This window comes from Bradyrhizobium sp. CIR18, assembly GCF_014198295.1.
In the GTDB taxonomy this organism is placed as follows: domain Bacteria; phylum Pseudomonadota; class Alphaproteobacteria; order Rhizobiales; family Xanthobacteraceae; genus Bradyrhizobium.
This window is the reverse complement of the sequence record NZ_JACIHF010000001.1, coordinates 1,506,644-1,562,034: the sequence shown is the minus strand read 5'-3', so window position 1 is coordinate 1,562,034 and position 55,391 is coordinate 1,506,644. Positions and strand designations below refer to the sequence as shown.

The 55,391-nt window shown below is 64.5% G+C and carries 53 protein-coding genes, 1 pseudogene and 1 riboswitch (2 of these 55 running past the window's edge); of the genes and pseudogenes, 29 read left to right on the top strand and 25 right to left on the bottom strand.

Translation table 11 applies throughout. The features are described 5' to 3' along the window. Nucleotides 1–271 carry the end of a helix-turn-helix domain-containing protein gene (locus GGD65_RS07715; RefSeq protein WP_183234804.1) on the top strand. Its footprint begins 554 nt before the window's first position, so 271 of the gene's 825 nt are visible here — the last part of the coding sequence; its start codon lies off the left edge, out of view; its stop codon occupies nt 269–271. Here GGD65_RS07715 and GGD65_RS07710 read toward each other — a convergent pair. Continuing rightward, nucleotides 259–1,059 (bottom strand): thioesterase family protein, encoded by an 801-nt coding sequence (locus GGD65_RS07710; RefSeq protein ID WP_183234803.1) that lies wholly within the window; start codon nt 1,057–1,059, stop codon nt 259–261. The two genes, GGD65_RS07715 and GGD65_RS07710, sit on opposite strands and share 13 nt — an antisense overlap. A gap of 170 nt (nt 1,060–1,229) precedes the next feature. On the opposite strand from GGD65_RS07710, the gene GGD65_RS07705 reads away from it, so the two are divergent. Then, on the top strand, nt 1,230–1,895 hold the full coding sequence (locus tag GGD65_RS07705) for a DsbA family oxidoreductase (protein WP_020508626.1): 666 nt from the start codon (nt 1,230–1,232) through the stop codon (nt 1,893–1,895). A 7-nt stretch (nt 1,896–1,902) separates the two neighbouring features. Here GGD65_RS07705 and GGD65_RS07700 read toward each other — a convergent pair whose 3' ends face one another. The 4 genes and pseudogenes from GGD65_RS07700 to GGD65_RS07685 form a co-directional block, all read right to left on the bottom strand. After that, the gene (locus GGD65_RS07700; RefSeq protein ID WP_183234802.1) at nt 1,903–3,066 is read right to left on the bottom strand and encodes a GNAT family N-acetyltransferase; all 1,164 of its coding nucleotides are present in this window, start codon (nt 3,064–3,066) and stop codon (nt 1,903–1,905) included. Between the two features lie 151 nt (nt 3,067–3,217). Further along, nucleotides 3,218–4,644 (bottom strand): annotated as a pseudogene (ccoG, locus tag GGD65_RS07695) (cytochrome c oxidase accessory protein CcoG). A gap of 38 nt (nt 4,645–4,682) precedes the next feature. After that, on the bottom strand, nt 4,683–4,886 hold the full coding sequence (locus GGD65_RS07690; RefSeq protein ID WP_183234801.1) for a DUF2892 domain-containing protein: 204 nt from the start codon (nt 4,884–4,886) through the stop codon (nt 4,683–4,685). Nucleotides 4,887–4,943: 57 nt separating this feature from the next. Next, on the bottom strand, nt 4,944–6,230 hold the full coding sequence (locus tag GGD65_RS07685; RefSeq protein WP_183234800.1) for an NAD(P)/FAD-dependent oxidoreductase: 1,287 nt from the start codon (nt 6,228–6,230) through the stop codon (nt 4,944–4,946). A 115-nt stretch (nt 6,231–6,345) separates the two neighbouring features. Here GGD65_RS07685 and GGD65_RS07680 point away from each other — a divergent pair, with 115 nt between their 5' ends. The 4 genes from GGD65_RS07680 (at nt 6,346) to GGD65_RS07665 (ending at nt 11,358) form a co-directional block, all read left to right on the top strand. Further along, nucleotides 6,346–6,645 (top strand): ArsR/SmtB family transcription factor, encoded by a 300-nt coding sequence (locus GGD65_RS07680; RefSeq protein WP_409333947.1) that lies wholly within the window; start codon nt 6,346–6,348, stop codon nt 6,643–6,645. Nucleotides 6,646–6,759: 114 nt separating this feature from the next. Then, entirely contained in the window at nt 6,760–7,770 is a 1,011-nt protein-coding gene (locus GGD65_RS07675) for an efflux RND transporter periplasmic adaptor subunit (RefSeq protein WP_183234982.1), read from the top strand. Continuing rightward, a complete protein-coding gene (locus GGD65_RS07670; protein WP_183234798.1) occupies nt 7,767–10,994 on the top strand; it encodes an efflux RND transporter permease subunit in 3,228 nt (1,075 codons plus the stop codon). Before GGD65_RS07675 ends, GGD65_RS07670 begins: the two co-directional genes overlap by 4 nt. A gap of 7 nt (nt 10,995–11,001) precedes the next feature. Beyond that, on the top strand, nt 11,002–11,358 hold the full coding sequence (locus GGD65_RS07665) for a carboxymuconolactone decarboxylase family protein (RefSeq protein ID WP_183234797.1): 357 nt from the start codon (nt 11,002–11,004) through the stop codon (nt 11,356–11,358). A 77-nt stretch (nt 11,359–11,435) separates the two neighbouring features. Here GGD65_RS07665 and GGD65_RS07660 read toward each other — a convergent pair whose 3' ends face one another. Both GGD65_RS07660 and GGD65_RS07655 read right to left on the bottom strand, forming a co-directional pair. Further along, complete coding sequence (locus GGD65_RS07660; RefSeq protein WP_018316638.1) at nt 11,436–11,762, bottom strand: hypothetical protein; 327 nt, start codon at nt 11,760–11,762, stop codon at nt 11,436–11,438. Between the two features lie 113 nt (nt 11,763–11,875). Further along, the gene (locus GGD65_RS07655) at nt 11,876–12,280 is read right to left on the bottom strand and encodes a hypothetical protein (protein WP_026201706.1); all 405 of its coding nucleotides are present in this window, start codon (nt 12,278–12,280) and stop codon (nt 11,876–11,878) included. A 164-nt stretch (nt 12,281–12,444) separates the two neighbouring features. Here GGD65_RS07655 and GGD65_RS07650 point away from each other — a divergent pair, with 164 nt between their 5' ends. Then, nucleotides 12,445–12,669 (top strand): hypothetical protein, encoded by a 225-nt coding sequence (locus tag GGD65_RS07650; protein WP_183234796.1) that lies wholly within the window; start codon nt 12,445–12,447, stop codon nt 12,667–12,669. Between the two features lie 13 nt (nt 12,670–12,682). Then, nucleotides 12,683–14,719, top strand: a complete 2,037-nt coding sequence (locus GGD65_RS07645) for a pyrroloquinoline quinone-dependent dehydrogenase (protein ID WP_246783205.1) — start codon at nt 12,683–12,685, stop codon at nt 14,717–14,719. A 44-nt stretch (nt 14,720–14,763) separates the two neighbouring features. On the opposite strand, the gene GGD65_RS07640 is transcribed toward GGD65_RS07645, so the two are convergent. Next, nucleotides 14,764–15,006, bottom strand: a complete 243-nt coding sequence (locus GGD65_RS07640; RefSeq protein ID WP_183234795.1) for a PilZ domain-containing protein — start codon at nt 15,004–15,006, stop codon at nt 14,764–14,766. Nucleotides 15,007–15,188: 182 nt separating this feature from the next. Between GGD65_RS07640 and GGD65_RS07635 the strand changes: the two genes are divergently transcribed. Beyond that, nucleotides 15,189–15,482 carry an HdeA family protein gene (locus GGD65_RS07635; RefSeq protein WP_026201704.1) on the top strand — a complete coding sequence of 98 codons (294 nt, stop codon included), beginning with the start codon at nt 15,189–15,191 and terminating at the stop codon, nt 15,480–15,482. Between the two features lie 137 nt (nt 15,483–15,619). Here the strand turns inward: GGD65_RS07635 and GGD65_RS07630 are convergent, their stop codons facing one another. Then, entirely contained in the window at nt 15,620–16,084 is a 465-nt protein-coding gene (locus GGD65_RS07630; protein ID WP_018316633.1) for a PaaI family thioesterase, read from the bottom strand. Between the two features lie 374 nt (nt 16,085–16,458). Here GGD65_RS07630 and GGD65_RS07625 point away from each other — a divergent pair, with 374 nt between their 5' ends. Next, the gene (locus GGD65_RS07625; RefSeq protein ID WP_018316631.1) at nt 16,459–16,755 is read left to right on the top strand and encodes a hypothetical protein; all 297 of its coding nucleotides are present in this window, start codon (nt 16,459–16,461) and stop codon (nt 16,753–16,755) included. 122 nt (nt 16,756–16,877) lie between these two features. Then, nucleotides 16,878–17,132: a hypothetical protein gene (locus tag GGD65_RS07620; RefSeq protein WP_018316630.1), complete on the top strand. Its 255-nt coding sequence runs from the start codon at nt 16,878–16,880 to the stop codon at nt 17,130–17,132. A 9-nt stretch (nt 17,133–17,141) separates the two neighbouring features. On the opposite strand, the gene GGD65_RS07615 is transcribed toward GGD65_RS07620, so the two are convergent. Both GGD65_RS07615 and GGD65_RS07610 read right to left on the bottom strand, forming a co-directional pair. Continuing rightward, a complete protein-coding gene (locus GGD65_RS07615; RefSeq protein ID WP_018316629.1) occupies nt 17,142–17,375 on the bottom strand; it encodes a DUF6894 family protein in 234 nt (77 codons plus the stop codon). A gap of 153 nt (nt 17,376–17,528) precedes the next feature. Then, nucleotides 17,529–17,726, bottom strand: a complete 198-nt coding sequence (locus tag GGD65_RS07610) for a hypothetical protein (protein WP_026201702.1) — start codon at nt 17,724–17,726, stop codon at nt 17,529–17,531. A gap of 358 nt (nt 17,727–18,084) precedes the next feature. Here GGD65_RS07610 and GGD65_RS07605 point away from each other — a divergent pair, with 358 nt between their 5' ends. Next, complete coding sequence (locus tag GGD65_RS07605) at nt 18,085–18,342, top strand: DUF2798 domain-containing protein (RefSeq protein ID WP_026201701.1); 258 nt, start codon at nt 18,085–18,087, stop codon at nt 18,340–18,342. Between the two features lie 667 nt (nt 18,343–19,009). Here GGD65_RS07605 and GGD65_RS07600 read toward each other — a convergent pair. Together GGD65_RS07600 and GGD65_RS07595 are read right to left on the bottom strand one after the other, a co-directional pair. Beyond that, a complete protein-coding gene (locus GGD65_RS07600; RefSeq protein ID WP_018316626.1) occupies nt 19,010–19,177 on the bottom strand; it encodes a hypothetical protein in 168 nt (55 codons plus the stop codon). A gap of 155 nt (nt 19,178–19,332) precedes the next feature. Then, on the bottom strand, nt 19,333–19,533 hold the full coding sequence (locus GGD65_RS07595; protein WP_018316625.1) for a hypothetical protein: 201 nt from the start codon (nt 19,531–19,533) through the stop codon (nt 19,333–19,335). Nucleotides 19,534–19,832: 299 nt separating this feature from the next. Between GGD65_RS07595 and recA the strand changes: the two genes are divergently transcribed. The 4 genes from recA (at nt 19,833) to GGD65_RS07575 (ending at nt 24,053) form a co-directional block, all read left to right on the top strand. After that, nucleotides 19,833–20,921: a recombinase RecA gene (gene recA, locus GGD65_RS07590; RefSeq protein WP_018316624.1), complete on the top strand. Its 1,089-nt coding sequence runs from the start codon at nt 19,833–19,835 to the stop codon at nt 20,919–20,921. Nucleotides 20,922–21,028: 107 nt separating this feature from the next. After that, nucleotides 21,029–22,015 (top strand): hypothetical protein, encoded by a 987-nt coding sequence (locus tag GGD65_RS07585; RefSeq protein WP_183234794.1) that lies wholly within the window; start codon nt 21,029–21,031, stop codon nt 22,013–22,015. Nucleotides 22,016–22,024: 9 nt separating this feature from the next. After that, a complete protein-coding gene (locus GGD65_RS07580; RefSeq protein ID WP_183234793.1) occupies nt 22,025–23,023 on the top strand; it encodes a hypothetical protein in 999 nt (332 codons plus the stop codon). Nucleotides 23,024–23,078: 55 nt separating this feature from the next. After that, nucleotides 23,079–24,053, top strand: a complete 975-nt coding sequence (locus tag GGD65_RS07575) for a hypothetical protein (protein ID WP_312017689.1) — start codon at nt 23,079–23,081, stop codon at nt 24,051–24,053. Between the two features lie 132 nt (nt 24,054–24,185). Here GGD65_RS07575 and gcvP read toward each other — a convergent pair whose 3' ends face one another. From gcvP to gcvT, 3 genes are read right to left on the bottom strand one after another with little or no spacing between them, the layout of a single operon-like run. Next, nucleotides 24,186–27,053 carry an aminomethyl-transferring glycine dehydrogenase gene (gene gcvP / locus GGD65_RS07570; RefSeq protein ID WP_183234792.1) on the bottom strand — a complete coding sequence of 956 codons (2,868 nt, stop codon included), beginning with the start codon at nt 27,051–27,053 and terminating at the stop codon, nt 24,186–24,188. Nucleotides 27,054–27,070: 17 nt separating this feature from the next. Beyond that, nucleotides 27,071–27,439 carry a glycine cleavage system protein GcvH gene (gene gcvH / locus GGD65_RS07565; protein ID WP_018316619.1) on the bottom strand — a complete coding sequence of 123 codons (369 nt, stop codon included), beginning with the start codon at nt 27,437–27,439 and terminating at the stop codon, nt 27,071–27,073. A 10-nt stretch (nt 27,440–27,449) separates the two neighbouring features. Beyond that, entirely contained in the window at nt 27,450–28,598 is a 1,149-nt protein-coding gene (gene gcvT / locus GGD65_RS07560; RefSeq protein WP_183234978.1) for a glycine cleavage system aminomethyltransferase GcvT, read from the bottom strand. Nucleotides 28,599–28,742: 144 nt separating this feature from the next. Beyond that, nucleotides 28,743–28,833: riboswitch (glycine riboswitch) on the bottom strand. A 233-nt stretch (nt 28,834–29,066) separates the two neighbouring features. Between gcvT and alaS the strand changes: the two genes are divergently transcribed. Together alaS and GGD65_RS07550 are read left to right on the top strand one after the other, a co-directional pair. After that, a complete protein-coding gene (gene alaS, locus GGD65_RS07555; protein ID WP_183234791.1) occupies nt 29,067–31,748 on the top strand; it encodes an alanine--tRNA ligase in 2,682 nt (893 codons plus the stop codon). A 6-nt stretch (nt 31,749–31,754) separates the two neighbouring features. Further along, entirely contained in the window at nt 31,755–32,981 is a 1,227-nt protein-coding gene (locus GGD65_RS07550; RefSeq protein WP_183234790.1) for a cyclic nucleotide-gated ion channel, read from the top strand. Nucleotides 32,982–32,985: 4 nt separating this feature from the next. Here the strand turns inward: GGD65_RS07550 and GGD65_RS07545 are convergent, their stop codons facing one another. After that, nucleotides 32,986–33,486 (bottom strand): DUF3455 domain-containing protein, encoded by a 501-nt coding sequence (locus GGD65_RS07545; protein ID WP_183234789.1) that lies wholly within the window; start codon nt 33,484–33,486, stop codon nt 32,986–32,988. Nucleotides 33,487–33,582: 96 nt separating this feature from the next. Further along, the gene (locus GGD65_RS07540; protein WP_018316614.1) at nt 33,583–34,797 is read right to left on the bottom strand and encodes an NADP-dependent isocitrate dehydrogenase; all 1,215 of its coding nucleotides are present in this window, start codon (nt 34,795–34,797) and stop codon (nt 33,583–33,585) included. A gap of 349 nt (nt 34,798–35,146) precedes the next feature. Between GGD65_RS07540 and GGD65_RS07535 the strand changes: the two genes are divergently transcribed. Next, complete coding sequence (locus GGD65_RS07535; RefSeq protein ID WP_179734130.1) at nt 35,147–36,346, top strand: TrmJ/YjtD family RNA methyltransferase; 1,200 nt, start codon at nt 35,147–35,149, stop codon at nt 36,344–36,346. Nucleotides 36,347–36,489: 143 nt separating this feature from the next. Here the strand turns inward: GGD65_RS07535 and GGD65_RS07530 are convergent, their stop codons facing one another. Next, on the bottom strand, nt 36,490–38,193 hold the full coding sequence (locus tag GGD65_RS07530) for an amidohydrolase (protein WP_183234788.1): 1,704 nt from the start codon (nt 38,191–38,193) through the stop codon (nt 36,490–36,492). Between the two features lie 362 nt (nt 38,194–38,555). Here GGD65_RS07530 and GGD65_RS07525 point away from each other — a divergent pair, with 362 nt between their 5' ends. After that, on the top strand, nt 38,556–39,995 hold the full coding sequence (locus GGD65_RS07525) for a DUF1254 domain-containing protein (protein WP_183234787.1): 1,440 nt from the start codon (nt 38,556–38,558) through the stop codon (nt 39,993–39,995). A 40-nt stretch (nt 39,996–40,035) separates the two neighbouring features. Here GGD65_RS07525 and GGD65_RS07520 read toward each other — a convergent pair whose 3' ends face one another. Then, nucleotides 40,036–40,788, bottom strand: a complete 753-nt coding sequence (locus GGD65_RS07520; protein ID WP_183234786.1) for a PaaI family thioesterase — start codon at nt 40,786–40,788, stop codon at nt 40,036–40,038. Between the two features lie 10 nt (nt 40,789–40,798). Beyond that, a complete protein-coding gene (locus GGD65_RS07515) occupies nt 40,799–41,776 on the bottom strand; it encodes an NADPH:quinone oxidoreductase family protein (protein WP_183234785.1) in 978 nt (325 codons plus the stop codon). A 207-nt stretch (nt 41,777–41,983) separates the two neighbouring features. On the opposite strand from GGD65_RS07515, the gene GGD65_RS07510 reads away from it, so the two are divergent. Then, nucleotides 41,984–43,528, top strand: coding sequence for an alpha/beta fold hydrolase (locus GGD65_RS07510; RefSeq protein WP_183234784.1), 1,545 nt, complete (start codon nt 41,984–41,986; stop codon nt 43,526–43,528). 173 nt (nt 43,529–43,701) lie between these two features. Here GGD65_RS07510 and GGD65_RS07505 read toward each other — a convergent pair whose 3' ends face one another. Next, a complete protein-coding gene (locus GGD65_RS07505; protein WP_183234783.1) occupies nt 43,702–44,370 on the bottom strand; it encodes a TetR/AcrR family transcriptional regulator in 669 nt (222 codons plus the stop codon). A 246-nt stretch (nt 44,371–44,616) separates the two neighbouring features. Here GGD65_RS07505 and GGD65_RS07500 point away from each other — a divergent pair, with 246 nt between their 5' ends. Genes GGD65_RS07500 through GGD65_RS07490 form a run of 3 tightly spaced genes read left to right on the top strand, consistent with a single transcriptional unit; the run spans nt 44,617 to nt 47,259 of the window. Then, a complete protein-coding gene (locus GGD65_RS07500; RefSeq protein WP_183234782.1) occupies nt 44,617–45,159 on the top strand; it encodes an OsmC family protein in 543 nt (180 codons plus the stop codon). Nucleotides 45,160–45,194: 35 nt separating this feature from the next. After that, a complete protein-coding gene (locus GGD65_RS07495; RefSeq protein WP_183234781.1) occupies nt 45,195–46,328 on the top strand; it encodes an acyl-CoA dehydrogenase family protein in 1,134 nt (377 codons plus the stop codon). A 52-nt stretch (nt 46,329–46,380) separates the two neighbouring features. Continuing rightward, the gene (locus tag GGD65_RS07490) at nt 46,381–47,259 is read left to right on the top strand and encodes a sulfurtransferase (protein ID WP_183234780.1); all 879 of its coding nucleotides are present in this window, start codon (nt 46,381–46,383) and stop codon (nt 47,257–47,259) included. Nucleotides 47,260–47,468: 209 nt separating this feature from the next. On the opposite strand, the gene GGD65_RS07485 is transcribed toward GGD65_RS07490, so the two are convergent. After that, the gene (locus tag GGD65_RS07485) at nt 47,469–49,409 is read right to left on the bottom strand and encodes a sigma 54-interacting transcriptional regulator (RefSeq protein ID WP_183234779.1); all 1,941 of its coding nucleotides are present in this window, start codon (nt 49,407–49,409) and stop codon (nt 47,469–47,471) included. A 160-nt stretch (nt 49,410–49,569) separates the two neighbouring features. Between GGD65_RS07485 and GGD65_RS07480 the strand changes: the two genes are divergently transcribed. The 4 genes from GGD65_RS07480 to cynS all read left to right on the top strand — a co-directional run bounded on the left by GGD65_RS07480 (nt 49,570) and on the right by cynS (nt 53,390). Continuing rightward, on the top strand, nt 49,570–50,949 hold the full coding sequence (locus tag GGD65_RS07480) for a CmpA/NrtA family ABC transporter substrate-binding protein (protein ID WP_183234778.1): 1,380 nt from the start codon (nt 49,570–49,572) through the stop codon (nt 50,947–50,949). A 169-nt stretch (nt 50,950–51,118) separates the two neighbouring features. After that, a complete protein-coding gene (ntrB, locus tag GGD65_RS07475) occupies nt 51,119–51,958 on the top strand; it encodes a nitrate ABC transporter permease (RefSeq protein WP_183234777.1) in 840 nt (279 codons plus the stop codon). A 5-nt stretch (nt 51,959–51,963) separates the two neighbouring features. Then, on the top strand, nt 51,964–52,887 hold the full coding sequence (locus GGD65_RS07470; protein WP_179734143.1) for an ABC transporter ATP-binding protein: 924 nt from the start codon (nt 51,964–51,966) through the stop codon (nt 52,885–52,887). Between the two features lie 14 nt (nt 52,888–52,901). After that, the gene (gene cynS / locus GGD65_RS07465; protein WP_183234776.1) at nt 52,902–53,390 is read left to right on the top strand and encodes a cyanase; all 489 of its coding nucleotides are present in this window, start codon (nt 52,902–52,904) and stop codon (nt 53,388–53,390) included. On the opposite strand, the gene GGD65_RS07460 is transcribed toward cynS, so the two are convergent. Continuing rightward, nucleotides 53,377–54,204 (bottom strand): oxaloacetate decarboxylase, encoded by an 828-nt coding sequence (locus GGD65_RS07460; protein WP_183234775.1) that lies wholly within the window; start codon nt 54,202–54,204, stop codon nt 53,377–53,379. The genes cynS and GGD65_RS07460 overlap by 14 nt on opposite strands. Nucleotides 54,205–54,316: 112 nt before the next feature. Between GGD65_RS07460 and GGD65_RS07455 the strand changes: the two genes are divergently transcribed. After that, nucleotides 54,317–55,291: a LysR family transcriptional regulator gene (locus GGD65_RS07455; RefSeq protein ID WP_183234774.1), complete on the top strand. Its 975-nt coding sequence runs from the start codon at nt 54,317–54,319 to the stop codon at nt 55,289–55,291. Between the two features lie 5 nt (nt 55,292–55,296). Here GGD65_RS07455 and GGD65_RS07450 read toward each other — a convergent pair whose 3' ends face one another. Then, nucleotides 55,297–55,391, bottom strand: partial view of a DUF1476 domain-containing protein gene (locus GGD65_RS07450; protein ID WP_018316600.1) — the final stretch only. 229 nt of this gene lie beyond the right edge of the window; the window shows 95 of its 324 coding nt (coding positions 230–324); its start codon lies beyond the right edge, outside the window; its stop codon occupies nt 55,297–55,299.

Below are 55,391 nucleotides of genomic sequence, written 5' to 3'. Positions count from 1 at the left end.
GCCGCTCGACGAAGCCTTGCAATCGACCTGGCGCGAATTGATGCGGCTGCCGGAGCTTCCCGCGCTTGGGATCGAGGACAACGCCGCGCCGGGGCCGCTCTGCGAGGTGCGCCTGCGTAAGGGCGACGCCGGCGTCTCACTGATCGGCGCGGTTTTGACTTTAGGCACGCCGCAGGACGTGACGCTGCAGGAGCTTCGCGTCGAGATGTTCATGCCCGTTGATGCCGCCTCCGAGGCGACCCTGGTCGCGCTTGCGGCTCAAGATGCCTGAGCTTGCGCGGCCTCACGCCGCACGAAGCTCATGGCCTGCATCACCTCGGCAAACGGACCCTTGAGATCGCTCAAGGTCGCCGTGGTGAGGCCGGCGCCGTTGGCGCCAACGCGCGTGGCGGCGCGGATCAGGATCCATTCGCTCTCGGGCGGCCGGAAGAAGTAAAGGCTGATCTCGGGATTGATGAAGGTCCAGTCGCGCATGTCGACGATCTGCGCGACGCCGCTGGCGAAATCCGCGGTCTGCACCGCCTGGAGCAGTGGCGTGTTCGGCTCGCCCTCGACCAGGGCCGCGTCGAGCCGCATCCAGGCGGCCGCAGGTCCCGGCTTCTCCAGCGTCCCCTCGATCAGCCGCACCGACACGTTCTGGAAATAGCGGCTCCATTTCTGCGCGAAGGCCGGCGGCGGGCTGCCCACCTCGGGCGCCTTGTCGATCACCATGGGCCTCGCAAAGGGATCGGCGGGGGATTCCCCGCTCGGCGCCGTCAGAAGCGCCGTGCAGCGGCCGATCTCGGTCTCGCCGTCCATCAGCCGCACCTGCAAGGTCTTGGCCTTGCGGCCGTCGCGCAGCAATTCGCAGACGGGCCTGAAGGCGCGCAGGCCCGCCGGTCGCCACAGATCGAAGGTCAGGCGTCGCACAACAAAGCCGGATTCGGTGGCGAGACGCTCGACCTCGCGGGTCATCAGGGCGGTGGTGGCGCTTCCCTGCAGCATGTCCGGAGACCACGGACCGCCGGCATGCTCCGTAGCCCGGAACTGTTGGCCTTCCGGCCTGAAAATGGCGCTCATCGCGGTCTCCTCTCGGACTTGATTGCGGCCGCGAGTATCGGGGCGGGGTGCAGCGGTCACAATAACCGCAGAGGTGAAGTCGTGAGCCATGCAGGACCGGCGGCTTGCGCCGCCCCCGGTTCGGCTTATCTTCCGGCGAACCCGTGACCCGCCCGAAGGAGGCGCCTGACATGAGCACGCTGAAACCGCTCCAGATCGATGTCGTCTCCGACGTGGTGTGCCCCTGGTGCTATATCGGCAAGCACCGGATCGAGAGTGCGCTGGCGCTGGTGCCGGACGTTCCGGTCAAGCTCAATTTCCGCCCGTTCTTCCTCAATCCCTGGGTGCCGCGCGAGGGCATCAGCCGCGAGGCCTATCTCACTCAGAAGTTCGGCTCGGTCGAGGCCTATAAGGGCATTGCCGGACGCGTCGTTGCGGCCGCGAGCGAGGAGGGCCTTCTCTACAAGCCCGAGCTGGTGGCGCGGCAGCCCAACACCACCGACTGCCATCGCCTCATCCTGTGGGCGGAAGCGATCGGCAAGGCGCCCGAGATGAAGCAGCGCCTGATGGAGCTGTATTTCCGCGACGGCGGCGATCTCACCGATGTGAACGTGCTGGTGCAGGCGGCCGCCGATGTCGGCCTCGACGCCGAGGACGTGCGTCGGCGCCTTGCCACCGACGAAGACGTTGCGCGCGTCTCGGCCGATGCGCAGGAGGCGGCCGAGAAGGGAATTTCCGGCGTACCGACCTATGTGTTCGCGCAGAAATATGCCGTCTCCGGTGCTCAGGACCCGAACCTGCTCGCGCGCGCCATCCGCCAGGTCTCGGAGGAGATCAACGCCCAGGCGGCGGAGTAGCTTTCGCTTATTTGCGGAGCCGGCGGACCACGCCTCGCGCAGCTTCATGCGCGGCGTTGAGGCCAACCAGCGCTGCGTGAATGAGCGCCACGACCGGATCGTGCCGCCGCAGCGGGATCAGCACGTCGCCGACTGCGAACCGCCCGCGCCAGATCGGGTTGATCATGGGGTGATCGGCGCTCGCGGTGGAATCCGCGCTGGTGATGGCGGGATCGGCGCAGAGGTGGCGAGTGAGATCGAGCGTCAGCTGCACGCCCGGCGAATATCTTGCAAAGCGCTCGTCGATGCCGAGCTTGAAGAAGAAGGCGCGATCCTGGTGGCGCAGCACGATGCCCGCGGCCACCGGTGTCGTCCCGGCGCGAAGCGTGACGATCTCGCACTGCGCGGTCTCCGCCAGCGCCGGCACCGCGCGGCGAATGAAGGTCGCATCGCCGGCATGCTGAACCAGCGCGGTGCCGCGCTTGCCTTTCCAGCCGCTGGCTTCGAGCTGCAGGAATGTTTCGAGTGCGGGCCCGATCTCGTCAGGCCGGCGTGCGACGTCGAACGCAACAGGGCCGTGCTCTTCGAGGCGGTGGCGTTGTCGGCGCAGCTCCTTGAGCTTCTTGGTGCCCAGTGCGTCGCGCAGCAGCGTCTCGGCATCCTGCGTCGCATCGAGGCTGGCGCGGATGTAGGAGGAAAGGACGCGCGGCCTCAGGCCGTCGCGGATCAGGACCTGCTCGAGCGCAGTCATCGCAGCGCCGTCGAGCGCAACGTCGTTCAGCACGAGCGCATGCGCGCCGGCCCCGCGCGCCCGCTGCAACAGCTGCGTGGCCGCCTCGATCGGGGCGTCGCCGTCGATCAGCGGGCTGCACAGCGTGCCGTAGGGATGCGCGCTCACCAGCGCGGGCAGGGGAATCTTCAGGGCGTGCCACAGCGGGATCACCGGCATCAGCCCGATCAGCCGCGTCGACGTGCCGTCGAATGCGGGCAGGGCCGAGGCGTTCGTGCGGCCGCGCGCGGTGGCGCTGACGGCGAGCTCCCAGGCGGGCAGGTAATATCCGTTCGGCTCGATCGCCCGCTGCGCGAGCGCGCGCCATTGGCCAGGATCGATCGCCGCAAGCGGGACGCGCGCCGCCGTGGCATCCTCTGCCGATGCCGCATGGATCGCTGCCTGCTGCGCGATGTCGACCACGTCCCCTCGTCCCGTTCACGCGGGCAAATGCCGCGTCACGTGGTCATGCTTAGCGCAAAGATTGGAAAATACCGTTGGTACGCGGCTCCAATTCGAACGGTAATGTTAACGTTTCGTTGAGCATCCTGCGCCGGATTGCTCAACGCAGACCTTACTTGTCGCCGGGCAGGAAGTGATCACGGGCGCTTGCCCGTCCACCGCCGGCGGTATCGGTTATCGTGACCTCGACATCGCGCGAGGTCTTCGGCAGATCGGCAGGCCCGACCTGCACCGACAGTCTGACCTCGCGGGTCTGGTCCTGTCCGACCTCGACGACGGGAGCGGCTTCGATGCCCGCAATCCGAATGTTCGCGCCGGGCAGCCCGGAGACCTCGATCGCAAACGATCGCTGTGCGCCCTTGTTGAGGATGCGCACGGTGTAATCGTTACGCACGCCGCCGTCCGAGAGCTGAACGAACAGAGGATTGCGCTCGTGCAGCACGTTGACGTCCATCGTCGCGCGCGTGGCGAGGGTGTAGACCATGATGGTGCCGACGACGGCAATGGCTGCGGTATAGATCAGCGTGCGCGGGCGAACGATGCGATAGATCGGCGGCTTGCCTTCGCGCCGGCGCTGCATGTTGATGTCGGTGTCGTAGCCGATCAGGCCCTCGGGCCGGCCGATCTCGCGCATGACGTTGTCGCAGGCATCGATGCAGAGGCCGCACTGGATGCAGCCGAGCTGGATGCCGTGGCGGATGTCGACGCCGGTCGGGCAGACGTTGATGCATTGGTGGCAGTCGACGCAATCGCCGGCGAAATCACCGTGGGCGCGGGCGGCTTCCGCCTTCTTCACCGACATGCGCGGCTCGCCGCGGTCGCGGCGATAGGTGACGTTGAGGGCCCATTCGTCGGTCAGGGCCGCCTGGATGCGCGGCCACGGGCACATGTAGATGCACATCTGCTCGCGGGCGTGGCCGGCAAAGACATAGGTCGTTGCGGTCAGAATACCGATCCAGAGATAGGCGATGAGCGGCGCCTGGAAGGTAGCGAGCTCCTTCACCAGCGTCGGGGCGTCGTCGAAATACAGCACCCAGGCGCCACCGGTCCACCAGGCGATCATGATCCAGAGGAAGTGCTTGAGCGCGACCTTTCGGATGTGGTCGAACGTCCAGTAGCGCTTGTCGCCCTGCATGCGCTCGCGCCGGTCACCTTCGACCCAGCGCTCCACGGCATAGAACAAATCGGTCCACACCGTCTGCGGGCACAAATAGCCGCACCACAGCCGCCCCGCGACTGCGTTCATCAGGAACAATGCCATCGCCGCGATGATGAGCAGGCCGGTGAAGTAATACACTTCCTGCGGCCACAGCTCGATGAAGAAGAAATAGAAGCGGCGATGCGGCAAGTCGATCAGCACGGCCTGGTCGGGCAGGCCTGGTCCGCGATTCCAGCGCACGAACGGCAGGAGATAATAGATCCCGAGCGTGACGCACAGGATCGCCCATTTGATGCGGCGGAAGGGCCGTGGACCGATTGCGGATAGACCTTCCTGCGCTTCTCGTAGAGAGGTCCTTCGATGAAGGTGTCGTCGGTCATGGCAAATTCCCCGCATCACAGGCTGCATCTGCGTGCGTTCAGGAGAACGCGCAGCCGCTGCTCAGGCCGAGCTTCCTGAACACGATCGCTGCCGGGCAGAAGCCCGTGATCGAGGCCTGCAACATGTTCAGCCCGGCGAACGCCGTCAGCAGGTACCAGTACGCATTGACATAGGTGCCCAGCGCGAGACCGAGCAGGACGACGCATCCCGCAAAGGCGAGGACGGCTTTATCGACATTCATGGCAGGCTCCTTCTTCTTGACGACGGGTCGGGTTGGCTTCGGTGCATACGATGCTACTCATGTGCCGGTTCGGACCTCCTTGAGCTTGGCGATGTTCAGCTTGTCGAGAACGAAACGCTCGTAGAACGGCTCGCTCTCGCCGCGCCGCATCTTGCGCAGGAAGTATTTCTCGAAGGCGACCTTGGCGAGGTGCACCCATTCGCCCTTGGAGGACCAATTGACGTTGCGCGGCGGAATCTGCGGCTGCGCGAGGAAGGCGACGCCGGAATCGCCGAAGTCGGCCAGGCAGATCGCGTTCCAGGTCGGCTGCGCCGTCGGCGCCTTGCCGCGGAGCAGGGCGCCGATATTCATCGCGGTCGCCGTCACCATGGATTCGATCATGAAGCCTGTCTTGGGAACGCCAACCGGCACGGGTGTCGCGCCGACCGGCGCAATCGCGACGCAGACGCCGACGGCAAAGACGTTGGGGAAGGCGGGGTTCTGCTGGTGCTTGTCGACGATGACGAAGCCGCGCGGATTGGTCAGCTTCTCGATGCCGCGCACCGCCTCGACGCCGCGAAAGGCGGGCAACATCATCGAATAGGCGAATGGCAGCTCATGCGCCTTGCGGGACGTGCCGTCGTCGGAAAACTCCTCCACCGACATCAAGCCGGGGCCGATTTTGTCGATGCGGGCGTTCGTGATCCACTTGATGTGCTTCTCGCGCATCTCGCTTTCCAGAAGACCCTTGGTGTCCCCGACGCCGTCGAGACCGAGGTGGCCGATATACGGCTCCGAGGTGACGAAGGTCATCGGGACGCGGTCGCGCAGCTTCCGCCGGCGCAGCTCCGTTTCAAGGATGAAGAGAAATTCGTAGGCCGGCCCGAAGCAGGAGGCACCCTGAACGGCTCCGATCACGACCGGGCCGGGATTGGCCGCGAGCTGCTCGAAGGCGTCACGGGCATGCGCGGCATGATCGACGTGGCAGATCGACTGGGTATGGCCCTGCGGACCGAGGCCGGGGATCTCGTCGAAGGCGAGTTCAGGACCGGTCGCGACGACCAGATAATCATAGTCGATCGAGGTGCCGTCGCCGAGCTCGACACGGTTCCTCTCCGGGTGGACGCGCTTTGCGCCCTGCGTCAGCAGCCGCACGCCTTTGCGTTTCATGACGTCCGCGAGATCGATCTCGATCTCTTCGCGCTTGCGCCAGCCGACGGCCACCCACGGATTCGAGGGCACGAAATGATAGACCGTGCCTTGGGAGATGACGCTGAGGCGGTCCTCCTTTCTCAATTGGGGTAGCAATTCATAGGCCATCAGCGTTCCGCTCAGACCGGCTCCGACTACGACAATCTCCGCCATGGGTTCCTCCGTTGGATTACGCCGCTTCACCGGTTCTGTGCCGGTTGTCGTGCAGCGCTTGACTATATATTCGTAATTGCGTATATACGCAAGTATGAAAATAGATAGCGAGATCATGGAGCGGGCGGCGGACCAGGCGAGCGAGTTGCTCAAGGCGCTCTCGAATCGTCACCGCCTTCTCATCATCTGCCAGCTGATCGACGGCGAGCGGTCGGTCGGCGAGCTGGCCGAGTTCCTGAGCCTGCGGGACTCCACGGTCTCCCAGCATCTTGCGCTCCTTCGCAAGGATGGCCTGGTCGCCGCCAGGCGCGATGCGCAGACGATCTTCTATTCGATCGCCAGCGAGCCGGCGCGCGCAATCCTGAAGACGCTTTACCAGGTGTTTTGCGCGCCGAAGTCCGCAAGGACGAAGTGAAGCCTAGGAAACGGCGGGCGGGCGCGCCTTGCGCGAGATCAACGCGCCTTCGCCCGATGTCGATGAAATGAGAGGGCACCGCTGCGCGGTGTGATGAACCCGATGACGACACGGATGTGTCCTTTGCAATATCTGGCGCGCCTGGGGCTTCTGGCCGCTTGGGCGGCGATCGGAGTACCGGCGGGGCCTGCTGCCGCCGCGAGTACGCTCGTCGTTGCGCAGCAGACGGTCGCCGACGAGAAGGCGGTGTTTGCGACCGTCGAGAGCATCAGCGTGGTTCCCGCGCGTAGCCGCATCGGCGGGACCGTCATTCAGCTCGAGGTGCGGGAAGGGGATCGCGTCACCGCAGGCCAGGTCATCGCGGCCATCGGCGACGAGAAGCTCGTCCTGCAGATGAAATCGCTCGACGCACAGATCGAGGCGCTGCAGGCCCAGGCCAAGCAGGCGCAGCTCGACTTCACCCGGACCGAAGGACTGGTCGAGCGCGGTATCCTGCCGCGGGTCAAGCTCGACGAGCAGCGCACGGCGCTCAACGTCGCCGACAACGGACTGCGCGCCAAGACTGCGGAGCGTGCCGTCATCAACGAGCAGCTCAACCAGGGCCAGGTGCTCGCGCCGGCGGACGGGCGCGTGTTGAAGCGGCTGATCACATTGGGGTCCGTCGTGCTCGCCGGCGACCCGATCGTGACGGTCGCCGAGCAGAACTTCAAGCTGCGGCTGCGCGTGCCGGAGCGCCACGCGCGCTACCTGAAGGCCGGCGACAAGGTCCGCGTCGATGGCGCAGAGCTGGCGGGAGAAGCCTCGAAACGGGGCGTGATCGACCTCGTCTATCCTCAGATCGAGGAGGGGCGCGTCATCGCGGACGCGACCGTCGAGGGGCTCGGCGAATATTTCGTCGGCGATCGCTTGCGGGTCTGGATCGCCGGCGGCACGCGGCCGGCCTTCGTCATTCCGTCCAGCTATGTGACGACGCGATTCGGCATCGACTACGTCCGGCTCCGGAAAGGGGACCAGACGATCGACGTGCCGGTGCAGCGCGGCCGCGACATGCCGACGCCTTCGCTTCCCGACGGGCTCGAGATCCTCTCGGGCATCCAGGTCGGTGACCAATTGGTGCGGCCATGAATCTCGGTCTGTCAGGACGGTTGACCCGGTCGACCATCGCATCGCCGCTGACGCCGCTGTTCCTGCTCGGGGCGCTCGTTGTGGGGCTGATCGCCGTCGTGGTGATCCCGCGCGAGGAGGAGCCGCAGATCAGCGTTCCCATGGTGGACATCCGCGTCAACGCTGACGGCCTGCGCGCACCCGACGCGGTGGAGCTGGTGAGCAAGCCGCTGGAGTCGATCGTCAAGGGCATCGACGGCGTCGAGCACGTCTATAGCCAGACCGAGGACGACCGCGTGATGGTCACCGCGCGCTTCCTGGTCGGCACCAAGTTCGAGGACGCCATCCTACGGGTGCACGAGAAGATCCGCGCCAATCTCGACCGCATTCCCGTCGGCATCCCCGAGCCGCTGATCGTCGGCCGGGGAATCAATGACGTTGCGGTGACGGTATTGACGCTGTCGCCGAAGCCGGAGGCCGCCAGCCGCTGGACCGACAAGGACATCTACGAGCTCGCCGACAAGGTTCGCGCGGAGCTGATGAAAGTCGACGACGTCGGTCTCACTTACATCTCCGGCGGCGCTGCACAACAGATCCGCGTCGAGCCCGATCCGGAGAAGCTGTCGCTGTTCGGGATCACGCTGCAGCAGCTCGTGGCCAAGGTGAAGGACGCCAACCGCTCGTTCCTGGCCGGGCAGGTTCGCGACGCCGGCGTCGTGCGGAACGTCGCGGCGGGGCAGACGCTGTCCGGCATTCCCGACATCGGATTGCTGCTGATCACGAGCCGCGACGGCCGGCCGGTCTATGTCAAGGACGTCGCCTCCGTCGTCGTCGGCCCGAGCACCGTCGAGCATCGGGTCTGGACGGATTCGCGCGATGCCGGAGGGCAGTGGGCGCGGACGCCCGCTGTCAGCCTGGCGCTCGCCAAGCGGGCCGGTGCCAATGCGGTCGTCGTGTCCGAGAACATCGCCAAGCGCCTCGAAGGATTGAAGTCGCGCCTGATCCCCGAAGACATCCAGGTGACGGTGACGCGCGATTACGGCGAGACCGCCAACGAGAAGGCCAACGAGCTGCTGTTCCACCTCGGCCTTGCCACCGTCTCGATCGTCGTCCTGATTGCGATCGCGATCGGCTGGCGCGAGGCGCTGGTGACCTTCGTCGTGATTCCCACGACGATCCTGCTGACGATGTTCGCCGCCAATCTGATGGGCTACACCATCAACCGCGTCAGCCTGTTCGCGCTGATCTTCTCCATCGGCATTCTGGTCGACGACGCCATCGTCGTGGTCGAGAACATCGCGCGGCACTGGGGCATGCGCGACGGCAGGCCGCGCCTGCAGGCGACCATCGAGGCGGTGGCGGAGGTCGGCAATCCCACCATCGTCGCGACGTTGACCGTGGTCGCAGCGCTGTTGCCGATGCTGTTCGTGTCGGGCCTGATGGGCCCCTATATGGCGCCGATCCCGGCCAACGCGTCGGCTGCCATGCTGTTCTCGTTCTTCGTCGCGATGGTGGTCGCGCCCTGGCTGATGCTCAAGCTCGCGCCGAAGGGCGAGGTCGCCTCAGCGCATGCGGCGCACGATGAAGGCCGGCTCGGCCGGCTCTACCGGCGCTTCGCCGCGCCGATCGTGCGGAGCAAGCGGTCGGCCTGGATATTCCTGCTTGGCGTCGGCATCGCGACGCTGGCGTCGATGACGCTGTTTGCGACCAAGTCGGTGACCGTCAAGCTGCTGCCGTTCGACAACAAGTCCGAGATCGCCGTGGTCGTCGACCTGCCGGAAGGGGCGAGCCTGGAGGCGACCGAGCGCACGCTGTTCGGCGCGGCCGAGATCGCGCGGCAATTGCCGGAGGTCACCTCGCTGCAATCCTATGCCGGCACGCCGGCGCCCTTCAATTTCAACGGCCTGGTGCGGCATTATTATCTGCGCCAGAAGCCCGAGCTCGGCGAAGTTCAGGTCAACCTGACCGCGCGCGGCGAGCGCAAGCGCGCGAGCCATGAGATCGCGCTCGAGCTGCGCGAGAAGCTGAAGGCGCTCGATGTGCCCGCAGGCACCAGCATCAAGGTGGTCGAGGTGCCTCCCGGGCCGCCGGTGCTTTCGACGCTGCTCGCCGAGGTCTACGGTCCCGATGCGTCCACACGCCGTGCGGTCACGGCCGAGCTCAAGAAGGTGTTCGCGGAAGTGCCGTTCATCGTCGACGTCGACGATTCCATCGGCGAGAAGCGGCCACGGCTGCGGCTCTCGATCGACCAGGACCGGCTCGAATTCTTCGGCGTCGAGCAACGCGACGTCTACGACACCATCCAGGCGCTGTTCGGCGGCATCTCGATCGGTTATTCGCATCGCGGCGAGGACCGCAACCCGATCGAGATCGCGGTGCATCTCGGAAAGCGCGATCTGGTCTGGGACGAGGCGCTGGCCTCGACGCCGGTGCCGGCCAACACCTTGCCCGGCAGCAAGACGGTGGTCGAGCTCGGTCAGGTCGTGAAGGCGACCATGGAGCAGGGTTCGCCGACGATTTTCCGCCGGGACGGCCGCTTCGCCGACATGGTGATGGCTGAGCTTGCCGGACGCTTCGAGGCGCCGCTTTACGGCATGCTCGCGGTTGCCGATCGCGTGGAGGCCCATGATTGGGGCAAGCTGCCGAAGCCCGCGATCAACCTGCACGGCCAACCGTCGGACGAGTCGCGGCCCACGCTGCTGTGGGACGGCGAATGGGAGATCACCTGGGTGACCTTCCGCGACATGGGCGCCGCCTTCGGTGCGGCCATCCTCGGCATCTATGTGTTGGTCGTCGCCCAGTTCAGGAGCTTCCGTTTGCCGCTCGTCATCCTGACGCCGATTCCGCTAACGCTGATCGGCATCCTGATCGGGCACTGGCTGCTGGGGGCGCCGTTCACCGCGACCTCAATGATCGGCTTCATCGCGCTGGCCGGCATCATCGTGCGCAATTCGATCCTGCTGGTCGATTTCATCCGGCATAGCGGCGCACACGGCAAGTCGCTTCGCGAAGTAGTGCTGGAAGCCGGCGCGGTCCGCTTCAAGCCGATCCTGCTCACCGCGCTCGCGGCGATGATCGGGGCGGCGACCATCCTGCTCGACCCGATCTTTCAGGGCCTGGCGATTTCGCTCCTGTTCGGGCTTGCGTCATCGACGCTGCTGACCGTGCTGGTGATCCCCGCGATCTACATCGCCTTGCGCGCCCCGCGCGAGGCTATTTCGACCACAGCCAAATCCAGCTCATGAGGATACGATGGACAAGAATTACGTCGACATCACCAAAAACATCTCCGCCAACCTGAAGAAGCTGCGAAACGACATTCCCGACACGATGAAGGGATTTTCCGTGCTCGCACAGGCCGCCACGCGTGACGGCGCGCTGGACAAGAAGACCAAGGAGCTGATGGCGCTGGCGCTCGGTGTCGCCGCGCATTGCGACGGCTGCATCGGCTTCCACGCCGAGGCACTCGTCAAGCTCGGTGCGACTCGCGAAGAGATCGAGGAAACGCTCGGCATGGCCGTCTATATGGGCGGCGGGCCGTCGCTGATGTACGCCGCCGATGCGATCGCGGCCTTTGAGCAGTTCCAGCAGCAATCCGTCGCCGCCTGACGTGGTGATCTGGGTCAAGCACGCGACGGGACCGGGCGAGTTGTCTCGTCCGGTCCCGTCCGTGTTCGATCTATCAACTACCAGCGGTCGCCGACACCGACGCCCACGCTGACGCCGGGTGTCCGGATGCCGACGCCGGCACGCGGACCATCGTCCCAGTCGCGATAGGTGCGTCGCTCATAATAGCGATCGCGCGGCATGGTCGCGTAGGAGTCGCGCACGATCACGCGCGAGCCGCCGCGGGTGCGGTAGCAATTGCCGGCGTCGTCGCAGACAAGCCGGACTTCCTGAATGAGATCGGGGTTCGTGTATTCGCTGGTCGAATAGATGTCCGCCGCCTTGGCACCGGTTGCCGCGGCCAGCGCGCCGACACCCGCCAACAGCGCAATCGTAAATGTCTTCATCGTGTCCTCCACCGAAACTGCCCTCGGCGGTAACAAGAAGGGGAGGCGGCGATCGTTCCCGGTTGCGGTGCTGGTTTTTCCCGGAACCGGAGCTTTGTTACGCAGATTCGCTGCTAGATCGGCTCGTAGGTTTCCGTTCCGCAGATGTCCTCGGCTTCTGCCCGGCGGCGGTCGACCACTTTTCCGCCTGATATCGTCACGATGTAGGTCTGGGCGCCGAGCGAGGTGCCGGTGGCGGAGGTGAGCTGGGCCCGGACGCAGGCGGTCCAGCCCGGCCCGCGCACCTCGCGATGGGGCGCAGCGACGTGCACCTCGCGCGGATAGGAGGTGGCAAGGAAGACGACGTCGATCTGCTCGCGCACCACGCGCTTGACGTCGGGGGCGGGTTCAGGCGGCGGCTGCTCGGTTTCCTTCATGCGCATGAATTCCGGCACCGGCGCGCGGCTGTCGGCAAAGCCGCAGGCGCCGAGCGCGAGCGCGCCGGCGAGCAGCGCCGCATGAGCAATGATCCGTAACATCCGTGAAGGTCCCCTGCGGGCCAACAGATAGGCAGGAATGCGATCCGGCGAAGTCCCCGGCGATCAAGATTTGCTGAAGTCTCCAGGAGGTCCTGGAACTCGCGGCATTTCATATTCCGGAATTGCAGGCTAAGTTTGTACCCCAGACGAGGGGGGTTGCATCAATGAGGATTTTGGTCATCGCGGCTGCGGTCATGGCGCTGACGGTTGCACCGGCGCAGGCGCAGGGCCGGCGGCCACCCAATGAGGCAGCTAAACCGGCGGACAACAAGCCCAAGGTCGACGAGAAAGCCTACAAGGCCGCGCTTGAGCGCATTCCCGAGCCCAAGGACAAGTACGACCCGTGGGGCGGAGCCCGCCCGAGTGAACCCGCCAAGAAGCCGAAATAGGGCGAGGTGAGCGTTGCGGACCGGCCTGCGATTTCCGATCGGGCTCGTTGCGCTGCTGTTGATCGCCGTGCGGCCAAGCGCGGCCTGGGAGAGTTGGGGCGGCGATGCCGGCGGCTCGCGCTTCTCGCCACTGCAACAGATCACGCCCGACAATGTCGGCAATCTGGTTCGGGCCTTCGAATTCCGCACCGGCGATCTCGCGGTGCGCCCGCCGCAGGTGATGCGGCGAACCAAATTCCAGGCAACGCCGCTGTTCGTCGAGGACAGCCTGATCTTCTGCTCGCCCTTCAACGAGGTGATTGCGCTCGATCCCGGCTCGGGCGCGCAGAAATGGCGTTATGATCCGAAGATCGCGACCAATCAGCGTCCCGCCAATCGTTACGTCTGCCGCGGCGTCACCCATTGGACCGACGATGAGGCGTCCGCGAATGCCGCCTGTCGATCGCGCATCTTCATGGGCACGAACGACGTCCGCCTGATCGCGCTCGATGCGAAGACGGGAATTCCCTGTGCCGGTTTCGGCAATGGTGGCGAGGTGAAGCTTGATATCGGTATTGCCTTGGAATGGCCCGGCGAGTTCCAGATCACCTCGCCGCCCGCCGTTGGCCGGGGTGTCGTCGTGGTCGGCTCCTCGATCTCCGACAACCGACGCGTCGATGCGCCGAACGGCGTCGTACGTGCGTTCGATGCGCGCACCGGCCGGGCGCGCTGGAGCTTCGAGCCGCTCAAGCGTGACGGCATCGAAGCCGGGCACGCCAATGTCTGGGCGCCGATGTCGGTCGACACGGCGCGCGGCCTGGTGTTCCTGCCGACGTCTTCGCCGTCGCCGGATTTCTGGGGCGGCAAGCGGCCGGGCAACAACGAGCATGCCAATTCTGTGGTCGCATTGCGCATCGAGACCGGTGAGCTCGCATGGGCATTCCAGACGGTGCACCACGACGTCTGGGATTACGATCTGGCGGCGCAGCCGACGCTTGCGCGCCTCGATGCGGGAGACGGCCAGCGCGACGTCGTGATCCAGCCGACCAAGCAAGGTTTTGTCTTCGTGCTCGACCGCGACAGCGGCAAGCCGGTCTGGCCGGTGGAAGAACGCGCGGTGCCGCAGGGCGGCGCGGAAGGGGAAACGTTGTCGCCGACGCAGCCATTTCCGACGCATGTGCCGGCGCTGACATCACAGGCGATCTCGACCGACGACGCGCTCTCGCTGTTGCCGGAACTGCGCCCCTCGTCCTGCGAGCGCCTGTTCACGGAGGCGCGCAACGAGGGTCTGTTCACGCCGCCTTCCGTGCGGGGCACGCTGGAATTTCCCTTCACCGGCGGCGGCGTGAACTGGGGCAGCGCGGCCTTCGATCCGGTCCACCAGATTCTCTACGCCAACACCGGGCGCGCCGTTCATCTCATCAGGCTGATCCCGCGCACGGAGGCTGCCGGATTCAATCCGCCGCCGGGGCATGATTTCGGCCAGCAGCGCGGCGCGCCGTTTGCGATGTCGCGCGCGGTGGCGATGTCGCCGCTCGGTCTGCTCTGCAACAAGCCGCCCTGGGGCGAGATGGTTGCGGTCGATCTGAAGGCCGGCAAGATCCTCTGGCGTTCGACCGTCGGCACCACCGAAGACCTGGCACCACTCGGCGCGCCGCTGCCTTGGGGCGCGCCTCTCGTCAACGGAGTGGCGGTCACGGCAGGCGGCCTCGTCTTCACCGGCGCGATGGATGCTTATCTGCGCGCCTTCGATGCGCGAAGCGGCAAGGAGCTGTGGCAGGGACGGCTGCCGGTGCCCGGCGTCGCCAATCCCATGACCTATCTGTGGAAGGGCGAGCAATATGTCGCGATCGGCGCCGGCGGCCACTCCGAAGTCGGCACCTCGATCGGCGACAGCGTGGTCGCGTTCCGCCTGGCGCGGCCGGGCGAGGCGCCGACATTGTGGTCGCGCACCATCGATCGTCCCGGTGGACGATTTTTCGGAGCATCCGCGGCGATCGGAATCGCAATCGCCGCGCTCGTGATCGCAAGCCTGCGCTGGCGTCGCCGTCGTCGTATCACGCAATCATAATCGTGTTGTGGATGTGATGCGAACGTTCGTTCACATCGCGCGCGCTATTGCTCGAAGGCGAGGCCGACGCGCTTGTCACTGCGCCAAACTGTGCGACAATTCCGCACGAAATCGTCGCGCGCGATCGATAGCGTGAACGATTGCGGCAATGTGACGGGGGTGTCGAGGTCGATCGCCGCGCCGCCCGCCGACATGTTTCGCACGGTGCAGGGGATGCCGCTGCTTTCGAAGGTGATCGTTCCACCCTTGAAAACACGGTGCCGCTGCGCTGCACGCTTCTCGATCATCCGCGTTGGTCCAACATGATGATTGTGAAGTAATGCATAGAAATTACGTTGAACTAAACTCAATACTGGCGCTACTTGCACAGCGCTTCAGACTTCGTTTACGACGTTGACGCGGAGAATCTCTCCGCCGACTTTCCCCACACGCACTTCTTTTATGGCGCTACGCGCCGATGGAGATACTGATGAAGACCACGCTTTCGATTTTGCTCGCCGCAGCGTTCTCGCTGTCGTCGATGCCCGCCCACGCCGTCAAGTGGGACCTTTCGACCATGAGCTGCAAGCAGTTCCTCGAGAGCGGCGAAGACAACATCCAGGTTGTGCTGACCTGGATGGACGGCTGGTACAAGGGCGACGAGGACAACGCGATCATCGACACTGACGTGTTCATCGAGAACGCCAAGAAGTTCGGTGCCTATTGCGGAAAGAATCCGACCGCCAGCATTGTCACCGCGGCCGACGAAGTGCTCGGCAAGTAATCTTTGAAGCCACCTTTGAAGCTTGCCGACTGAAGCGCGGACGCAATCGCGCTTTCCATCTCTCGCTTTGATGAGAACGTGATCGAGAGCCGCGGTGCGCTTTGCGCCCACGCGGCTCTCTTCTTTTGAGATGCTGCTCAGCCCGGCAGCATCGCGAACGCGCTCGATACCATCGCGATCGGTTTGTTGTCGGTCGCCGAGAGCAGCGTGACGCGGCCAAAGCTCATGGTGCGCCCGAGCCGCACCACGCGCGCGTCCGCCAGCACGTCCGACGAGGAGGCCGCGCGCATGAAATGCGTGGTCTGGTCGACCGTGGTCATGGGGCGGTAGCCGCGATTGGCCGCGAGGTTCGCGATCACCATCGCGGTGTCGGCGAGCGCCATCAGGGCCTGGCCGCAGACCATGCCGCCGTTCCGGCACAGCCGCTCCGAGAACGGCATGCGCAGGAGTGCGCCGGGCTGCCAGTCCGGCGCATCCGCCGGCTGCACGTGCTCGAGGCGCTCGACCGCGAGATTGAGATCCTGGACCCAGGGCGCAATAATCTCGCCGAGGATGCGTCTGGCGTCGGAGAGGCCGAATTCGGTGTCTGGCTGCATTTGCATTGCTGGCGCGCTCTCCTGTATTGCCGGATGTTTCGGCCCATTGTGCGCGCATCGGCGCGGCAAAGTCACCCGGTCTGGGGCCGGTCCCATCGGCTTGAAAATGCCTGACTTGGCCCGATATGATGGCTTGCTCGGGGTATGGGTGGATGATGTTGCGTCGGTGTGTCCTCCTCTTTTGTATGGCCGCGCTCGGCCTCGCGCTGAGCGGGTGCACCAAATGCGGTCCGATCTGGGACGACTGGCTGCATGCGCCGAAATCGTGCAGATCGGATCGGCTCTAGGCGCCCCGGACGGCCTCGGCGGTCGCGACCGGCCGCGACAAGGATGACCAGGCGCGGCGAACCGTGCCTCCATGGATGATCAAGGAGTAGACGATGAAGCTTTTCCGTTTGGCCGCGGTGCTGGCCGTGCTGGCGGGACCTGCCTATGCGCAAATGCCCAATCTGAATTTGCTGCAGGACGCCCCGAGCAAGACCCCCGAGGAAAAGGCCGCGGAAGCCGAGCGTGACAAGGCCTATAAGGAAACGCTGAAGAAGATCCCGGATTCCAAGACGTCCAACGATCCCTGGGGCGGCATGCGCTCCGATCCGCCGAAGCAGCCGGCGGCGCCGAAGGCCTCGGCCGCAACCAGCGCGCCGAAGAAGTCCAAGAGCGGCACCGCCGCCAACTGACGAGCGGCGCCAGCTGACCGCAGCTCCATCCGGGGGCGGCACAACGCCTTCGGGAGGGGACTCCTCTTCGTCCGGCCCACGCCCTACATTTGGCTGGAGCGTAGCGCGTAGAGGAGGAGGACATGGCCGATCGTCCGCGGGATCTCGCCGAGCGGATGGCGGGCCGGCGCAAGATCGCCGGCAAGCCGGGCCAAACGGTCGGCGACGGCTATCTGCGCGAGACCTTCACGCTGCCGCGCGCGGCGGCACGGGAAAGGGCGCAGGCCTTCTTCGCCCGCTACCCCAAGGCCGGCTATATGAGCGCGGTCGAGACCTGGCGCGAGCTGCCCGGCGGCGACATCGAATTCACCATGCGGCGGCTGCCCAGCGCGGATTGAAGCTGCTTGCTAGTCGAGGGTTTCGGCAACGATGCGGATCCGGAACACGGGCTCCTTGGCCTCGTCCAGCAGCTCCATGTGCCATTCGGAATTTTCCTGGAGCTTGCGGGCAATGCCGGCGGTCATGTCGGCGCAGACATTGGTCATCTCTTTCCAGGCCGAATCGCGATCGGCGAATTCCGTCGCCTGGTCCGCGCAGCCCGAATAACGGCCATTCCGGATTCGAAAGAAATACAATGGCATGGCTGGCACCGATCGCGCGCGTGATGGCCTTGCCCCCAGGGCCATGAGCGCGCGCAGTCCAATCCCAAACCACTGTCAGATCAATTCCGGGCGGCTACGGATGATGTTCCGCCGCCAGCCGCGGCGGCACAAGGCGCCATCCGACGCCGACCTTCATCCGGCCGGTTCAGTCGGCCCGGCCGATCGCTTCAGCTCCCGATCGATGCGCAGCTGCACGCGCCGGATCGCCAACAGATCGATTTTCGTCTCGGTCTTGCCGGTCTTGACCTGCTCGCCGATGCGGAACTGCCATTGCCAGATTCCGGGAATCGCCGTCTTGGCGACAGTGAATTCGATGCCCCTGTGATTCATGGTGACCTCCCCACGATTCACTCTCCATGTCTGCAAACATGTTGGGCGTCCCAATATTCCGGAGACAAGCAAATTCTGTCGGTAAGCCCCGGATAGTTCGGGGATATCTCGAAAGCGCGCGTGCGCCGAAACAAGCGGAGCCGGCTTTCGAAAGACGCCGGGCCGTGAGACAGTAAGGCTGTCGTATACCCGTGGTTCTCCGACCATGAACAAAGTTCCTGGGCTGCACCCGGCTGCGCCGGTACGCCGATCGGACGGGGCCGCGGGGGGCCCCGCCGAGGATCACTGATTTCCCTGCAAGCGGCGGCATATGCCTTGCTTGGTCTGAACGACGGCAAGAAACAACATGGGCCCGGTCATGCTCGGCATTCCCCGCCGCTACAGTCATTTCGTCTTCGGAATCATCCAGTCCGGACTGACCTCGCTGATCGCGGCGGGGATCGCCAGCTTGCCCGCCGGCAGCGCGATGAGCTTCGTCGGGCACTGGATGGTGTCGTGGCTGATCGCATGGGCCGCGATGCTGCCGATCGTTCTGCTGGCTGCGCCCGCGATCCGCACTTTCTCGCTGCTCCTGACCCAGGAGGAGAGAGATCCGCGAACCGCCCGGCACGGATGAAAAAGCCCCGCCTGGGGAGAGCCAGGCGGGGCAAAAAGTTATTGGAGGCTGAGGTGCTGGGCTGCAACACCATAGCCACATCATTCTAGCCGGCTGCGCTTACGGCAGCCTGACAGGCGGCGGATTTCCGGGCCGAGCGTCGAGGCCGCAGACTGGCCCCGCACCGGTCCCAATTTCGACATCCGTTCGCACAACTGCGGACACACCGGTCGGCAAGATTCCACATCGTTCGGCGCAGCCATGGGGGAAACGTGGCACGCCGACCACGGGGTGGCATCATGGATAACGTAGAGCGGTCATTCGCCGCCGCGACAGCGGCTGGCTTCGTGGTGCTGGTGATCGGCCTCGTGCTGCTGGCGCTGCTTTAAAACAGGCGCGCGAGCGGCAGCCTTTCCGCGGATGACGGGTTACGAGGCATGCCGCATTCTCAAAACTGGAAAACAACCCCATGCACAGTAGGCGGCATGGAAATTCGGTTGTTCATTCAGTGACTTATGAGTAGTGTTTAGATACCGTCATTGCGCGCGATGCGCCCCGTGGAACCGCTCAAATCGACTCGAGCTGCGCTGCCGACACCTTGCGGTGATCGGACGACTGCTTCCCGCCGCCGCCAGCCGCATCGCCGGCGCGCCCTTGTCAGCTTCGGACGCCGGCCCCCGGGCCAGGTTTAGTGGATCTTGATTTCGTTCAGGGGAAGGTGGAGCTCGGCGGCGCGCTCTTGGCGGTCCTTCTTGCGGAACTCGTTTTCCGCGCGCTCGAACTTCATCAGCTCCTCCTGCGCCGCCTCCAGCAGGGGATTGCGCCTGATCGTGTCGCGGTTCGTGTTGTCCGTCATGACTGAGATCCCCAAAGTTGCGGTCCCATCCTGGAGAAGGCCCAAGACCGCGAAAAGGTTCGGTGCCGCAGGATTACGGAATTCTGACGGCGGCCGGGCCATGCGTCTTTGATGCGCGTCAGCTTCGGCCGGGCAATGACGTTGCGGCAGCCCTGTTATTTCGGCGGTTGCAGCCCGGGGGATATGACCCAGTCGTGCAGATGATTGGCGACATCGGCCTGGCGGGCCTTCTTGAACAGGGCGTCCCGCTCGGGCCCGGGCGGAAGCCTGGAGGCCTGCTCCTCGACCTGCTTCACCCAGGCGGAGAGTCGATCTTGAAGCGTCAGCTGCTGCTTGAAACGTCGCCGCTTGAGCATGGCGCGCTCCTTTCCGTGCGAGGAAGGCGGGAGCGCAATCGGGCGTTCTCATCACCGATAGTGGCCACGGTTCGTGCGGTGATGGCCCATTGAGGACCATTAACGGACCGGCGTCTGTCCAGTTGTGTGCACAACGCGAATGAGGAGGGGGACTGGGGGGATGCTCACGGACACCCCCCAAATCCGCAAAAGAACATATTGCGAACCTAGAACAAATAGGGTACGCTACTTTTATCGACGAGCCGCCTCGCCAATCGTTTGTCCCTCACGCGAATCCTCGCCATAAGGAGCACGACCCAATGTCCGCCACTGCCCTGCGTATCGTCGAAGGATCTTCCATGGACAAGAGTAAAGCTCTGGCCGCCGCGCTCTCTCAGATCGAGCGCCAGTTCGGCAAGGGCTCGGTGATGAAGCTCGGCAAGAACGACCGGTCGATGGACATCGAGGCGGTGTCGTCAGGCTCGCTCGGGCTCGATATCGCGCTCGGCATCGGCGGTCTGCCCAAGGGACGCATCGTCGAGATCTACGGGCCGGAATCGTCGGGCAAGACCACGCTGGCGCTGCACACGGTGGCGGAAGCGCAGAAGAAGGGCGGCATCTGCGCCTTCATCGACGCCGAGCATGCGCTCGATCCGGTCTATGCCCGCAAGCTCGGCGTCAACATCGACGAGCTTCTGATCTCGCAGCCCGACACCGGCGAGCAGGCGCTGGAAATCTGCGACACGCTGGTGCGCTCGGGCGCGGTGGACGTGCTGGTGGTTGATTCGGTCGCCGCGCTGGTGCCGAAGGCCGAGCTCGAAGGCGAGATGGGTGATGCGCTTCCGGGTCTGCAGGCGCGCCTGATGAGCCAGGCGCTGCGCAAGCTGACGGCCTCGATCAACAAGTCCAACACCATGGTGATCTTCATCAACCAGATCCGCATGAAGATCGGTGTGATGTACGGCTCGCCCGAGACCACCACCGGTGGCAACGCGCTGAAGTTCTATGCCTCCGTCCGGCTCGACATCCGCCGCATCGGCGCGATCAAGGAGCGCGACGAAGTGGTCGGCAACACCACGCGCGTCAAGGTGGTCAAGAACAAGCTGGCACCGCCCTTCAAGCAGGTCGAGTTCGACATCATGTACGGCGAGGGCGTCTCCAAGATGGGCGAGATCCTCGATCTCGGCGTCAAGGCCGGCATCGTCGAGAAATCCGGCGCCTGGTTCTCCTATGACAGCCAGCGTCTCGGCCAGGGTCGCGAGAACTCGAAAGCCTTCCTGAAGGCCAACCCCGACATCACCGCCAAGATCGAGACCTCGATCCGCCAGAACTCCGGTCTGATCTCCGAGCAGATTCTGGCCGGTACGCCCGAGAGCGACGCCGACGGCGAGGAGCCGGCAGACGAGTAAGACGAACCGCGAAAGCTTTTCGCGAGGAGCGGGCGCTGAAGACGTTGAGTTGCCGACGTCGTCAGCGCCCGTTTCGTTTTGCGTTGTTGGGATCGGGTGGTGGTGTGATGAAGCGTCTGATCCTGACCAGTGCGGCCGGCGCCAATCTCGCCAAATCGAAGCTGGCCGAGATCGTCGTTCTGTTCTTTTTTCGCTTCACGTGGGGGCCGTTGCCTTCGTCCGACTATTTCGCAGCCTATTTCGGGGCGCAGTCAGGGACGCTCAGGCCGGGCGATCATTGGTCGGATTGGGGTACAAAATGGCCCTCCAAGTTCAAGGAACTCAGGAAGCTACCCTTTGCCGATTTTTGCGAGCGCTATGACGAGATCGAACTTTGGTTCGATCCGAGCCCAGACGATCAACTGCAGCTGATCTGGCTGCTCGACTATCTTGCCTCATACCCTGAGCTGCTGAAAAAACTCAGGTTGCGTCTGCTTGCATCCGATCTCTTCGATCTGAGAGACCGAGTTTCCGAAGTGTCCGCGTCGCATATTCCTATGGTGGATGTTCAGGCCCGTGAACTTAGCACTGCCAGAATGGCCTGGCAGGCCTATCGCACGCCGACGCCCGAGGCCTGCGCCAACCTACTTTGGAGCGATCTGAGCGCCTTGTTGATGTTGCGACCGGCATTGCAAGAGCTGTTGGCAGAGCTACCGTCATCCTCGACGGGTCTTGGTGCGACCGAGATGCGATTCCTGGAGCTGCTTTCCAGAGGATTTGCAAATACGAACGCCCTGTTTCATCTGCGCTCGCAGCGGCGCACGTACGTGTTCAGCGAATTTGATTTGGGTTCGCTGTTGGAGGGGCTCGCGCTTGGCCCCAGGCCCGCCGTAGCCGGTTTGGGCGATGAACTGCGTACAATCGACCACGGCAATCTAAGGGCTCGGCATGAGGTCTATCTCCGCAGCCGATTGTCGTTGACCGAGTTCGGGAAGGCTGTCCTGGCCCATCAGGAGGATTTCAGCCGATACAATCCGATCGACCGCTGGTGGGGCGGCACGCATCTGACCAATGATAAGCTATGGCGCTACGGCGCAGTCCTGACGAAACCCTGAGGATCCCGCATGACGCGGCTCATCGTGACGACCGATTCGTCCGCCGCCGGCGCGATACAAGGCGCCGGCCTTGGCGATCTCGTCCTTGCGATCGAGCGCCGGCTTGTCTTGGGGCCGCTGCCGTCTGATGCGGAACACCGGGCATTCTTCTCCCCGCGAACGACCCAAGCGCTCGGCCTGCACTGGCTGGACCACACCCCGGCCTGGCGTCTGGAAGGGTCTGGGGTGAGGGGGCGCGGACTGGTCGACCTGTTGTCCGAATGCGACACGGCCGAACTGTGGATGGGATCAGAGCCAAATGCACAGTTAATTCTGCTTTGGTTGCTCCATCATTGCAGCACCGAGAATGCGGCAGTTTCCAAGCTCTCGATACGTTACCTGGACTTTGCCGTGGGTGATGTCGCGCGGGAGCAACTTGTGAAGCTGAATCCGCCAATAGGAAAACTTGCGGAAGATCACCTTGAACTGGGCGGTCGCGCATGGTGCGCTTATTGCGGACCCACGCCGCAGGCCTGGTTCAACCTGCTTGAAGCGGACTTGAGTCCGCTTCCGCAGCTCGATCATTGCGTTGTTGACCTGCTCGAAGAGCTTCCAAACGTGACCAGCGGCCTCGGGACCACGGAGACACGGATGCTGCAACTCATCGCGCCGGGCGAAGTGCAGCCCTTTCACGTCTTCCCGGGACATCAGAAACCCAACGACCGGCGCGTGTACGATTACTGGGAGGTCGGCGCGCTGCTCGATGGACTCGCGCGATGTCCAGTGCCGGCCGTAGCCGGGCTGGAGGAGGGGCCATTCACGCTCGACATGCATGACGATGCTCGCCGTTTCGCGCAATACAAGCAGTCCCTAATGTCGCTCACCGATTTCGGGATGGCGGTGCTGACGGGAGAAGAGGACTTTCGGCGCCATAATCCGTTTCGCCGCTGGTGGGGTGGCACACTTCTCACCAGCGAACGGCTTTGGCGATGGGACGCCGAGCACCGCGCGTTGATCGCACCTGACTAAGGGCGCGCATGGCTCTCAGCGTTCCTGTACGCGAATCAATTTTTAAGAGGCGACCGTGTCTCATTTGATCTTATCCACGAACCACCTTGACGAAGACGTGCTTGCCCAGTCGCGCCTCGCGAATGTCGTGGTTGGATTCAATCTACGCTTCGTGTGGAGGAAATTGCCTCCCGAGGAACAACTATTGCTTGGGCTGGAGCGCCGATCGGCGAAGCACGGCAATCCTGGCGATCATTGGCTCGATGAGGCTTGTCGCGGCTCGCTGGAGGGGTTCGGAACGCGTGATATCGGTTTCTTCGAGCTGTGTGCGAAGTTCGACTCAATTGAAATCTGGGTCGACCCTCGACCAAACGATCAGCTTGTGCTGATCTGGCTGCTGGACCTGCTTCGCCCCTACAAGGAGATTACGACGAAGCTCAGTCTGGTGCACACAGATGATCATGTTGCGGACTATGCTCCGGAATCTGTCGCAAAATGGAAGCTGCCGGCCTTCAAGGTGACCGAAAACCATTTGGCCTTGGCACGCCGCGCCTGGCAAGCCTATCGGGCTGAAACGCCAAAGCCCTGCTTCGATCTTCTGATGACGGATCTGACGGCCCTGCCGAGACTTCGGCCGGCGCTCATCGCGTTGCTCGAAGAGCTTCCGGACAGTGTGACGGGCCTGGGTGCCAGCGAAATGGATATTCTGGAGTTTGTGAACGATGGGCACACCGACCCGAGGATCGTCGAGGGAGCGAGGTGGCTTCGCAATGTGTTTGACGAAAACGACGCGTTTGATGCCTTGCTCGAACTGGGGGCGCACCCGGCCCCGCCGATCCTGCTGGGCGATCCGGCATTCGACAATGAGGATCGCTATTTCGGCAGGAGCGAGTGGAAGGTCACGCTCACTGAACTCGGGCGTTCAATTTTTGCGCGCGAGGATGATATGTGGCGCCACAACCGGATTTATCGCTGGTGGGGCGGGACCGAACTCACCAACGAACGGCTCTGGCGCTGGGATCGTGAAAGCCGGTTGTTGATTGCGCCATAGCGGCGCATCCGGTGCCGTAGGGTGGAAAAAGGCGCGCAAGCGCCGTGCCCACTTCAACAAGCAAGAGGTGGTGGGCACGCTGACGCTTTGCCCACCCTACGAGAGCTCCGCCGACGAGACCTCCGTCGTGGCTTACTCCGCAGCTTGCGCGTAATCGCTCACGGGCGGGCAGGAGCATACGAGGTTGCGGTCGCCGTAAACGTTGTCGACACGGCCGACGGGGCTCCAATATTTGTCGGTGCGAGAGGTGCCCGCGGGGAAGCAGCCTTCGGCGCGGGTGTAGGCGCGCTTCCAATCGTCGTCCGCGATGTCGTGCACGGTGTGCGGGGCGTGGCGCAGCGGCGAGGCTTCGATCTTGAAGCGGCCGGCCTCGACCTCGGCGATCTCTTTCCGGATCGCGATCATGGCACCGCAGAACCGATCCAGCTCGGCCTTGGATTCCGACTCGGTCGGCTCGATCATCAGCGTGCCTGGCACCGGGAAGCTCATGGTCGGGGCGTGGAAGCCGTAATCGATCAGGCGTTTTGCAATGTCGTCGACGGTGACGCCGGACGTCGTCTTCAGCGGACGGGGGTCGACGATGCACTCATGCGCGACGCGGCCCTTGGCGTTCTTGTAGAGCACCGGGAAGTGCGGATCGAGGCGCGCTGCGATGTAATTGGCGTTGAGGATCGCGATCTCGGTGGCGCGCTTCAGGCCTTCGCCGCCCATCATCAAAATGTAGATGTAGGAGATGGTGAGGATCGAGGCCGAGCCGAACGGCGCCGCCGAGACCGGGCCGACCGGGGCATCCGCCTGCGTTGCCGGATGACCGGGCAGGAACGGGGCGAGGTGCGCCTTGACCCCGATCGGGCCCATGCCGGGGCCGCCGCCACCGTGCGGGATGCAGAAGGTCTTGTGCAGATTGAGATGGCTGACATCGGCGCCGTAATCGCCGGGCCTGCTAAGGCCGACCTGCGCGTTGAGGTTGGCGCCGTCGAGATACACCTGGCCGCCATGGCCATGCACGATGTCGCAGATCTCGCGGATGTGCTCCTCGAACACGCCGTGCGTCGAGGGATAGGTGATCATGACAGCGGCGAGGTCGCTCGAATGCTTCTCCGCCTTGGCGCGGAGATCATTGACGTCGACGTCGCCGTTTGTCTCACAGGCGACCACCACCACGTCCATGCCGACCATCGCGGCCGAGGCCGGGTTGGTGCCGTGGGCGGAGGAGGGGATCAGGCAGATCTTGCGATGGCTCTCGCCGCGCGCGGAATGGTAGCCACGGATGGCAAGAAGTCCGGCATATTCGCCCTGCGCGCCGGAATTCGGCTGCAGCGAGATCGCGTCATAGCCGGTGATGTCGCACAGCCACTTTTCCAGCCGCGCGAACAGCGCGTGATAGCCTGCCGCCTGCTCACGCGGCACGAATGGATGCAGCGAGCCGAACTCCGGCCAGGTCAGGGGCATCATCTCGGTGGTCGCATTCAGCTTCATGGTGCAGGATCCCAGCGGGATCATGGCGCGATCGAGCGCGAGGTCGCGGTCACTGAGCTTGCGCATGTAGCGCAGCATCTCGGTCTCCGAACGATGCGCGTGGAAGACGGGATGGGTGAGGAAGGAGGTCGCGCGCTTCAGTGCCTCCGGCAGCGCCTCGCGCGTGGTCGCCTCTAACTCGGCATAGGCGAGCTTGCCGCCGAAGGCGCGCCAGACCGCTTCGACCGTCGCGGGCGTTGTGGTCTCGTCGAGCGCGATGCGCAAGCTGGTGTCGCCGACGCCGAGATTGATCTTCTCGGCCGCCGCGCGCGCGACGATCTCGGCGCGCCTGGCGCCGGCATCGACGCTGAGCGTGTCGAAGAAATTCTCGCTGTCAGGCGCAAAGCCGAGCTTGCGCAGGCCGCTCGCGAGCACGGCGGCGCGGCGATGCACGTTGCGCGCGATCTGTGAGAGGCCCTCGGGCCCGTGATAGACCGCATACATCGAGGCGATCACGGCGAGCAGCACCTGGGCGGTGCAGATGTTGGATGTCGCCTTCTCGCGGCGGATGTGCTGCTCGCGGGTCTGCAGCGCGAGGCGGTAGGCCGGTGCCCCGCGCGAATCCACGGAGAGGCCGACGATGCGGCCGGGCAGCGAGCGCTTCAGCGCATCGCGCACTGCCATGTAGGCCGCGTGCGGTCCGCCATAGCCCATCGGCACGCCAAAGCGCTGGGCCGAGCCGATCGCGATGTCGGCCCCTAACTCGCCCGGCGAGGCGAGCAGCGTCAGCGCCAAAAGGTCGGCGGCGACAATCGCGAGTGCGCCCTTGGCCTTCAGCGTGGCGATTGCGGGCCGGAGGTCGCGCACCGCGCCGGAAGACCCCGGATATTGCAGCAGCGCGCCGAGCACGTCTGCCTTGTCGAGATCGGTGAGGGGATCGCCGACGATCAGGGTCCAGCCCAACGGCTCGGCGCGGGTGCGCATCACAGCCAGCGTTTGCGGATGCACGTCCTTGTCGACGAAGAACGCTTGCGCTTTCACCTGCGAGTGACGCTCGGCGAGCGCCATCGCTTCCGCCGCGGCGGTGGCCTCGTCGAGCAGCGAGGCGTTGGCGACGTCGAGCCCGGTGAGGTCGCAGATCATAGTCTGGAAGTTGAGCAGCGCTTCCAGCCGGCCCTGGCTGATCTCGGGCTGGTAGGGCGTGTAGGCCGTGTACCAGGCCGGGTTCTCCAGGATGTTGCGCTGGATCACCGCGGGCAGGATCGTGCCGGAATAGCCTTGGCCGATCAGCGAGGTGAAGACCTGGTTCTGCCGTGCGAGCTCGCCCATATGCGCGATCGCCTCGGTCTCGCTGAGCGGCTTGCCGAGGTCGAGCGGGGCGGCCTGCCGGATCGAGGCCGGCAGCGTCTCCGCCATCAGCGCGTCCACACTCTTGGCGCTGACGGTTTCGAGCATGGCGGTAACATCGCGCGCCGATGGGCCGATGTGGCGGCGAACGAAACTGGCGGCGGTGTCGCCGTTGGTCTTGCGGTGCGCGGTCATCGCTTGCTCCATCGTCCTTAAGCCGTGTGCGCCTTGTAGGCGGCTTCATCCATGAGGCCGCCGAGTTCGCTTCTGTCGGCCATCTTGATCTTGAAGAACCACGCCTTGCCTTGCGCGTCCGAGTTCACCAGCGCCGGCTCGGCCGCGAGCTCGGCGTTGGTCTCGAGCACTTCGCCTGTCACGGGCGCGTACACGTCGGAGGCCGCCTTGACGGACTCGACCACGGCGGCGGCTTCCGCCTTCTTCAGCGTGCGGCCGACCTTGGGCAGTTCGACGAACACGACGTCACCGAGCTGCTGCTGGGCGTAGTCGGTGATGCCGACGGTGGCGACGTCGCCCTCGATGGCGAGCCATTCATGGTCGGAGGTGTACAGCGTCGTGGTCATTCTCGAATCCTCAGCGTTTGTAGGTGTTCTTGACGAAGGGCATGGCCGCGACAGCGACAGGCAGACGCTGGCCGCGCACCTCGGCGAAGAGTTGTGTGCCGAGCGCGCTCGATGCGGTGGGCACATAGCCCATCGCGACCGGCGCATTCAGGCTTGGGCCGAAACCGCCCGATGTGACTTGTCCGATCGGCTCGCCGCCCGCGTCATTCGCAAACAGCAGCGCGCCCTCGCGCACCGGCGCGCGTCCCTGGGCGAGCAGGCCGACGCGGCGGCGGGCCGCGCCGTTGTCGAAATGGGCGAGGATTTTTTCGGCACCGGGAAAGCCGCCGGCGCGCGCGCCCCCGCTGCGGCGGCTCTTCTGCACCGACCATTCCAGCGCGGCCTCGACCGGCGTGGTCATGGTGTCGATGTCGTGGCCGTAGAGGCAGAGCCCGGCTTCCAGCCGCAGGCTGTCGCGGGCGCCCAGGCCGATCGGCAGCACGTCGGGATTTTCGAGCAGCGTTTTGGCGAGACGTTCCGCATCGGCCGCGGGAACCGAAATTTCAAAACCGTCCTCGCCGGTGTAGCCGGAGCGCGAGACGAAGCAGTCGAGGCCGGCCACCTTGCGCGGGCCGGAATCCATGAACTTCATGGCGGGCGCCTCTGCACACAATTTCGCCAGCGCCCCCTCGGCCTTCGGCCCCTGCAGCGCGATCAGCGCGCGATCTGCGAGGGAAGCGATGATGCAGTCGTCAGAGAGATTCGCGCGCAGATGCGCCTCGTCGGCGTCCTTGCAGGCGGCGTTGACAACCAGGAAGAGGTGATCGCCGAAATTGGCGACCATCAGGTCGTCCAGAATGCCGCCGTCGGCGTTGGTGAACTGGGCGTAGCGCTGCCGTCCCGGCGCGATCGCCACGATATCCTGCGGCACCAGCCGTTCCAGCGCGCGGGCGGCGTCCTCGACCCTGCCGGATTTCGGCCGGAGCGCGATTTGGCCCATATGGGAGACGTCGAACAGGCCGGCGGAGGCTCGGGTGTGGAGGTGCTCCTTCAGCACGCCCGCAGGGTATTGCACGGGCATGTCGTAGCCCGCGAACGGCACCATCTTGCCGCCGAGGGAGACATGAAGCCCATGAAGGGGCGTACGTTTCAGGGAATCTTGGTCGTCGCGCGCTAGCATCACAGGGGCCCTCGGCGGTTCCCCCGGGACGATTCCCTGAGGACACCAGTCGAAGCCCCATCTGTCGCTGTGCCTGAGAGTATTATCCCGTCGGCGGGAGCCATCCGGGTCTAAACCCGTCGGCGCCTCTTTCCAGATGCTGTCAAAGCCACGCGGTCCTTTTGCCTGAGAGTTTCCGGGGCGGTTGCTCCTTCGGCGCCGGCTGCCTAAAGCCGGTCTCTCCCGACGTGGCCGTACGATACAGATGGGTACAGACCACAGCGGGGCCAAGCCTGTCAACGCGTCCGCTTGCCCTATCAACGGGATTGCAGCGGGGATTGAGCGGCTGCGGCAACCCTCTGATCTCCTTGCACAGTTTCTGGACAGCGAAGCTGGCCTTGTCTAAAAGCGCTGTGGCCCGCAGATATCAGCCTAAATGTCAGGTTTGGATGGCCTATAGCGGGTCCAAGCACACCCGATTGGATGAACATGAGCGGCGTCAACGAGATCAGGTCGACCTTTCTGAACTTCTTTGCCGAGAACGGCCACGAGATCGTGTCGTCCTCGCCATTGGTGCCGCGCAACGATCCGACGTTGATGTTCACCAATGCCGGCATGGTGCAGTTCAAGAACGTCTTCACCGGCGTCGAGAAGCGGCCCTATCAGCGCGCCACCACGTCGCAGAAATGCGTGCGCGCCGGCGGCAAGCACAACGACCTCGACAATGTCGGCTACACCGCGCGCCATCTCACCTTCTTCGAGATGCTCGGCAACTTCTCGTTCGGCGACTACTTCAAGGAGCGCGCCATCGAGCTCGCCTGGAAGCTGATCACCAAGGATTTCGGCCTCAACAAAGACAAGCTGCTCGTCACCGTCTACCACACCGACGACGAGGCGCACGGGCTCTGGAAGAAGATCGCCGGCTTCTCCGACGACCGCATCATCCGCATTCCGACCTCCGACAATTTCTGGGCGATGGGCGACACCGGTCCGTGCGGCCCGTGCTCGGAGATCTTCATCGACCGTGGCGATCACATCTGGGGCGGACCTCCGGGCTCGCCGGAGGAGGACGGCGACCGCTTCCTCGAATTCTGGAATCTCGTGTTCATGCAATATGAGCAGGTGACGAAAGAGGAGCGCGTGGATCTGCCGCGTCCCTCGATCGACACCGGCATGGGCCTCGAGCGCATGGCCTGCATCATGCAGGGCGTCGACAGCGTGTTCGAGACCGATTTGTTCCGTCATTTGATCGATGCGACCTCGTCCGCGCTCGGCAGCGGGCCGAATGAGCAGACCGTCGCCTCGTTCCGCGTCATCGCCGACCATTTGCGTTCCTCGGCCTTCCTGGTCGCGGACGGCGTGCTGCCCTCGAACGAGGGCCGCGGCTATGTACTGCGCCGGATCATGCGCCGCGCGATGCGCCATGCGCAGCTGCTGGGTGCGAAAGAGCCGCTGATGCATCGGCTGGTCTGGGCGCTGGTCCGCGAGATGGGCCAGGCCTATCCCGACCTGATGCGCGCGGAGAACCTGATCGAGGAAACGCTGCGGCTGGAAGAGACCCGCTTCCGCAAGACGCTGTCGCGCGGCCTTGCCATCCTCGACGAGAAGAGCGCGTCCTTGAAAAAGGGCGACATGTTCGACGGCGACGTCGCCTTCACGCTGTACGACACCTACGGCTTCCCGCTCGACCTGACGCAGGACGCGCTGAAGTCGCGCGGCATCGGCGTGGATCAAGCTGCGTTCACCGACGCAATGGAGCGCCAGAAGGCCAAGGCGCGCGAGTCCTGGAAGGGGTCCGGGGAAGCTGCGTCAGAGGCGATCTGGTTCCCGCTGCGCGAAAAGCTCGGCGCCACCGAATTCCTCGGCTACGAGACCGAGAGCGCCGAAGGCGTGGTGTCGGCGCTGGTGAAGGACGGTGCAGAGGTCGCCAGCCTGAAGGCCGGCGACACCGGTGCGATCGTGCTGAACCAGACGCCGTTCTACGCGGAGTCGGGCGGCCAGGTCGGCGACACCGGCGTGCTTACGGGCGAGGGCGGCATCAAGTTTCGCGTCACCGACACGCAGAAGAAGCTCGGCGATTTCTTCGTGCATGTCGGCAACTTGGAGAGCGGCGAGCTGAAGCTCGGCACCGCGCTGCAGCTCGAGGTCGATCATTCCAGGCGCTCCTCGATCCGGGCGCATCATTCGGCGACGCATCTCATCCACGAGGCGCTGCGCCAGGTGCTCGGCGACCACATCGCCCAGCGCGGCTCGATGGTCGCGCCGGATCGCCTGCGCTTCGACTTCGTGCATCCGAAGCCGATCACGGCGGAGGAGCTGGCCCGCGTCGAGGACATCGCCAACGACGTGGTGCTGGAGAATGACGAGGTCACCACGCGTGTGATGGGCGTCGACGAGGCCCGCGAGGCCGGGGCGCGCGCGCTGTTCGGCGAGAAATACGGTGATGAAGTCCGCGTCGTCTCGATGGGCCGGACCGCGCGCGAGCGCGGCGCCAATGCGCTCGGCTGGTCGGTCGAGCTCTGCGGCGGCACCCATGTCAAGCGCACCGGCGACATCGGCCTGATCACGCTCACCGGCGAGAGCGCGGTTGCTTCGGGCGTGCGCCGCATCGAGGCGCTGACCGGCAATTATGCGCGCAGGCACGCCAACGAGACCATGGCGCTGGCCAAGACCGCGGCGAACGAGCTGCGCACCTCGCTCGACGACGTCCCCGCGCGCATCACCGCGCTGATGGAGGAGCGCAAGAAGCTCGAGCGCGAGCTGTCCGACGCCCGCAAGAAGCTGGCGATGGGCGGCGGCGCTTCGGCCGGCAGCAATGGCGCAGCTTCAGGCGTGCGCGAAATCGGCAACGTCAAGCTGATGGCGCGCGCGGTCGAGGGCATCGAGATGAAGGATCTCAAGAGCCTCGCCGACGACGGCAAGAAGCAGATCGGCTCCGGCGTGGTCGCCATCGTCGGCGTCACCGAGGACGGCAAGGCCGGCATCGTGGTCGGCGTCACCGCGGATCTCACTGCGCGCTTCAACGCGGTCAACCTCGTGCGCGTTGCCTCCGAGGCGCTCGGCGGCAAGGGCGGCGGTGGCCGGCCCGACATGGCCCAGGCCGGCGGCCCTGACGGGGCCAAGGCGACCGAGGCGCTGGCGGCGATCGAAAAAGCAATGGCAGGCGCGTAAACGGCCATGCGCCCCGGTCTGCGAGGGCGTGGACTTCGCGATCCCAATTTGAGGGATCGCCTCTACGAATTGCTGGAGCACGATCCGCTGGCTTATTCAGCCGGATCGCGCTTCATCCAGCTCATCATCGGCGTCATCGTGCTCAATGTGGCCGCGATGATCCTCGCCTCGGTGCCGGAGCTGGACGCCCAGTTCGGCACGGTGTTCTCGGCCATCACCGTCCTGTCCGTGATCGTGTTCGCGCTGGAATATCTGGCGCGGCTGTGGACCGTGGCGGGCCACACCCAGCGCAAGGGCTCCGCGCTGTCCGACCGGCTGGGCTATGCCTTCTCCGCGCTCGGCATCATCGACCTCATGGCGTTCCTGCCCGCTTCTATCGTGCTCGCCACCGGCCGGCACGCGACCCTGGCGGCGCTCGGGGTGCTGCCGTTCTTCAAGCTGATCCGCTATTCGCCGGCGATGCGCTCGCTGCTCGCCGCCGTGCATGCCGAGCGTCGCGCGCTGATCGGCTGCATCGTCATCCTGATCGGCGCGGTCCTGACGTTCGCCTCGCTGCTCTACGCCATCGAGCGCGACGTGCAGCCGGACAAGCTCGGCACCATCCCGCAGGCGATGTGGTGGGCGATCGTGACGCTCGGCACCGTCGGCTATGGCGATGTCGTGCCGGTGACGCCGCTCGGCAAGCTGGTCTCCACCTTCGCCATCATCTCAGGCTTCGCCATGATCGCGCTGCCGGTCGCGATCATATCCACCGCCTTTGCCGAAGAGGTGAAGCGGCGCGACTTCGTCGTCACCTGGGGTATGCTGGCGCGGGTGCCGCTGTTCTCGCATCTGTCGGCCGCGGAGATCGCCGACATCATGCGGCTGTTGCGCGCGCGCACCATCGAGCAGGGCGAGATATTGGTCCGCCGTGGCGATGTGGCCTCGTCGATGTATTTCATCACCGCGGGCGAGGTCGAGATCGCGCTGCCGAGCCAGCATGTGCACCTCACGGACGGCACCTTCTTCGGCGAGATCGCGCTGCTGCATAAAACAAAGCGCAGCGGCACGGTGACGGCGACGCGCAAGACGCGCCTTTTGGTGCTCGACGCTCAGGATTTTCACGCCTTGATCGAACGGATGCCGACGCTCGCCGACCACGTCCACACCACCGCCAAGGCGCGACTCGCCGACAGCGGCGATCTCGCGCTCGCGGAGCTGGCGCAGGCGGAGAAAGACGGGACCGACCGCTGAGCGGTCAGCCTTTCTTCAGGAAAACATACTCGGCCGAGTAGGGTGCGCTCCTGAACTCGCCGGCCTTGTCGCACGCGCCGTCGAGCTTGCCGCCATGGGTGTTGATGCGCTGCACGGTCGTGACCGGCGTCAGCACGCCGCTGCCGCGGCGGGCGGTCACGTCCAGCTTCAGCCAGGGGATATCGGCAGCCGTCGCACCAGGCGCGTTGCCAATGGCCTTGCCGACGACGGCGCTGCCGTCGGCGTGCTCCCAGTTGGGGCCGGCATAGTGCCGGCCGATTGTCTTGCCGTCCGAGAGAAGCGTCGCGATCGGTTCGCGGAAGCTCCAGGCGAGCTTGCCGTCGGTGCCGGCCTTGCACTCATACACCTGCGAGCCCTCGGCGTGGACGCTAAGCACGACGCTCTCGCCCGGCGCGGCGATGGCGTCGGGGAGCGGCTCGGCAGCCCCGGCCGGTCCGATCAGGGCCGCGAGCAGCATGGTGGGGCCGGCAAGCTTGATGAACATGGTGGCATCTCCGCGCAAGGTCTCAAAAAGAAACGGGCCGCGCTGTTGCGCGGCCCGTGATGATGTCTGGCCCAGTCGGGCGAAATTGCGGTCGGCTCAGGCCGCCAGCTCCTTGGTCAGGTTCTCGGCGACCTTGTCGAGGAAGCCGGTGGTCGAGAGCCAGCGCTGATCGGCGCCGACCAGCAGCGCGAGGTCCTTGGTCATGTAGCCGGCCTCGACGGTGTCGACGCAGACCTTCTCCAGCGTGTTGGCGAACTTGGCGAGCTCGGCATTGTTGTCGAGCTTGGCACGGTGGGCGAGGCCACGGGTCCAGGCGAAGATCGACGCGATCGAGTTGGTCGAGGTCTCCTTGCCCTTCTGGTGCTCGCGGTAGTGGCGGGTCACCGTGCCGTGGGCGGCTTCGGCTTCCACGGTCTTGCCGTCGGGGGTGAGCAGCACCGAGGTCATCAGGCCGAGCGAGCCGTAGCCCTGCGCGACCGTGTCGGACTGCACGTCGCCGTCGTAGTTCTTACAGGCCCAGACATAGCCGCCGGACCATTTCAGGGCCGAGGCCACCATGTCGTCGATCAGGCGGTGCTCGTAGGTCAGGCCCTTGGCGTCGAACTCCTTCTTGAACTCGCGGTCGAAGATGTCCTGGAAGATGTCCTTGAAGCGGCCGTCATAGACCTTCAGAATCGTGTTCTTGGTCGAGAGGTAGACCGGATAGTTGCGCAGCAGGCCGTAATTGAACGAGGCGCGGGCGAAGTCGATGATGGAGTCGTCGAGATTGTACATCTCCATGGCGACGCCGGCGCCGGGCGCCTTGAACACTTCCTTCTCGATCACGGTGCCGTCCTCGCCGACGAACTTCATCGACAGGGTGCCCTTGCCCGGGAACTTGATGTCGGTGGCGCGGTACTGATCGCCATAGGCGTGGCGGCCGATGATGATCGGCTTGCTCCAGCCGGGAACCAGGCGCGGCACGTTCTTGCAGATGATCGGCTCGCGGAAGATGCAGCCGCCGAGGATGTTGCGGATGGTGCCGTTCGGCGATTTCCACATCTGCTTGAGGTTGAACTCCTTCACCCGGGCTTCATCCGGGGTGATGGTGGCACACTTGACGCCGACGCCGACCTTCTTGATGGCTTCGGCGGCGTCGATGGTGACCTGATCGTTGGTGTGGTCGCGGTACTCCATGCCCAGGTCGAAATACATCAGCTCGACATCCAGGAACGGGTTGATCAGCTTGTCCTTGATGTACTGCCAGATGATCCGGGTCATCTCGTCGCCATCGAGCTCGACGACGGGATTGGATACCTTGATTTTTGCCATGATCGGGGAAGCCTCTTGGGAACGGCGCTTTTGGCGCGCCACGGGAATATCCGCCGCCTCTTAGCACCCAGACGCGGCGGGCGAAAGCCAAGGGATTATGCACTTTTAGCTCATCCAGCTTCCCCAGACGTGGGGGCAGGGCCGCCCTGCCGCAGGGCCGGATCCGAGGATCCAGTGGAGATTCAAAAGTCGATTCCAACCCGTTATTTCCCTTGAGAATTTCGTCAGGACAGGCAAACGAGGCGGACAGCGCCGGCCGGCCCAGGGACGACTTGGGAAAGGCGGGCTTGAATCAATTCCTGAGAGTGCCCTGGCAAGGCCTTGAGACGAAGAGTGAAAGCGAAACGAGATGTCGGGGACTGACAAGAGCAAGGCGGGTTTGTCCCTCGACGGTCCCATCGTGATCCTGGTCGAGCCGCAGCTCGGGGAAAACATCGGCATGGCCGCGCGCGCCATGGGCAATTTTGCGCTCGGCGCCTTGCGTATCGTCAACCCCAGGGACGGCTGGCCCAACATCGCAGCACAGCGGGCCGCCGCCGGCGCCGACCACATTCTGGAAAAGGTCGAATTGTTCGCCACGGTCGAAGACGCCGTCGCCGACCTCGACCTGCTGTTCGCCACCACCGCGCGCCCCCACGACCAGGCCAAGCCGGTGGTCGGGCCGGAGGCAGCCGCCAGCGAGATCGCGGGTCACGTCGCGACCGGCGGCAAGGCCGGTATCCTGTTCGGCCGCGAGCGCTGGGGCCTGACCAACGAGGAGGTCGGCCTCTCCAACCGCATCATCACCTTCCCGGTCAACCCGGGCTTCGCCTCGCTCAACCTCGCCCAGGCCGTGCTGCTGGTCGGCTATGAATGGTTCAAGCGAGCGACGTCGGGCGAGCTGCCGCACGCCATGCCGGAGCGCTCCGAGCGCGCCTCTCAGCACCAAATGCAGGCCTTCTTCGACAACCTCATCCGCGAGCTCGACAAGGTGGAATTTTTGCGCCCGGCCGAGAAGCGCGACACCATGCTGGTGAACCTGCGCAACATCTTCAGCCGCATGGAGCCGACCAAGCAGGACATGCACACCTTGCACGGGGTGATCATGGCGATCGCCGAGGGACGCAAGGGCCCGGCCAAGGGCGGCGTGCTCGACGGCGAGCAGGCGACGCGCCTGCGCGCGCTTTTGGCCGAGCACGGGCAGGGCGGCGGCGTCCCCGACAGCGGCTCGACGGTGCGGGGCCTCGCCCGTCTGCTCCGTCGCAACCCGACCGACGCCGAGCGTCTGCTCTGGCAGGCGCTGACCCGCGACCGTCGCTTCGCCGGCCAGTTCAAGCGCCAGACGCCGGTGGGGCGGCACATTCCGGACTTCGTGTCATTTCCGCATCGGATCGCGATCGAGCTGGTCAATCCGGGCGAGGGGGAAGCGATCGCAGCGGATCGCGCATCGCGGCGGGCCTGGCTCGAGGCGCGGGACTATCGGGTGCTCGACATTCGTGCCGCGGATGTGGAGCGGGATCTCGAGGCGGAGCTGGCGCGGCTGCAGGGGATGATCGAGCAAGCGATGTAGGTGCCGTAAGGCATAGCTCTCGTAGGGTGGGCAAAGCGAAGCGTGCCCACCATCTCTCGCTGATCATCAAGAGAAGGTGGGCACGGCGCTTACGCGCCTTTGCCCACCCTACGGCACTTCCTGCTGGTCGGCAGCGGATGACGTCAGCGCTGAAACACGACCTTGCCGCCCACGAGCGTTATGTCCGCCTTGATGTCCTTGATCTGGTCCTCCGGCACGGCCGTGTAATCCGCGGAGAGCACCACGATGTCCGCAAGCTTTCCGGGCTCAATGGTCCCTTTACGTGCTTCATCGAACGTGTAGCGCGACGCCGCGCTGCTGTAGAGCCGCAGGGCCTGCTCGCGCGTAATGGCTTCTGCCGCGCCGTAGACGTTTCCGTTGGGGTCCTTCCTGGTCACCATAATGTACATGTTGAGGAAGGGGTTGATCGGGTTGACGGGAAAGTCCGTCCCGGCGCCGAGACTATTGAGCCCCATTTTTTCGATTAACGTCCTGGTCGGTACGGCGCGGTCAGCGGTCGCTTTCCCGAGAAATCGTTCGACGGTCGCTGCCTTATCCCACATGAAAGCGTTCTGGAAATCGACACGGGCTCCCAGCTTCTGCGCCCGCTCCATCTGTTCTGGCCGGATCAGGCTGGCATGAATGAGGACGAAGCGACGGTCTCGGATCGATTTCTCCTTATCCGCGGCCTCGAACGCATCGAGCACCTGGTCAATACCAAGGTCACCCACCACGTGGACACCGACCCGCCAGTCATATCGGTGGCAGATGGAGACGAGTTGTTTCAATCGCTCAGGTGTCTGCTGCGCAACGCCATGATAGTTGTCATGTGAATCGGGATACACCTCGCGCATGAGCGCTGTCTTCAGCGTCATGCCGCCGTCGTAGAAGATCTTGATTCCCGCGAACTTCAGCCAATCGTCGCCAAAGCCTGAAGAGGCCCCATTGCCTGCCATGATCGCTTCCCACGCGGTCAGATCGGCCGGGGGCTCCGGTCGAAACATCACGCCGGTGCGCAATGTGGCTTTCCCGGATGCGACATGCTTCTGCAGCATGCGGATATCGCGTGCCTCTGTCGCGCCTTCGACCACGCTCGTGATACCGAAGCTGTTCAGCACACTTTCGGCAATCGTGAATTGCCGCATCTCATCGTCTTCTGTCCAGGGCGGTACGGCCTTCTCGACCCGATCGATCGCCGTCTCCACCAGCACGCCGGTCAATTCACCGGCCGCGTCGCGCTCAAACTTTCCCCCGTTCGGATCCGCGGTGGTCTTGTCGATTCCGACCCGCTGTAGAGCCATGCTGTTCGCCATCGAGAAATGCCCGACGGTGCGAAGATAGACCGGATTGTCTGGAGCAACGCTATCAATCTCCTGCCTGGTCAGATATCGCTTCTCGGCCAATTGTGAAGGCGGATGCCACGCGCCACCTACAATCCACTCGCCCGGCTTCTTCTTCGCAGCGAATGCCTTGATGGCCTCGAGCGCTTCGGCGACCGTCTTGGCTCGGCCCATGATGACGACATAGTCGCCAAGACCAGCGGCCTTGAAGTGAGCGTGTGTATCGATCAATCCGGGGATGACGGTCTTGCCAGCCACATCGAGCACGCGGGTCCGGGCGCCGGCGAGCGCCTTTATCGAAGCACTGGTTCCGGTTGCGAGAATCTTTCCGTCTGCAACGGCCACTGCTTCCGTCATCGTCGATCGCTCATCCAGCGTCAGAACCTTGCCATTAATGAGGACCAGGTCAGGTGCGCTGAACTCCGGTTGCTGCGCCGCGACACTTGCGATGGCGGCGATCCACATGCTCGTGGCAACGATTGCAGATGCCGTCAACTTGCGAACCATGACGTCCCCCTTGAATCTTGTTTTTGCTGGACGAAGATTTTCAAGGGTATCGTCGATCGAACATCGGTTCAACGCTTCTGAGGCTTGCCAGCGTCCACATGCTGGCAAAGTGGATCGCTCTCTGTGTTAGTCTCGTAGGGTCGGCAAAGCGAAGCGTGCCCACGACGTCGATCAACAACGCCGCGGCAGACACGTGGGCACGGCGCTGCGCGCCTTTGCCCACCCTACGAGTTGGCAGGCGTGGCGGCCACGCCCAGGCAAGCGAACGGCGCTGCGCCCAAGACCATCCCGCCTCGTTGATGCATGTCAAGGAACATGGAACCCCGCCCGTTACGGTTTTGAGGCAACAGGGAGGGTTCGATATGTCAATCAGCCGTCGCCAAGCACTGGCCGCCTTCAGCGCCGCAGTATCGGCGCTCGCGATTTCCCGCACCGCACGCGCCGAGTTTGATGGTCTTGTCGTCAGGGCTCTGGAGGGCGGAGAAGATTTTTGGCTTGCCCAGGACGCCTATATCTACGGATATCCGCTCGTGACGATGGAGATGACACGCCGGGTCATGACCAACGTTGCTGCGGTGGAAGGCACGCGCGGGCCGATGGGGCAATTCGTCAAGCTCCGCAAGTACCCTGATGCCACCTTCAAGGACGTCACGGCACCCAATGCCGATACGCTCTACACGACGGCCTGGATCGATGTGGGAGACGAGCCCTGGGTCCTGAGCATGCCGGACATGAAGGACCGCTACTTCCTGTTTCCGATGCTGGACGGCTGGACCAATGTCTTCCAGGTGCCTGGCAAGCGCACCACCGGCACCAAGGCGCAAACCTATGCGATCACCGGCCCGGGCTGGAAGGGAACGCTTCCCGCCGGCGTCAAGGAATACAAATCACCCACGGGCATGGTGTGGATCCTGGGCCGCATCTACTGCACCGGTACGCCGGAAGACTACGCGGCCGTGCACGCCGCGCAGGACCAGTTCAAGCTCGTGCCGCTCAGCGCATACGACAAGTCCTTTACGCCCCCGGCAAGCAAGGTCGATGCGTCGATCGACATGAAGACGGCGGTTCGCGAGCAGGTCAACCGCCTGGACGCCGCGGCCTATTTCACCCTTCTCGCGCAATTGATGAAGCGCAATCCGCCGGCCGCCGCCGACGCGGCCGAGGTCGCCAAATTCGCGAAGATCGGTCTTGTCCCCGGCAAGGATTTTGACGCAAGCAAATTCGATGTTGCCTTCGCCAAGCGGGTCCCGCAGGTGGCATTCGACCGCATCATGCTCCAGTTCAAGGTCAACAAGGCGATCAAGAACATCAACGGCTGGGCCTTCGACAGCGAAGCCGGCATTTACGGGACCAATTATCTCAACCGTGCGCTTGTCACGGCGATCGGCCTCGGCGCCAACCGGATCCAGGATGCGTGCTATCCGACATCCCAGAAGGACGCCGACGGCAAGGAGTACGTCGGCAGCAACAAATACGTCATGCGTTTTCCGAAGGGGCAGCTTCCTCCGGTCGGCGGCTTCTGGTCGCTCACGATGTATGACGAGAACTATTTCTTCGTCGCCAATCCGATCAACCGCCAGTCGATCAGCGCCCGCCAGAATCTCAAAGCCAATCCCGACGGTTCGGTCGACCTCTACATTCAGAAGGACAACCCGGGCCCCGACAAGGAGAGCAATTGGCTTCCCGCGCCCGCGGGCAAGTTCGTCCTGATGTTGCGCATGTACTGGCCGAACGAGAAGTCACCCTCGATCGTCAACGGGACCTGGAAGCCGCCGCCCGTCCGGCAGGTGACGAGCAGCTAGGGAGCACGGCGCTTCGCGCCTTTGCCTACCCTACGCACCGTCACCGGCGCCCGAGCAGTACCTCGCGCTCCACCGCAATCCATGTCGTCCGCGCCAACGCCAGCAATCTGCCGGCTTCATCACGAAGCGCGGCGTCGGCCGTGCGCTTGCGGCCGTCGCGGCCGGTGGGCCAGGCGGTGATGATGCAGCGCTCGCCGGGGTGGGGGCGGGCTTCGATGCGGGCTGACATCCGTCCGAGCAGCAGCGGGGTCTTCTCGAAGCTGCCGCTCTGCTGATCGTAATTGCAGGCAAACCCGGTCGGGCAGTCGAGCGCGGACCAGAGAAATTCGGGCGCGATGAGGCCATCCTCGGCGGCGAGATTCGGATCGGGTGCCCAGCTCGCGGCGAGAACGGCGTTCCGCCCATGACGGCGGAGCGGGCCGGCGAAGATGCGCAGGCCGTCGCCCTTCGTCCTTGCGGGACCGCAGACGAAACAGTTTGGCAGCGGATGCTCGTGTGGCTTGAACAGCGCCAGCAATTCAGCCGCGCGTGCTTCCTGCAAACTGGCTGTCTCGACCTGTGCAAGTTCGACGTTCACAGCGCGGCCAGTGGCGACGGCCTTGCCGCGATCGCGAAGCTCCCAGCTGCCGTCGTCCGTCGCGATTGCATCGAGCTGCGTGTCCAGAGGCGGCGGCGCGCGCAGCGTCACTTCCGCAGGCCCCGGAATATGACGGGCGAGCCGGCCGCAGACATAGCCGCCGTTCCCGGAATTGGGAGGGCCGCAATAGCGCTTGTCGATGATGATCTCTGTCATGGTGCGCATTCTACCTGATCTTGAGCACAATTCGCCCCAGAACCGTGCGGTTGGCCACGGCGCGCATGGCCTCGCCGGCCTGCTCCAAAGGAAGGACGCGGTCGATGTGCGGGCGGATCTGCCCGGCCGCCAACAACTGCATCAGCGTGTCGTTCATCCGCGCGCTCTCGTCCGGGCATTTCTCCGCCCAGGCACCGGCAAAGACGCCAATGATGGAATAGTTCTTCAGCAGCGGCAGGTTCATCGGGATGGACGGAATCTCGCCGCCGGTGAAGCCGATCGGCATCAGCCGTCCGCCCCATTTCATCAGCCGGGCCATCTGCTCGAAGATCGCGCCGCCGACATTATCGAAGCCGACATCGATGCCTTCGCCTGACGTGATCGCCTTGATCCGGTCGCGCAGATCCTCGCTGCGATAGTTGATGACCGCGCTGGCGCCGTAGTCGCGGACCAGGGCCGCCTTGTCGTCGGAGCCAACCCCGGCGACGACGCGCAGGCCGAGATGGCGGCCGAGGTCGACGGCGGCCAGTCCAACCCCGCCGGCAGCGCCTGTGACCAACAGCGTTTCGCTACGCTTGGCTCGCGCCCGCTCGACCAGTGCATAATATGCCGTGCCGTAATTGTGCAGCACCGTGGCCGCTGCTTCGAACGCGACGCCGTCAGGCAGGCGCACGCTCTTCGACTCCTTCGCGATCATCCGTTCGGCGTAGCCACCGGTCCAGCTGCTGCAGGCCACGCGATCGCCGGGCGCGAACTTTGTCACCTTGTCGCCGACCGCGACGACGGTTCCGGAGGCTTCCGTGCCGGGCACGAAGGGCGTCTGCGGCCGCATCTGGTAGAGACCCGAGACCAGCAGCTGGTCCATGAAGCTGACGGAGGCCGCGTGGACGTCGATCAGGATCTCGTCGCCGGCGGGCTTGGGGACATCGATCTCAGCGAGGCGCAAATCGCCGGGTCCAGTGAACGAATGGCACAAAACTGCTTTCATTGTGGCGCTCCCGTTTTGCGACAGGCGAACATGCGCGGCAGCGGACGTGCGAACATGACGATCTTCCCTTAAGGTGTCGGCGCAAATGGCGCAGCATGCAGGAGCTGAACCCTTCGCTCGCGAGCGGGCTCGATCCGGTCCGACACCTACCAATGGACCGTCCCCTGTGCGTCCCTCGAACGGCGCGATGAGGACGAGAGGATTTTCATGACAGTCTTCTCGCTTCACGCGCTTGGATTTCCCGAGGTCTACGCTGGCGATCGCCCGATCAAGCTGAACCTGCGCAAGGCTCTTGCGCTGCTGATCTATCTCGCGGAGGCCAGGGGCGCCGTTGCGCGCGAGGTCCTGGCCGCGCTGCTGTGGCCGGAGACGTCAGCCGAAACCGCCCGGGCGCGGTTGCGGCGGCTGCTTCATCGCATCGAGCTTGCACTTGGCCGGGAGGTTTTCGAGGCCGACCGCGCCAGCGTGCGATGGTCTGCGGCGGTCGAGATGACGATCGATACCCATCTGTTCGAGGGCGCCTGCGACCGCGGCGCCTTCGAAGAAGCCTGTGCGATCTATCGGGACGACTTTCTCGCAGGGTTCGCTCTCGACGATTGTCCTGCATTCGACGATTGGGCGTTCTTTCGCCGCGAGGCGCTGAGAGGACGGCTGATGCATGCGCTCGAGCGTCTCGTGCAGGACAAGAACGCCGCCGGCGATCATTTTGCCGCGACCGCGTATGCGGCGCGCCTGGCTGAGCTCGATCCGCTCAGTGAAGTCTATGGGCGGTATCTGATCCGCAGCCTGCTGCTATCAGGCGACCGCAGTGCGGCCGAGCGTCATCATGCGGCCCTGACACAGCGGCTGCGGGACGAACTCGGGATTGTGCCGGAGGCCGAGACCGAGGCGCTCATGAGTCCCGCAACGGAGCTGCACGCTGTTCCGACCACGCGCTATGTGAAGGGTACCGGCGTGCATCTGGCGTATCAGACCTACGGAAGTGGCCCGCTCGATATCCTGGTGATGCCCGGTTTCGTGTCGCATGTGGAGCGCGCCTGGGAGAGCCCTGCAAGCCGGACGTTCCTGGCGTCGTTGATGAAGCTTGGACGGCTGATCGTTTTCGATCGTCGCGGGATCGGGTTGTCCGACCGGGTCGGATCGGCTCCCGGCATCGACGTCACCGCGGAGGATATCGACACCGTGCTGCGGGCAGCGGATTCGCGCCGCGTTGTGCTGTTCGGCGCTTCCGAATGCGGGCCGGCCTGCATCAAATTTGCGGTCGACGAACCGCGCCGCGTCGCCGGGCTCATCCTGTTCGGCGCGCTCGCCAAGGGCTGCTGGTCGGAGGATTATCCGCATGCCTTGCGCGCCAGCCAGTATGACGCCTGGAGCAGGCAGCTCGTCGCGCAATGGGGCGGCCCGGTCGGCATCGAGACCTTTGCGCCGAGTCTTGCCGGCGATCCCCGGGCCCGCGCCTGGTGGGCCGGGCTATTGCGTGCGGCCTCCAGTCCCGGCGGCATCTCGGCCGTGCTCGAGGCCTTTCGCGATGCCGACGTGCGGCATCTCCTGGCGCAGATCGCGGTGCCGACGCTGGTGCTGCACCGGCGCGGCGACCAGGCGGTGCGGATCGCGGCCGGGCGCGATATCGCGAGCCGGATCAGCGGTGCGGAGTTCGTCGAGCTCGACGGCAACGATCACTGGTTTTTTGCGGGTGATCAGCAGCCGGTGCTCGAGGCGATCGCACGATTTATAAAGGGCTCGATCTTGTAGGGTGGACAAAGCGAAGCGTGCCCACGACGTCGTTCGAGAAGGACCGAGGCAGATCGTGGGCACGGCGCTTTGCGCCTTTGCCCACCCTACGAAGTCATCGTAGCCCGGATGGAGTAATCCGGGACAGTGTCCCCGCCTTCCGCTTTGCTCCGCGGGCTACGACGTGAGAGCGATCATACCGCCTCGAGCTCACGCTTCTTCTTCGCCTTGGACTGGCCGAGCAGGGGCCCGGCCGTGAGTGCCGCTGTATCGGCCACGCCTGGGTCGCGCGAGATCATCGCGGCGACGATGGCACCGTCGATGATGAGGCCGAGCTGATGCGCGAGCATTGCGGGCTCGCTCGAGCCCAGCTCGGCGGCGAGCTTCTCGATGTGGCCGAGCACGATCTTCTTGTGCTTCAGCGCGATGTTGCGGAACTGCTTGGCGTCTTTGTCGTGCTCGCCGACCGCGTTGATGAAGGGGCAGCCGTAGAACCGCTCTTCGGCAAACCAGCTCTTCAGGGCCGGAAAGATGCGCGCCAGTTTCGCCTGCGCATCGCCGCCGCCGTCTTCCATGGCGCCGATGAACCATTCGCGCCATTGCTTGCCTTCGCTCACCAGCACCGCGTTGACGAGGTTGGTCTTGGAGCCGAACAATTTGTAAAGCGTGGTCTTCGCGGTGCCGGCCTCCTCGATGATCGCATCGATGCCGGTGGCGTTGATTCCGTTCTTGCAGAACAGATGCGAGGCGGCGCTGAGCAGGCGCCCGCGCGCGGATTCGTCATCGCCGGCGCCTGAATGCGGCGCGTTCTTCTTCGACGACATCTTGTTCAGTGAAGGCTTGTTCAGTGAAGGTTTGGCCATGGATTGCAACTTAATCGCAGCCGCGTGGTATCATCAAGCCGCATCTGCTCCGCGCTAAAAAGATTCGCATTGGCGATCTCATCTGCATCGCCTTTGAGCAGAGTGCGGCTGATCAATCCGCAGGCAGCCATCGCTAAGCGGCTTTAATGCCTCGCATTTCGTTTTCGATCTCGTCTGGCACGCTCCATGCAAGGAAACAGACCGTTCGGTATCCTGCCGTTTTCCACGGCTGCCAGGGAGAAGATGATGACTGCCGTCGTTCAAAAGACAGTGCTGACGGGGTGCCTTGCGCCCATCGACAAGAATGGCCTCGAGCAACTGATCGCGAGCGGCAAGGCCAATCCGAAGGTCGTCAAGACCTTGAAATGCAAGACGGTCGCGGAAGGCAAATTCCGCCACGCCAACTACATCCGCAATCTGCCGCCCTATATCGTCGACGAGCCGCCGGGGCTGCTGGGCGACGACACCGCGCCCAATCCGTCGGAAGCCTCGCTTGCTGCGCTCGGCTCGTGCCTCGCCGTTGGCCTGCACGCCAACGCCGTGCATCGCGGCTGGATCGTCAACAAGCTCGAGCTCGAGCTCGAAGGCGACCTCAACATCACCGCGGTCTGGGGCACTGGCGACACCTCGGACAAGCCGGTCGGCTTCACCGATGTCCGCGTCAAGGTCGACATGGCGTGCGAGGGCGTCTCGCAGGCCGAGATCAACGCACTGGTCGCCCATGTGAAGAAATGGTCGCCGGTCGCCAACACCTTCACGCGCCCGGTCAATCTCGAGGTCGGCATCTAGCTGTTGGCAACCAGGACAAGGTGCGGGAGACGATCATGGGGTCACTGGCTTTATCGCGGGCCGAGGTTTTGGATCAGCCCGCACCGTCCATTGCAGGGGAGGTGGCGCGGATCGCGCGCGAAGATCTCGCGCCGCTTGCCGCCGGCATCGACGACGGCTCGGTCTATCCGGCCGAGGTGCTGCGCAAGTTCGGCGCGGTCGGCGCATGGGGCAGTCACGTGCCGCACGAAGGTCCCGCCGATCTGCGCTGCGCGATCCAGGCGATGGCTGCGATCGGCGAGGTCTGCGGCGCCACGGCCTTCATGGCCTGGTGCCAGAACACGCTGGTCTGGTACGCGGCCAACTCGACCAATCTGAAGCTGGCAAAACGTTTCGGCAATGCGTTCTCGACCGGCCGGGTGCTCGGCGGCACCGGGCTTTCCAACCCGATGAAGAGCTTTTTCGGGATCGAGAAACTGAAGCTGAAAGGCAAGAAGGTCGAGGGCGGTTATATCGTGCGCGGCGCGCTGCCCTGGGTCTCCAATCTCGGCCCCGATCATTATTTCGGCACCATCTTCGAGCGTGAAGATGATCAGGGCATCGCAGGTGGCGAACCGGGTACTGTGATGTTCCTGGCCGACTGCTCCGATCCCGCGATCACGCTGACGCCGTGCAAGCCGTTCCTCGCGATGGATGGCACCGGCACCTATGGCGTGCAGTTCCGCGACGCCTTCGTGCCGGACGAGCTGATCCTCGCTGATCCTGCGGCGCCCTTCGTGAAGAAGATCCGCGCCGGGTTCATCCTGCTGCAGGCCGGCATGGCGCTGGGCGTGATCCGCGATTGCATCAACATCATGGACGAGGTCGGAAGTCCGCTCGGCCATATCAACCGCTATCTGCCGCAGCAGCCGGTGCATTTCCGCGATCTCGCTGCCGAGCTCGAGGCCGAGACCATGGTGCTGGCGCGCGATCCCTACAACGAGGACGAGACCTATTGGCGCAAGGTGATCGCGCTCAGGCTTCGCGCCGGCGAGGCCAGCGTCGCGGCGGCGCATGCGGCGATGCTGCATTGTGGCGCACGCGGCTATCTGAGGAGTCACCGCGCGCAGCGACGGCTGCGCGAGGCCTATTTCGTCGCGATCGTCACGCCGGCCACCAAGCAGCTGCGCAAGATGCTCGCCGAATACTGAGCTTCACGAGTCCACCCCAGAAGACCACTTAACCTCAACGGAGAGGCTGCCAATGACGGACGTTCTGATCTCTGCCAGCGAACTTGCCGATCTCTTGAAGCTCGAACCCTGTGTCGTCATCGACACCCGCAATCCCGACGCCTATGGCGCCGGGCACCTGCCGGGCGCCGTGAACGTGCACGAGATCTTCACGTTTCTTGCGACCTCGACGCCGGAAGGCATGAGCGAGCTGAAGACCAAATTCGCCGACGCCTTCGGTGCCGCCGGCCTCTCCGGCAAGGAGACTGCCGTGGTCTACGAGCAGTCGATGAATTCCGGCTTCGGCCAGTCCTGCCGCGGCTACTATCTGCTCACCATGCTCGGCTATCCCAAGGTGAAGGTGCTGCATGGCGGCTTCGACGCGTGGTCGGCCGCGGGTCTTCCGGTGACGAAGGATGTCCCGGCGCCGGCGAAGGCCTCGTTCGCGGTCGTGCCGGAAGCCGGCGATATCCTGATCGATGCGAAGACCATGCTCGCCGCGGTCGGCAAGCCCGGCATCGCCATTCTCGACGTGCGTGATGTCGACGAATGGATCGGCGACAGCTCTTCGCCCTATGGAAAGGATTTCTGCCCGCGCAAGGGCCGCATCCCCGGCGCGGTGTGGCTGGAATGGTACCGCATGATGAAGCCGACCGCGGAAGGGCCCCGCTTCAAGTCCAAGGAGGAGATCCTGGCCGAATGCGCCACCGTCGGCATCTCGCCGACGACGCCGGTCTATCTCTACTGCTTCAAAGGCGCGCGCGCCTCGAACACCTTTCTCGCGCTGAAGAATGCCGGCGTGAAGGACGTGCGGATGTATTTCGGCTCCTGGAACGAATGGTCGCGCGATCCATCGCTGCCGATCGAGCAGGGATTGCCGATTGCATCGGGGGTGACGACCAAGGCGGCGTGAGCGCGCTTCCATCCAGCCTGACTAGATCGGGCCGTGTTGCCACGAAGGAAGTGCACTCCCTCTCCCGCTTGCGGGGGAGGGTTGGGGTGGGGGTGTTCCTCAGCGGGATTCCCAGTGTGGAGAGAGCCCCCACCCGGCGCTTCGTGCCGACCTCCCACGCAAGCGGGAGAGGTGAAATGAGCCCGTGGCCAGCATCGAAGCTGATCGCTTCATGCCAAACCGTTGAGGCCAGTCCGCGAACGCGGCGCAATTCCCAGCGCCTTGATCCGCGAGGCCAGCGTGGTCGGCTTGATGTCCAGCATCTCGGCCGCGCCGCCGGGGCCGAAGACTTTTCCAGCGCAGGCCTCGAGCGCGGCCAAAATGTTGGCGCGCTCGTGGACGCGCATTTCCGACGACGTCATGACGGCGGGACGCGCGTCGAGCTTCTGACGAGCGGCACCGCTAGGCGCTTGCGCGCCGGAGGCGTCAGGCAGATCGATGCGCAGGCGGCCGTTCTGCGACAGGATCGCGGCGCGCTCGATCACGTTCTGCAGTTCGCGGACATTGCCGGGCCAGTCGTAGCGGGTCAGCCGCCGCGCGTCGCCCTCCGACAGGCGCAAATTCGACTTCAACGCCTTGCTCTCGCGCGTCAGGAAGTGCTGTGCGAGCAGCGGAATGTCCTCGCGCCGCTCGCGCAAGGGGACGGTCTCGATCGGGAACACGTTGAGGCGGAAATAGAGGTCTTCGCGAAAGCGGCCGCGCTGGACCTCCTGCTTGAGATCGCGATTGGTCGCGGCGATGACACGAACGTCGACCGCGCGGGTACGCGCCTCGCCGACGCGCTCGAAATGGCCTTCCTGCAACACGCGCAGCAGCTTACCTTGGAGTTCGAGCGGAATCTCGCCGACCTCGTCGAGGAACAGCGTGCCGCCGTCGGCGAGCTCGAAGCGGCCGATGCGGTCGCGCGTCGCCCCGGTGAAGGCGCCTCGGACATGGCCGAAGAACTCGCTCTCGAACAATTCGCGCGGGATCGCGGCGCAGTTGACGCGGATCAACGGCCGGTCGCTGCGGGTGGAGTCCTCGTGGATGGCGCGCGCGATCAGCTCCTTGCCGGTGCCGGATTCGCCGTTGATCATCACCGCCGCGGTGGTCGGCGCCACCAGCTTGACCTGCCGCAGCGTCTTCTGGATCGCCTCGCTTTGACCGATGATGCCGCGCGGATTGGTCTCGATGCGGATTTCTTCCTGGAGATAGGCGTTTTCCAGCTCGAGCCGTTCGCGCAGGCGGTCGACCTCGGCAAGGGCGGCGTGCAGCTTCTCGTCGGCCTCACGGCGCTGGCTGACGTCGCGAAACACCACCACGGCGCCGACCACGACGCCGCGATCGCGGATCGGAGTCGATGTGTATTCGACCCAGGCGGGCGAGCCGTCCTTGCGCCAAAACACCTCGCCGTCGACCTGGTGCACGGCGCCATCGCGGAACGCCGCATAGATCGGGCAATCGTGGTTGTGATAGTGGCGGCCGTCGTGATGAGTGTGGTGGACGATCGGGTGGATCTCCTTGCCGACCAGCTCTTCGGCGGTCCAGCCGAGCATGCGCTCGGCCGCGGGATTGACGAAGGTGGTCTTGCCTTCCGCGTTCACGCCATAGATGCCTTCGCCGGCAGCGCGCAGGATCAGCTGGTTCTCGCGTTCGATGTCCTGAAACACGCGCTCGACCCGCTGCCAGGTCGAAATGCCGCCGCGCATGTGGTCTTCGGCGGCGGCATCGACATTGCGCCGGCGGCGCGCTTCGAGATCGGTCAGCGTCAGCAGCAGCAGCGAGCGGCCGTCATGCGGCAGCAGGCAGGCGGCATATTCGAGCCGGAGATCTTGCCCCGTCGCATGTCGGGGATTGAGCGCCGTGGTCCAGTAGGCTCCCTTGTGCAGCACGGCCTGGGTGAAGACGGTAAGGGCGGCAAGCTCGCCGGCATGGAGCGTGCTGGCCCGGGTCTGCCGCAGCAGGGCGCGGTCGTAGCCGAGAAGAGCACAGGCGGCGGGATTGGCATCGACGATCTGGTCGCCGTAGGGGTCGACCAGAAGCGTCGCCTCGACGGAGGATTCGAACGCCGCGATGCGCGGGTCGATGGCGGAAGCCACATCATCGTGGATGGGCATTGGCGTCGTTGCCATTGCGAAATCTCGTAATTGAACTACGAAATCTCGTTTATCACGAGTTTTCGTAGTGGCCAAGCGGAGGCGAAATTACTGCGTCATCAAGGCACTGGTCGCTTCGAGGGTCGTGGCATGCTCCTTGCGTAATTCCTCCCCGCAATGACGCGCAGGAGGGCCGATGTCTACGTTCGACAATCCGTTTGATCCCGATCGCAACCTTCGAGCCGGCTGTATCTGCGGCCAGCATCGCTCTGCGGCGGAGCACGAGCAGGTGATGGCTCTGCATTGCGAACCGGTCGAAAGCCAAGAGAAGCGTTACGAGGGCGTCGTCGCCTCCGCGGTGATGCGCGCGATGTTTCCGCAGGACGTGGCTCGGCGTGCATTCCTGAAGTCGGTCGGCGCATCGACTGCGCTTGCCGCACTGTCACAGTTCTTCCCGCTCAAGACGGCGACCGAGGTGTTCGCGCAGGCCGGTACGCCCGAGAAGAAGGACCTCAAGGTCGGATTCATTCCGATCACCTGCGCCACGCCCATCATCATGGCGGCGCCGATGGGCTTTTACTCCAAGCACGGACTCAATGTCGAAGTGGTCAAGACCGCCGGCTGGGCCGTGATCCGCGACAAGACCATCAACAAGGAATACGACGCCGCGCACATGCTGGCGCCGATGCCGATCGCGATCTCGCTGGGCCTGGGCGCAAACGCCATCCCATTTGCGGTGCCCGCGATCGAGAACATCAACGGGCAGGGCATCGTGCTGTCGGCCAAGCACAAGGACAAGCGCGATCCGAAGGATTGGAAGGGCCTGAAATTCGCCATCCCCTTCGACTATTCCATGCACAATTACCTGCTGCGCTATTATCTCGCCGAGCACGGTCTCGATCCCGATACCGACGTGCAGCTGCGCTCGGTGCCGCCGCCGGAGATGGTCGCCAATTTGCGTGCCGACAACATCGACGGCTTCCTCGCGCCCGACAACATCTGCCAGCGCGCGATCTATGACGGCGTCGGCTTCATGCATCTGTTGTCGAAGGAGATCTGGGACGGGCATCCCTGCTGCAGCTTTGCCGCAAGCCGCGAGTTCATCACGTCAGCGCCAAACAGCTTTGCGGCGCTGACCCGCGCCATCGTCGATGCGACCGCCTATGCCTCGAAGGCGGAGAACCGCAAGCAGATTGCGGAGGCCATCGCGCCGGCCAATTACATCAACGCGCCCGTCACGGTGCTCGAACAGGTCCTGACCGGCACCTATGCCGACGGTCTCGGCGGCGTGAAGACCGACGCCAGGCGCGTCGATTTCGATCCGTTCCCCTGGCAGTCCTTTGCTGTGTGGATGCTGACGCAGATGAAGCGCTGGGGCCAGATCAAGGGCGACGTCGACTACAAGGCGGTGGCCGAGCAGGTGTATCTGGCGACCGACACCAAGAAGCTGATGACGGAGATGGGCCTGTCGCCGCCGGCGAGCGCGTACAAGTCGTTTGCGGTGATGGGCAAGACTTTCGATCCGGCCAAGCCGGAGGACTATGTCGCGAGCTTCAAGATCAGGAAGTCGTCGTGATGGGCTGCGCTTTCTCCCCAGCGTCGTCCCGGCGAACGCCGGGACCCATAACCCCAGGGAGACGTTTGGCGAAGACTCGTCGTTCGGTACGCCCACCGATTGCGATCGATAGATTCCGCGGTATGGGTCCCGGCGTTCGCCGGGACGACATGGGGAGAGGTCTTGCGCGATGACCTCCTCCCTCCGTCTCCGCGCCGGTCTCGTTTCCATCGCGCTGCTCGCCGCGTTCCTCGGCATCTGGCATCTCGCCACGCGCTCGACGGGCCCCGTCGCCACGATGAGCCCCGAATATGCCAAGCTGATGGGCCTGACCGCGACGCAGGGCAAATCGGCGATGCCCGGGCCGCTCGACGTCGGCGCCAAGCTCTGGGAGCATCTGAGACGGCCGTTCTACGACAACGGGCCGAACGACAAAGGGCTCGGCATCCAACTTGGCTATTCCATCGGGCGCGTCGGCACCGGCTATCTGCTCGCGGTGCTGGTCGCGATCCCGCTCGGCTTCCTGATCGGCATGTCGCCGCTGCTCAGCAAGGCGCTCGATCCCTTCATCCAGGTGCTGAAGCCGATCTCGCCGCTGGCCTGGATGCCGCTCGCGCTCTACACCATCAAGGATTCCTCGATCTCGGCGATCTTCGTCATCTTCATCTGCTCGATCTGGCCGATGCTGCTCAACACCGTGTTCGGCGTTGCCAGCGTGCGCAAGGAATGGATCAACGTCGCGCGAACGCTCGAGGTCGGCACCGTCAGGCGCGCCTTCACCGTGATCCTCCCGGCGGCGGCGCCGACGATCCTGACCGGCATGCGCATCTCGATCGGCATCGCCTGGCTCGTGATCGTCGCTGCCGAAATGCTCGTCGGCGGCACCGGCATCGGCTACTTCGTCTGGAACGAGTGGAATAATCTGTCGATCACCAACGTGATCATCGCGATCCTCCTGATTGGGATCGTCGGCATGCTGCTCGACCAGATTCTGGCGCGCTTCACGCGCATGGTCACGTTTCCGGAGTAGGGGCGATGACCGACAAATTCATCTCCATCGAAGCCATCGCGAAGCGCTATCCGGGCGCCGGCGGCGCCACGACCACCATCTTCGAGAACCTGTGGCTCTCGATGGCGCGGGGCGAGTTTGCTTGCGTGATTGGGCATTCCGGCTGCGGCAAGACCACGGTGCTCAACATCCTCGCCGGCCTCGATGCGCCGAGCGAGGGCGCCGTCATCGTCGACGGGCAGGCGATTTCGGGCACCAGCCTCGACCGTGCCGTGATCTTCCAGAGCCACGCGCTGTTGCCCTGGCGCACCGTGCTCGGCAACGTCACCTATGCCGTGAGCTCGAAATGGCGCAGCTGGAACCGCGCCAAGGTGAAGGCGCACGCGCAGAGCTTCATCGACCTCGTCGGTCTCACCGGCTCCGAGCACAAGCGGCCGTCAGAGCTGTCCGGCGGCATGAAGCAGCGCGTCGGCATCGCACGTGCGCTCTCGATCACGCCGAAGATCATGCTGATGGACGAGCCGTTCTCGGCGCTGGACGCGCTGACGCGCGGCACGCTGCAGGACGAGGTGCGGCGCATTTGCCTCGAGACCGGGCAGACCGCGTTCATGATCAGCCATGACGTCGACGAGGCGATCTACCTCGCCGACAAGATCTTCCTGATGACCAACGGGCCCGGCGCGGTGCTCGCAGAGGTCGTGGAGAATCCGCTGCCGAGAGACCGCGGCCGCACCGATCTGCACCGTCATCCGCTCTATTACGCGCTGCGCAACCACATCATCGATTTCCTGGTGACGCGCAGCAAGACCTTTACCGCCGAGACACCCGGTCACGATCCGCGGAATGTGCCGCTGGTGCATATCGGCAAGCCCGGACTGACGATCGCGACCAGTGGTGACGAGCAACGCCAGACCTTGATTCCCGGGACCAGTCCCGGACTGACTGCCTGAAACGGAGACCTGACATGAAACGCGAAGACCTCACCGAGAAGCTGCTCGACATCAAGCGCGAGAAGGGCTGGAGCTGGAAGCACATCTGCGACAAGATCGGGGGGTATTCCGAGGTCCTCATCGTCGGCGCCATTCTCGGCCAGATGAAATTGACGAAGCCGCAGGCCGCCAATGCCGGCGAGCTGTTCGGTCTGTCGAAGGCGGAGACGGCGATGCTCAACGAGGTGCCGATGCGCGGCGTCGGCACGCCGATGCCGCCGACCGATCCCTTGATCTATCGCTTCTACGAGATGGTGATGGTGAACGGCCCGGCCTGGAAAGCGCTGATCGAAGAAGAATTCGGCGACGGCATCATGTCGGCGATCGACTTCGACATGGGAATCGAACGCGTCGCCAACCCGAAGGGCGACCGCGTCAAGATCACCATGAGCGGCAAATTCCTGCCGTACAAATATTACGGCGCGAGCGGCAACGTGCCGGAATACGGCTTCAAGGAGGAGTGACCGCGGCGAAGGCGGCGCGCAGGTCCTTGATCGGTGCCATCTCGCGAACATAGGTGAAGGAGCCATTCTCCTTCATCTCGCGCGCGCTCTTCAGGAAGGCGGCCAGCGCGTATCGCGACATGGCGCCACCGACGCTGATGCGCTTGACGCCGGCCGCGGACAATTGCGCGAGCGTCAGCGTCGGATCGGCAAAACCCATCACGAGGTTGAAGGGTTTTCCGACCGAGGTCACGACCGTCCTGATCGTGGCAAGGTCGTGGACCCCGGGGGCGTAGAGGACATCCGCGCCCGCCGCTTCGTACGCCTGAAGCCGCCGGATCGTGTCGTCGAGATCGTTGCGCCCGTGGAGAAGGTTTTCCGCCCGCGCCGTCAGCGTAAAGGGAAACGACAGCGAGCGCGCCGTCTCGACGGCCGCCTGCACGCGCTCGACCGCCAGTGAGAAGTCGTAGATCGGCCGATCGCGATCGCCCGTCGAATCCTCGATCGAACCGCCGACCGCACCGGCCTCGGCGGCGCGCCGGATCGCCTCGGCCGCGCGTCTCGGATCGTGCGCGCCGCAGTTTTCCAGATCGACGCTGACCGGAAGATCGGTGGCCTGCGCGATCGCGCGGCAATTCTCGAGGATCTCGTCCAGGCTGACGGTCGAGCTTCCCTGCATGTTGGCAAGGCCGAGGCTCGTGGTTGCGAGCGCCTCGAAGCCGGCCGCGGCGAGCAGTTTTGCGGTGCCGACGTCCCAGGGGTTGGGAATGATGAACGCACCGGGCCGCTCGTGCAGGGCGCGAAGTGCTTTCGCTTTGTCCAATTGGCTCGTCATGGCTCGTCTCCGCTTGACCTTGTCTGCCGGCAAGCCTTTAGGGGCATTCTCGCCATCCGCTAAATTTGTTATTCCTCTTATAGTCATCAGTTTTTTGCATGAGGTGTTCGCCATGGACAGCGATGCCCTCAATACCTTCCTGACCGTTCATCGCAGAGGCGGGGTCTCGAATGCCGCGAAATTCCTGCATCGCTCGCAGCCGGCGATTTCGCGCCGTATTGCGCTGCTGGAGCAGGAGCTCGGCGTGCCCCTGTTCGAGAGGATCGCGGGCCGTACGCGGCTCAGCGACGCCGGGCGCGTGCTGATCCCCTATGCCGAGCGCGCCGTCGCGGCGGCGCAGGACGCCGAGCAGGCGATACGCGCGCTGACCAAGCAGCCTTCGGGTCCGGTTTCGCTGGCCGTGACCGGCACGCTCGCCGACGGCCGCCTGTCGGGCATCATGAAACGGTTTGCCGCGGATAATCCCGCGGTCGCGCTTGCCCTGCGGACCGCGACCAGCGCGGAGGTCTCTGATCTCATCCGGCGCGGCGAGGCCACGATCGGCTTGCGTTACAATACCGACCTGGCCGGCGATCTCGCCAGTGAGCTGGTGCTGAGCGAGGCGTTGCAGGTGGTCTGTGCGTCCGACCATCCGCTCGCCAACAAGCGCGTCAAGCGGCTTGCCGAGCTTCGCGGCGAGCGCTGGATCGCGTTCCCGGAAACGCGCGGCCGCCGTGAGATCGCAGCGGCTCACGTGTTCGCGCTGTTCCTGACGCAAGGCCTCGGGGACGTGGAGTGGACGGCGGTGGACAGCCTCACGGCGCAGAAGCGGCTCGTGGAGGCGGGCTTCGGCCTTGCGCTATTGGCGCGGAGCCATGTGGCGGAGGAGCTGCATGCGGGAGCGATCTCGACGATCACCGTCGGCGATCTCACCGCGGACCAGCACATTGTCCTGGTGACTCGTCTCGGCGGCTTCCTGAGTGCTGCCGCTCAGCGTCTGCTGGAGACCATCCGCCGCGACTACGCCACGTTCGACGGCCCGGCCAGGCGGGGCGCCCAAAAAAGACCGCCGGCGCGCAAGGTCATTGCGCGCCGGCGTCGGGCCTGAACGTATTATTTCCCCGCCTTCACCTCGGCGGCCGCTACCGCGAGCAGCTCGCTCATCTTGGCGCGAATCGCCTGCTCGGTGACGGCGACGTTCTTGGCGG

Coding starts and splice junctions, on each gene's coding strand:
- GGD65_RS07710 (WP_183234803.1), bottom strand. CDS start 1,059: ATGAGCGCCATTTTCAGGCCGGAAGGCCAACAGTTCCGGGCTACGGAG.
- GGD65_RS07705 (WP_020508626.1), top strand. CDS start 1,230: ATGAGCACGCTGAAACCGCTCCAGATCGATGTCGTCTCCGACGTGGTG.
- GGD65_RS07690 (WP_183234801.1), bottom strand. CDS start 4,886: ATGAATGTCGATAAAGCCGTCCTCGCCTTTGCGGGATGCGTCGTCCTG.
- GGD65_RS07685 (WP_183234800.1), bottom strand. CDS start 6,230: ATGGCGGAGATTGTCGTAGTCGGAGCCGGTCTGAGCGGAACGCTGATG.
- GGD65_RS07680 (WP_409333947.1), top strand. CDS start 6,346: ATGGAGCGGGCGGCGGACCAGGCGAGCGAGTTGCTCAAGGCGCTCTCG.
- GGD65_RS07675 (WP_183234982.1), top strand. CDS start 6,760: ATGTGTCCTTTGCAATATCTGGCGCGCCTGGGGCTTCTGGCCGCTTGG.
- GGD65_RS07670 (WP_183234798.1), top strand. CDS start 7,767: ATGAATCTCGGTCTGTCAGGACGGTTGACCCGGTCGACCATCGCATCG.
- GGD65_RS07665 (WP_183234797.1), top strand. CDS start 11,002: ATGGACAAGAATTACGTCGACATCACCAAAAACATCTCCGCCAACCTG.
- GGD65_RS07660 (WP_018316638.1), bottom strand. CDS start 11,762: ATGAAGACATTTACGATTGCGCTGTTGGCGGGTGTCGGCGCGCTGGCC.
- GGD65_RS07655 (WP_026201706.1), bottom strand. CDS start 12,280: ATGTTACGGATCATTGCTCATGCGGCGCTGCTCGCCGGCGCGCTCGCG.
- GGD65_RS07650 (WP_183234796.1), top strand. CDS start 12,445: ATGAGGATTTTGGTCATCGCGGCTGCGGTCATGGCGCTGACGGTTGCA.
- GGD65_RS07640 (WP_183234795.1), bottom strand. CDS start 15,006: ATGATCGAGAAGCGTGCAGCGCAGCGGCACCGTGTTTTCAAGGGTGGA.
- GGD65_RS07635 (WP_026201704.1), top strand. CDS start 15,189: ATGAAGACCACGCTTTCGATTTTGCTCGCCGCAGCGTTCTCGCTGTCG.
- GGD65_RS07630 (WP_018316633.1), bottom strand. CDS start 16,084: ATGCAAATGCAGCCAGACACCGAATTCGGCCTCTCCGACGCCAGACGC.
- GGD65_RS07625 (WP_018316631.1), top strand. CDS start 16,459: ATGAAGCTTTTCCGTTTGGCCGCGGTGCTGGCCGTGCTGGCGGGACCT.
- GGD65_RS07620 (WP_018316630.1), top strand. CDS start 16,878: ATGGCCGATCGTCCGCGGGATCTCGCCGAGCGGATGGCGGGCCGGCGC.
- GGD65_RS07615 (WP_018316629.1), bottom strand. CDS start 17,375: ATGCCATTGTATTTCTTTCGAATCCGGAATGGCCGTTATTCGGGCTGC.
- GGD65_RS07610 (WP_026201702.1), bottom strand. CDS start 17,726: ATGAATCACAGGGGCATCGAATTCACTGTCGCCAAGACGGCGATTCCC.
- GGD65_RS07605 (WP_026201701.1), top strand. CDS start 18,085: ATGCTCGGCATTCCCCGCCGCTACAGTCATTTCGTCTTCGGAATCATC.
- GGD65_RS07600 (WP_018316626.1), bottom strand. CDS start 19,177: ATGACGGACAACACGAACCGCGACACGATCAGGCGCAATCCCCTGCTG.
- GGD65_RS07595 (WP_018316625.1), bottom strand. CDS start 19,533: ATGCTCAAGCGGCGACGTTTCAAGCAGCAGCTGACGCTTCAAGATCGA.
- recA (WP_018316624.1), top strand. CDS start 19,833: ATGTCCGCCACTGCCCTGCGTATCGTCGAAGGATCTTCCATGGACAAG.
- GGD65_RS07585 (WP_183234794.1), top strand. CDS start 21,029: ATGAAGCGTCTGATCCTGACCAGTGCGGCCGGCGCCAATCTCGCCAAA.
- GGD65_RS07580 (WP_183234793.1), top strand. CDS start 22,025: ATGACGCGGCTCATCGTGACGACCGATTCGTCCGCCGCCGGCGCGATA.
- gcvP (WP_183234792.1), bottom strand. CDS start 27,053: ATGACCGCGCACCGCAAGACCAACGGCGACACCGCCGCCAGTTTCGTT.
- gcvH (WP_018316619.1), bottom strand. CDS start 27,439: ATGACCACGACGCTGTACACCTCCGACCATGAATGGCTCGCCATCGAG.
- gcvT (WP_183234978.1), bottom strand. CDS start 28,598: ATGCTAGCGCGCGACGACCAAGATTCCCTGAAACGTACGCCCCTTCAT.
- alaS (WP_183234791.1), top strand. CDS start 29,067: ATGAGCGGCGTCAACGAGATCAGGTCGACCTTTCTGAACTTCTTTGCC.
- GGD65_RS07550 (WP_183234790.1), top strand. CDS start 31,755: ATGCGCCCCGGTCTGCGAGGGCGTGGACTTCGCGATCCCAATTTGAGG.
- GGD65_RS07545 (WP_183234789.1), bottom strand. CDS start 33,486: ATGTTCATCAAGCTTGCCGGCCCCACCATGCTGCTCGCGGCCCTGATC.
- GGD65_RS07540 (WP_018316614.1), bottom strand. CDS start 34,797: ATGGCAAAAATCAAGGTATCCAATCCCGTCGTCGAGCTCGATGGCGAC.
- GGD65_RS07535 (WP_179734130.1), top strand. CDS start 35,147: ATGTCGGGGACTGACAAGAGCAAGGCGGGTTTGTCCCTCGACGGTCCC.
- GGD65_RS07530 (WP_183234788.1), bottom strand. CDS start 38,193: ATGGTTCGCAAGTTGACGGCATCTGCAATCGTTGCCACGAGCATGTGG.
- GGD65_RS07525 (WP_183234787.1), top strand. CDS start 38,556: ATGTCAATCAGCCGTCGCCAAGCACTGGCCGCCTTCAGCGCCGCAGTA.
- GGD65_RS07520 (WP_183234786.1), bottom strand. CDS start 40,788: ATGACAGAGATCATCATCGACAAGCGCTATTGCGGCCCTCCCAATTCC.
- GGD65_RS07515 (WP_183234785.1), bottom strand. CDS start 41,776: ATGAAAGCAGTTTTGTGCCATTCGTTCACTGGACCCGGCGATTTGCGC.
- GGD65_RS07510 (WP_183234784.1), top strand. CDS start 41,984: ATGACAGTCTTCTCGCTTCACGCGCTTGGATTTCCCGAGGTCTACGCT.
- GGD65_RS07505 (WP_183234783.1), bottom strand. CDS start 44,370: ATGGCCAAACCTTCACTGAACAAGCCTTCACTGAACAAGATGTCGTCG.
- GGD65_RS07500 (WP_183234782.1), top strand. CDS start 44,617: ATGACTGCCGTCGTTCAAAAGACAGTGCTGACGGGGTGCCTTGCGCCC.
- GGD65_RS07495 (WP_183234781.1), top strand. CDS start 45,195: ATGGGGTCACTGGCTTTATCGCGGGCCGAGGTTTTGGATCAGCCCGCA.
- GGD65_RS07490 (WP_183234780.1), top strand. CDS start 46,381: ATGACGGACGTTCTGATCTCTGCCAGCGAACTTGCCGATCTCTTGAAG.
- GGD65_RS07485 (WP_183234779.1), bottom strand. CDS start 49,409: ATGGCAACGACGCCAATGCCCATCCACGATGATGTGGCTTCCGCCATC.
- GGD65_RS07480 (WP_183234778.1), top strand. CDS start 49,570: ATGTCTACGTTCGACAATCCGTTTGATCCCGATCGCAACCTTCGAGCC.
- ntrB (WP_183234777.1), top strand. CDS start 51,119: ATGACCTCCTCCCTCCGTCTCCGCGCCGGTCTCGTTTCCATCGCGCTG.
- GGD65_RS07470 (WP_179734143.1), top strand. CDS start 51,964: ATGACCGACAAATTCATCTCCATCGAAGCCATCGCGAAGCGCTATCCG.
- cynS (WP_183234776.1), top strand. CDS start 52,902: ATGAAACGCGAAGACCTCACCGAGAAGCTGCTCGACATCAAGCGCGAG.
- GGD65_RS07460 (WP_183234775.1), bottom strand. CDS start 54,204: ATGACGAGCCAATTGGACAAAGCGAAAGCACTTCGCGCCCTGCACGAG.
- GGD65_RS07455 (WP_183234774.1), top strand. CDS start 54,317: ATGGACAGCGATGCCCTCAATACCTTCCTGACCGTTCATCGCAGAGGC.